Below are 57671 nucleotides of genomic sequence, written 5' to 3'. Positions count from 1 at the left end.
TCAGCTTAACAGCGTTATGCCGGAGCTTGTGCAAGCGGGGCCTTACTTACTGCAGAAAAATAAAGAACGATATCCTTGCGGTCTACCGGCTATGTATTTCCGGACCTAAGCCGTGACCATCCGGAACAAAAGTAAAATGCACCGTATAAATCCGGCAAAGCAGCACACAGTTAGAAAATAAACACAACATGACAACACGTATTAAAATTGACGAGGTAGAACCAGCCGGATACAAAGCGATCCTGGGTCTTGAAAGATTTATCGAAAGCACCCCGCTTGCGAAAGTACATAAGGATCTGATCAAAATCAGAGCATCGCAGGTCAATGGCTGCGCATTCTGTATCGATATGCACACGAGGGAGGCCCGTAAGAACGGAGAAACGGAACAACGGATTTATGCTCTTAGCGCATGGCGTGATACATCGTTTTTCACCAATGAGGAACGTACCATACTCGCTTTAACGGAAGAGGTAACCCTGATCGGAAATCAGGTGAATGATCAGACCTATGCAGCAGCGCTGGCGGCTTTGGGAGAGAGCTACCTCGCTCAGGTGATCCTCGCCATCATAACGATCAATGCCTGGAACAGGATCGGCATTGCAATCCGTTTAGCACCGGAGCCTGCCTGAGCACGGTAATCCAATGGCGTCTGCAAGAATATGGCTGCTCCTTTTACCTGATTGGAGCAGTTTTTATTTTACATTTGATTGTAAATATACAGCCACCTTTCCCCAACCCTATCCAGACCGTAAGCCTGTATGCTCAAAATACCCTCCTGAGATGTTGCCATACAAAACCCTTATACGGCTTAATAGAGCGTCGAATGTCTCAATATACGTGCAGGTATGCAACGGTTTTATAAGCCTGATTACCCGCGGCACTCTTCAGCCGGCAGATGCCTTACCCAGCAGCCGGGTATTATCGGGGCTTATAGGGGTCAACCGCAATACCGTGAAGCTGGCTTATGAGGAACTTATCAGCCAGGGCTGGGCAGAGTCGGTCGAACGCAAGGGGATCTTCGTGCTGTCAAAACTTCCCACCGTATCCAGGTATAAAACGGAAGATCTGGTCAACGATCCCGGCAAGCAAACAACCTCTTTTACCTGGAGCAATCCCTTTGAGAGCAGTCCAGGGAGCGACAATTTCCAAAGATCGATCTTAACCATCGACGACGGCTTTCCTGATGTGCGCCTGACCCCGGTTGATCTGTTAATGCGTGAGTACCGGAGCCTGTCCAGGAAATTCTATGGGAAAAATTTCCTCAAATATGGCTATCCCAAGGGTGCGAAAAGTCTTCGCGAGGCGCTATGCAGCCATCTGGCTGATACCCGGGGGCTAACCATCAGCCCGGAAGATATTTTAATTACGAAGGGAAGCCAGATGGGCATTTATCTGGCGACACAATTGCTGCTCAGTTCACAGGACAAAATTGCCGTAGGATGGTCCAATTACCGTTCTGCCGATGAGATATTCCGGTACGCCGGTGCGCAGTTGGTAAGAATTCCCGTGGATGAATCCGGAATGAATGTCGATGTGCTTGAGGATATTTTAAAACGGGAAACGATCAGGGCAGTCTATATCATCCCGCACCACCATTTCCCTACTACGGTGACCATGAGCATTGATAGAAGGATGAAACTGCTAAAGCTTGCGAGAGCGTACCATTTTGCTATCATCGAGGACGACTACGATTTCGATTTCCATTACAACAATAAACCCTATATTCCGCTAGCGAGCATAGATCATAACCACAATGTGATCTATATCGGTTCTGTTACCAAAACTTTTGCGCCCGCCCTCCGCATCGGGTTTTTAATTGCCGAACAGAAATTTGTTGATGCCTGCTCCTCTCTCCGCCAGCTTATCGACAAACAAGGCGACTCACTTCTGGAGGAAGCGTTTTCGTGCCTCTATGATAACGGGGAAATGGAAAGGCATTTCCGTAAGACGATCAAGGTCTATCAGCAGCGCCGGGATCTGTTCTGCGAGATACTCAATACCAGCTTTAGGAACATTCTATCGTTTGACATACCGGAAGGGGGCCTTGCTGTATGGTCATTATTTAATCGGGACATCGATCTGAAAGTGCTGTCGCAAAATGCTTTAAAAAAAGGGCTGCAGCTTGGGGACGGTTCTTTTTACGATAACGAGGTATGCAAACCCAATGGATTAAGGCTGGGATTCGCTTCGCTTAATGAGCGGGAAATTACCAGGTCGCTCGAACTGCTGCGGAAGATCATTTGAACGGCTATAACGATTTCGCAGACTATAGTTACATACTCAGGCTCCATCCGACCATGCACCGGGCCACCTTTTGCTCATGATCGTATGCAGGCATTACCCAAAGAGTGGATGCTATTCCGGCGATAGTATACCGGAAATTGGGGCCAAGGCCGTGATAACGCCAATCCATGATCCCCAAACTAAGTTTATCTGAAAACCGGTGAAACACGTTAACCTTGTAAAGATAATTTTGATAACCCTTGCCCAGCTCTCCCAGCAGCAGCAAGGTATTCTCTCCCCGCTTGAGCCATAGGCTTGCAGAATACCGCAGACGGGTTTGTCCCGTTTCTATTCCAGCCGATACCGATAAATTTATATTGGGCGACGGTATGTAAGTTGCTCCGATCAAAGCCTGGCCCCATTTCTGGCGTACCAGCCCGAAAAAAGTGACTGCAAATTGTTTATTTATCTTCCTGCTCCCATAATAATTGATAACCGGCTCGATCGATCGATCCGTATTACATTTACTATAGAGCTCCAGCTGTGCACATGCCGCTGCAGGAAATACCAGAATCAGTATACCTATAAGGCTCCTACGCCAATGAGCCAATCGTCGTTTTGCCTTTGAATCCCTATGCCGGCTAGTTCTTTTGATGTACATCCCCTGCTATGCTTGTCTTATTGTACCGGATATGCTGTCTGTAAATAATGGTAAAATCTCATAAACCAAAAATAGCTGTATGGAAGGAGCCGCAGCCCCTCCAGCTTTGAGAAAACAGCTCCCCCAGGCCAGCCCCGACAACGGGAAGGAAAGGTATAGTTTCTGATGGGCACTCGCTGTGCTTTATATACCTGTGATGCATCTTAAATCGTATGCCAAGGTAACAGCTACCGTGTATAACCATGACCAGCAAAGAGAGGACACAGCCTGTGGCTATATTTCTACAGAACGGCGGCGGTTGCTTGGCTAATTTTGTGCCGATTTTTACCGACCAACATACCATTTATGAAAAAACTTCCACCATTTACTTCCCACGTAGTTGCAGGTTTGAAGCAGATGCAGCAGATCACTACCGGCAAACAAGGCAAAGCATCGGCTTCAACCTCGTCCACCGGCTATGTTCTGGCAAACGTTTTGGGTTAAAAAACCTCGCTTACTGTTCCGAAACCAAAACCTGATTGCCAATAATAGCGCCATACCCTCATTCCTTACAACGAAATACTTCATCTATTTATGAAGCATAAACTACCCTTTTTGCTTTGCCTCCTGCTTTGCTTATCTGTACGGTACAGCCAGGCACAATGCGGCCTGGATATTATGATACTCAATGATCAGAGCGGTTCCGTAGATGCCTCTGAAAATATGCAGGCACGCGATTTTATCCTTAAGCTGGCACAGGCACATTCCTTAGGCAATGCCAATACGGAGAACCGTATAGTGCTTTCAGAATTTACCGAAGCCTATTATCAATACAGCTTTCCTGCAGCCGGTTTGAATTATACGACAAGTCTCGCTGATATTATTGCCTACAAAAATGCGCCGCGTAGCTTCACAGGAGGAACAAATGTGAACTATGCCCTGCTTAGAGGCTTCCAGGACATTAACGAAACCCTTGTACCCACCCGGCAGACACGCAAATTGTTGCTGGTGCTTACAGATGCTTCGCCAGGCCAGGCCTCGGCCAGCATCATAGATTACGCCGGTTATGTAAAGGCAGCAGGCGGTATCGTAGCAGTATTGGCCATCGCAGATGCTGTCAACATTCCCGAGCTGCAAACCAGCGCCAGCAGCGGCTTATACTTCGCGGCTACGGATTACGTCACGCTCAATACCAATGCTACGGCAGTTATCAGTAGTATATTGTCCCAAGCCTGCTCTGCAGCATTACCGGATCCCAAATGGGACCTTACCGTGACGGCCAATACTTTTGATTGCAATACCGGCACTATTTCCTATACGGTAAGCAATCCCAGCAGTGTCGCTTTTTCCGGCATGCTGCAAACGGCTTTTTATAACAGCAATCCTAATACCGGCGCAGACTTGCTGGCAGTCGATGCTCATCCTGCCGAAAATATCGCGGCCGGAGGCAGCCAGGCCTACACCTTCAGCCATACATCATTGCGCTACCAGAAAAGGGCTGTGGCCGTAGTGAACCTGGATACTACGGGCGGCAAAGGGGCTACGCCTTTGCCTTATGACCTGCATCCCCGGATGATGGATACCCTGGAAGGCAACCCCTTCAACAATATCAGCGCCGTATTGCAGGGTGCCGGCTGTCCTTCAGGCGCAACGCTGAATGTATCGAATACGGCCGTTTCCGTAGGCTGCGATAAGAAGGTGACCTACCAGGTGCAGGTATGTAATACAGGAAGTGTCGCCGCGAATAATGTCGTACCAAAGATGATCCCCGGAAGCCATCATCTCGTGCTGGTCAGCAGCGCCAACGATGCGACCGGTACAACGGTCCAGACCGCCGATATGGCCAACCCGGGGGCGGATATTGCAACCCAGGGTTATGATGGTTATTCAAATGTTGTCCCTCTTCCTAACCCTCCCAATGGGTACACTTCCGCTGTGGGCGCCAATTTTAAGTTTGGGCCAACGCTCACGCCGGCGTACTATGCGAATGGCGTATTTACTTTTCCACCGGTAAGCGCAGGCTCCGGCGTACCTTTCGGCGCTACGATCCTTTCGGCGCAGCTTACTGCCAAGATAGCGGCCAGCGGCGACTCCACCATTATCGGCGGGATCAAAGTAAGCGATGCCGGTATGTGGGACAACAGCACCAACCATCCCGGCAATGCCTGGGAAGCCCATCCGACCAGCAACACCGCGCCGGTAACCGGCTCTGCTACACCCGCCGTACAAACAGTGGAAGTAACGGCCGTAGCCCAGGAGTTGGTTAACCAGCCGGACTGGACCAACAATTCTGCTATGGCCTTTTTCTGGCATGGTAACAGACATATATTCAACGGAGCAGTGCCGGTATCCACACTACAGCTTACCTATAAGCCCGCGCCCAATATCGCGCCCGGTCAGTGCGTGACCTATACCTATGTGTTCCAGGATACGGCTACAACAGGTGTAGCAGATACTTTCAACGCCAGCGTAGCCATAACGACGAGTACGCCAGGCACGCTTATCTTCCCTGACACAGCATTTGCGGCAGATACCCTTACGGGCCTCAATGGTTATAACGGCGCGCTGGCCAACCATACCAGCGATGATGTGATCGTGCCGGCTGCGACAGGTTGCACACAATTGCCACAAGCCATCACTACCACTGTAGGCATTATTCCTTCGCATATTTGCGCCGGGCCAGGCACTTATGTTACCGCTACCGTAACCATCAATAACCCCAATACCGAGCCCCTGCCCTCCGGCATCATCCTGCACAATTTGATACAGAACCTGGACCTGGCCGGCGCCGGTGCTACCTTTGCCAGCGAGCCTTATGGCCTGACCAACGGCCTGCAGCTGGCCCGGCCCGATGTTTTGTCACCGGCTTATCCCAATGTCGCTTATGCGCTTTCGGGAAAAAGCGGTGCGCAGCAATTGCCGCTACAACAGCTACCTCCCGGCACCAGCACCTTTAAGATCGATCTTGCGGCCGGTGCTACCGACTTTAACCTGTCTTCCTTCATCAGCAGCATTCCTTCAGTATACAATGCCACCGGCAACAGCGATACAACGCAGGATGCCACCGGCGTTACGATCAATCCCGCACCGGCTATTACCTGGACCTGTCCGGCCCCGGTTACTACTGGTAGCACGATCGTCCTTAGCGCCGGCGCTGCCAATGCCGCTTCCGTAACGCTGACCAGTGCTACCGTAGGTGTGCTGACCAATACGGGTTCGGTTACGACACCGGCAGCCACCTATACTCCTACGCCAGGCGATATAGCCAATGGCTATGCTGCGCTTTCAGTTACAGCTTTGTCCGATAGCGGCTGCGAGGCATCTTATAGCTGCCAGGTTATTATTAATGGCGTAAGCTACGACTATGGCGATGCGCCATCCAGCTATGACCTTAACGACAGCACGGTGAACATCGCCGCAGGCTGCACCGTATTGCCCGGTCTGTACCTGGGTCTTATTGCCCCAGGCACCGAACCGGCAGCCAAGGCTATAGGTACCAATGCAGACGGGGACGGTATTGAGGAAGATGGTCTGCTCAGCACCGTACCGGTGATTAACGGGGATACGGCAACCTACCAGGTGCGGGTAACGAACAATACCAACTTCCCTGCCTATGTAAATGGCTTTCTCGATTATGATGGCAACGGCAACTTCAGCGCTCCCAATAAACGTTCCTCGCAGATCCTGGTTCCGGCCAACAGCGGCAGCGTAGTCTACAATATGGTCTTTGTGGATACTAACCTGAGCAATGCGGCGCCAGACGCCTATATGCGTTTACGCCTTTCTACCGATGCCGTTGCTGTCGCATTTCCTTTCGGTGCTGCGCCGCAAGGCGAGGTAGAGGATTATCGTGTATCTACGCATACACCGCTACCGGTTGCGCTTTCTGCTTTTAGCGCCAGGGCTGCCGGCTGCGACGTTGCTTTAAGCTGGATAGTGGCCGCCCCAAATGATTTTGCTTTCTTTACCGCAGAACGCAGCGGCACAGACAACCAATTTCATCCGGTAGCTACATTGAAGTACCTCGATACAAAACAAGCCTACGCGATTGCTGACCAAGCGCCCGGCGCCGCCCAGTGGTATTACCGGCTAAGACTGGCAAGCAAGGACGGCCAGTATCGCTACAGCGCGATAGCGCCGGTAAATCTTAGCCGTTGCACAACAGAGGAAGCGGTTACCTTGTATCCCAATCCTACCGCGGATAATGTTACCATTACCTGCGCTGCTGCAATAACGCAGGTGGCCTTGGTATCGCTTACCGGTAACCTATTGTACAGCTATAATGCCAGCCATCCGGAGACTGTCGCGGTTATTGACCTCAGCAACTTATCCCCGGGCATATACCTCATCAGAACAACCAATAGCAAAGGCGCTGTTGTTACCCAAAAGCTGATCAGGGATTGATCCTTCTTATGAATATTATGGCTAACAGGTATATTGTACAAGGTCAAATCCATTCTTTTGGCCGGAAGCAGAAATAGCAGAAGCTTGAATAGGTGAAGAGCGATAAGTTAAGGAGGGATGCGCCGTCTCTGGTGCATCCCTCCTCGCTGCTACCGTGGCTTGATTTCTACAAGAACGCATTAATGGGTTGGTTAGGTTTGCGTTATTATTTCTGGCAAAAAATCACCAATTTTCAAGAAGATAATACAATAAACGAAGGTTCATATGGGTTCTGATAGCCGTTGGTTCCGGCTTATTGGTTTGTAGCCACACTTTAAACAGTGTGGCTTTTTTTATATCGAAGCTACCTCATGTACAGGCTATATTTTCGATATCTTTTGGTATATCGCTTTCTTCGTAAAATCTTATCCGGGAGGTTATGATTGATAGTATAAGCCGTCTACAAAATCCATTCCAAAGTGCATCTACCGGAAAGGTAGCGGGAAATGCTTGTCGAAAGGAATCTGCTAATGGAAATATTTATACCGGTACATGATGGAGAAAAGGAAGTAGCGCCCCAGCCTGTTATAGGTCCGGTCTTCGATATAATTGTCGCCGATGGTGCGCTGGATATTGGGCTCACTGTTGAGCAGGTCGGCAACCTGCGCCTTCAGAAACAGGCCGGGTATCTTTTTAAATTCTTTATTCACACCCGCTCCTATCAGTACAAAGTTCCGGTCAAGGCCATCCGAATAGCCCTGGTTGGCCGAATAGGCTACACTACCGCTCAGAGTAATATAAGCCGGGAGATGTAGCTTGAAATCTGTGGACAGCAAATGGGTGTTAATATTGTTGTTGCCATACATCAGCTGGCTTTCGGTCCTGCTCATACCATAGGTATAGGCAACCTGTCCTTCGAGCAATGTAGTCGTCAGGTTGGCACGCAACGTCGGCCGCAGGTTGTATACCCGTACTGTTTGCTGCACATCATTGGTGATATTCGCATTATCGGTCATGCCTGCCTGTAATGCCAACATGATCCGTAAGGGCTTAGTGATGTTGCGTGAAAAGCTGATTGAGGTCGCCAGGCTACTACCGTCCACGTTGACCGGCTGCGTGTATTGCTTGTTACCGATCAGGGTTATTTTATTGACAATACGATTGGCCGTTTGGTTATAGGTGACGGTGGCCCATATAGAGGCGCCCGTCTTGGGGTTGAGCCGGTTATAGCTGAGCGCAAAATTGTTCTGCACTTCCGGCTTCAGATCGGGGTTACCGATAAATATGTTCAGGCTATCCTGGTAATTGGGAGCAGTCCGCAGCATGCTGATATCCGGAGGTTGCATGTTGCCCGAGTAGCTGAAATCGAGCTCGTCCTTATTGCTCAGCCTGTAGCGCGCATTCACCACCGGCATATAGCTCGTCTTATTGTTCCGGATTGTGCTGGCCTCGTATATATTCCGGTTGCTACCCGAGAAGAACTGACTTCTGAAGCCGATGCCTGCGGTAAGGTTTTTAAGAGACAGCTGATACTTGATGCCTGCGGTATGCTGCTGGTAATTGTACTCGGTAATATAGCTCTGCAGGCTATCGAAAAGGCTTTGGTCGCCTGTTTGCGGCGTGAAAACATCTTTATGATCCTTGCTGCTGAACAGTTGCATGGAATAGTCGAAAGCCAGGCGGTGCTTATCGCCCAGCGGCTCGGTATATTGAAGGGAAAACGTGGTATTTCTCTCCCGGGTATGCTGGTCGGTGGTATTATTGTTCGGATCGCCGCTCTGTACCCCATTGCTGAAGCTGGTATTGTTGCTATAGCCGTCTATATTGCTGCTCTGGAAGCGATTGTCCAGGCTGACAAATAAAGTACGGCCGGGCGTGGCAAACCGTTTCATATAGGAAAGCAGTAGCGATGCTCCTGGTGTATTCCGTATGGTACGGGCATCACCCAGGCGGGAAAACCGGCCGCCTGCGCCGCTGCCGTAGTAATTGGAATCCACGCTGTTCTGTGATCCTTCGGTGCGGGTGTAATTAGCATTAAGCGCCATTACCAATGTGGTGGAAGGGTCAGCCTGGTATTCCAGTCTTGTATTCAGTTTATAAAGATCGTTGGTATTGCGTTGACTGCCGTTGCGATGCTGAAAGTAAGTATCTCCCGGTAGGAACGTCCTGCGTTCGGCCACTTCATCAAGGGTCTTCTGCTTGCTCAGCACCTCGATAGCACCCGACACTTTCAGCTTTGACCCTGGATTATTGTACACGTAATTGGTATTGATATCCTTCTGGACCACGAGGCCCTGGTTGGGCGGGTTTTGTCCACCGGCGTCATTGTCATCGTTGAGACCTGTATTATTTGTATTGGTGATATAGCCGGTCGATGTGATCCGGAGGCGGCTGTTCATGTAATTCAGGAAATTGTTCCCGGCATACCGGCTATGGGTACCGGCACCACCCGACACGCGTCCGTAGACGCCCCCGTCGATGTCTTCCTTCATACGCACATTGATGATCTTCTCGCCAGGGCCCTCCCTTATGCCCGACAGGCGCGATTGTTCCGGGTACAGGTCGGTAACTTCTATTTTATCGATGATCTCGGCGGGTAAGTTCTGTGTGATGGAACGGATATCATTGACCTCCATTTCCGTACCATTGACAAAGATGCGCGTCACATCCTTGCCCTGTACCGATATTTTACCGGAAGAGCTGACATCTATCCCCGGCATTTTTTTGAGAATATCTTCTGTTACGGCAGACGCATCATTATAGAAAGAGTCGGCCACGTAGATGGTTGTATCGCCTTTACGGCTTATCGCCTTCCGGCTCACGATCACGAATTCTTCCAGTTGAACGGTATCTGTCAATAAATGCGGTGTTTGTGCCGATACATCCAAAGATAGCAGCAGGAAAATAAAGCCGGATAGTAAGCGCTGAAGCATGTGTGTCCGTTAAGATAACAAAACTTTTGAAAAGGTAGGCGAAGCGGCTGTAGCCGCTTCGCCAGATAGGAAACTATTCTCAAGGCCGTCATTTTGTTCTGTTGAACGGTTCGAAATACAACAAAAACAACAGCGCAAGCCTGTTTACATTTCCACTTTGCTCAATGTGACAGGCTCGAAACCTTTCAAAATAGTCTCATCAGTTCTCTTTAGTTAAAATCGATAAAAGTATTACTACCTACAGTTGTCCAGGTACCGGTTACGGTTGCACCGCCACAGGCGCTGGGGAAAGTAACTGAAGTAGGAGAGCTGCAGCCGGAACCCAGGCCACCGCCGAAAACACCACCGGATACCGCAAAGTACTTGATGGCATCCCAACCCCATACAGTAGGGCCTCCGGTGGTTACGGCCATAAGACCGCCCTGCCAACCGGGAGAAGTATTGAGGGATGCCACGTTGTTGTAGGCCAGGGAACCGCCGGCGCCTACCGTTACTTGAACACTTTGCAGTGTGCATTGACCGGTGTGGTTGGCATCATGTCCGCGGATGCTCATACTGATCGGGCAGGCAGTATTGTTGGTAATAAACAAAGCCGCTTTTGAAGAAACGGCGGCCATGCACAGCAGGGCCATTGTAACAACCTTTTTCATAGGTTTTTTCGTTTTTAAAATGGGTGAAAAATGAATAAAAAATAAAAATCGGTACCGGACATGCAATCGCCCGAAAGGAAAATCAGTTAATATCAACAACTACATTCGAAGCAAGGGGTCCCCACGAAACCGTAACCGTACCGGAGCCCAGGCATACATTGGGAACAGTTATGGTATTGGTGGTGGTGCAGGTAAGATCACCCACATGGCCGCCGACCATGCTGCCCTGGAAATTGAACAGGAACGAACGCCAGCCCCAGGCGCCGCCTGTAGTTGTGGCCGTATAGCCGCCACCCCAGCCGGGAACCACATTCATCGAGCTGACATTGTTATAAGCGTAAGAGGTACCTGGTGCTATGGTCATCGGGTTGGTATGCATAATACAACCCGGCGTATTGATGTCGTAGGCTACCACAAAGCCCTGGAAGGTGCAGGTGGTATTGTTATTGATGAATAAGGCCGCCTGCGCGCCGTAAGACAGCAAGGCCAGTAAGGCCACAATAAGGAAACGTTTCATGATCATGTGCTTTAAGATTGATTAAAATAACGTAAGGCTACTGCTTAGTTGATATCGATAACCGTATTGCTGCCAAAGGGGCCCCAGGTAACGGTTACACTGGATCCGCATGTGTTGGGTATCACTGTAGACGCGTTAGGAATGCAGCTTCCCGCAGCACCTACTACACCGCTGCCGCCTGCCAAGCCGAAGTAGAACTTGGTGGCGTCCCAGCCCCATACGGTAGTACCACCGGTAAGCACGGCAGGACCATTGAGCCAGGAAGGAGTACCAGAGTTCAGCGTGGTCACATTGTTATAGGCTACAGAATTGTACGCCGGTACCACAAACCAGCCGGAATGCAGCACACAGGTACCGTGATTGAAATCATGCGCATAGAGCTCCATGGTGATATCGCAACCGGTGTTGTTGTTGATGAACAACGCAGCTTTGGCCTGGGGCGCAGCGGCCATCAGCAGGAACGCGGTGAAGAGCTTTGGGAATAGTTTTTTCATAAATGTTTGGTTTTATTGAAGGTTAAGAAAAAATGTTTAATTAAACTCTACCAGGGAATTCGCGCCTATAACAACCCAGTTAACTGTTACCGGATTGCCGGAACAGGCATTAGCAGCAGTAAAGGAATAGCTGGATGCACAACCCGTAGGCGGTCCCACCTGGCTACTCAACATGGTAAACGTAAAAGCGACTGCATCCCAGCCCCATGCTGCGGTGCCGCCGGATGTCGATGCAAGGGCACTACCCATCCAGCCGGGGCTGGTGTTCAGGCTGGTTACATCCTGTAAAGTAATCACTGCACCAGGAGGTAACAGTATCGTGTTGGATTGCAGGCCGCAGATCGTATGCGCAATGTCATGCGCTTTGACAACAACAGGGATCGTACAGGGCGTGTTGTTTATAAGAAACAGGGCAGCTTTTGCACTCATGGTACCCAACGAGAACAGCAGCAGGATCAGGATCTTTTTCATGTTGTTACTTTTTTTAGGATCAAGAGAGTGTCGCTAAAGCGAGCATCAATAGAAAAAGTCGGCAACGGTATTGGTGCCAACCACATAAAAATGGCCACCCACATCGGCGCCGCAGGGATCCTCGGCTGCGCCGCTGATACCAATAGCACAAGTACCCGGATGCCCAATGATCAGGTTGGTGACGCCATTGTATTCCACGGCATCCCAGCCCCATGCGGTAGTGCCGCCTGCCGTAGTAGCCATAGTGCCACCTTGCCAACCCGGAACGGTGTTCAAGCTGCTGACGTTCGCAAACATCTCAAAATCGCCTGGCGCTATCGTAATCAGGTTGGACCGCAGCGCACAAGCACCGGTATTATTGATATCATGCGCGCGTACCCTGACCTGGATCGTACAATTGCTGTTATTGGTAATGATAAGCGCAGCATTGGCCTGGATGCCCAGCAACGCCATCACAACAAGGAAGAATAGTTTTTTTAACATTCGTTCTTTTTTTTATAAGGTGAAGTATATGGGTTAGCGATCAATAGCAATCCCCAAAAGGCAATTGGGATACACTACCCTGCCTGTTAATTATATAGCTCGATCAGGATATTATGTCCTGCGACAGACCATTTTACATTCAGATCGGCGCCGCATGCATCCTTGATCATACCATTGGTGACTGTGGCGCAGCCCCCTGAAACACCTACTTTCAGTGTCTTGCTGCCATTGTGAAAGCTCAGTGCGTCCCATACGGCAGCCTTGGGGTCTCCTGAAATCTTCATCTCTTTTTCCCAGCCGGGTTTGGTATCTACCAGCCCTGCATTGTTAAGCGCTATCGTGCCCATAGGTGGAATGGTCATTATCTTAGATTCCAGCTCGCAGGCTTTGCCATTTTCGTTATGAGCGTAAACACGCACCTGCACCGTACACTTGCTGGTATTGTTGATGAAGAGGGCCGCCTTTGCAGCAGGCGCCAGAAGGGAAAGTAATGCTGCAGCAAGTAATTTTTTTTTCATAGATGCTATCTTTATTTTTCAGAAAATGACTTCATATAGTGTATCGGGGGGAAGCTTTGCGGCCGTGACCGGCAAGGATTTCCTCTCTTCAGCAAATGCCCCATATAGGGAGCGATATACCGGCAACTGTATACCGCCCCCATGGTTGCTCTTGTACGACAAAAAATACTAGTTGGCTTCTATGATAATGTTGTTGCCAAGGGGCTGCCAGGTGACAACCGAACTGCTGCCGCATACATTGGGTACCGTAACAGATTGGGTAAGTCCGCAGCTGGTAAGCCCTACGCTGGCGCCACCGCCGCTGGTAAAGAAGAATTTTCCGGCATTCCAGCCCCAGGTGCCCGCTCCGCCGGCAGTGGAAGCCGTAGCACCACCAAACCAGAAAGGCGAGGTCGTATTCAGGGTGGCTACCGAATTGTAAGAAACGGATGAATTAGGTCCCAGAACAATCAGGTTGCTTTGCAGTCCCCAGCATCCGGTATGGGTCGGGTCGAAGGCAAAGATGGTCATGTTCAAAGTGCAATTGGTGTTGTTGTTGATGAACAACGCGGCCTTGGCCTGAGCGCCGAGTACCAGAAGCGATGCAGCAAGAAGTAGTTTTTTCATAGGGGTGCTTTTAAAAATTTAGCGTTGGGGGTAAAAAAATAATTGGTGTTCCGCTTAGTTAATATCGATAAAGGTATTGCCGCCGAGAACCGACCAGGCTGCCGTTACACTGTTACCGTTACAGGCATTGGGCGTAATAACCGATGCCGTAGGGGAGCAACTGCCGGTGTTACCGATCTGCGCCCACATGATACCGCCGTTGGTCACAATGGCCGCGTCCCAACCCCATACCGTAGTACCACCGGCCGTGGTAGCCGTCTGGCTGTTCTGCCAGCCCGGAGCCGTGGTATTGAGGGTAGCCACATTATTAAAGGCGGCAGATGAGCCCGGAGCCAGCTGGAGACGGCCCGATGCCAGGCCGCAGATACCATGGTTCGCATCGTGGGCATTGATGATCACGACCATGATGCAGCTGGTATTGTTCGTGATGAACAAGGCCGCTTTGGCGCCCGCGGCCGACAGCAGCAAGGCTAAGGCAATAAATAGCTTTTTCATAAGAGGCATTTGATGTGTGTGAAAAATTTTCAGGCAGGTACCTTACCAGGCTGAAGATTAATTAAAGTCCACTACCGCAGTACTACTGCTGACCGCAGTCCAGGTAGCCGTCACATTCGCTACCGGTATGCAGCCATTGGGTACCGTCAGGTTATCGGTCGTAAAGCAGGCGGTCGTATTACCGATAGGGCCGCCGCCGGAGCCGTTGAATGTAATGCCATCCCAGCCCCAAACTGTCGTACCACCGGTGGTTACGGCAGTTTGCCCCAGCCAGCCCGGCGTCGTATTGAGGTTGGTTACATTATTGAATGAAACGGCCGACATGGGTGCTACAACAATACGGCCGGAGAGCAAGCCGCAGGTGCCGTGGTTCAGATCATGTGCATAGACCTGGACAATTACGGAGCAATTGGTATTGTTGTTGAGGAACAGGGCGGCCTTAGCCTGGGCGCCGAGCGCCAGGAGCGAAGCGGCAAGAATCAGTTTTTTCATAAAGATGATTTTGAAAGGAATAAATGATTTGAATGAATAGCCGGTTTCCGATTAATTAATATCGATGAAGGTATTACCACCCATGACCATCCAGTCTGCTGTTACGGTGTTGGTTCCACAGGCATTCAGCGTAGCGACCGAGGCCGTTGGGAAACAGCTGCCCGGATTGCCTATTTGCGCCCACATCGGACCGCCATTGTTGACGATAGCCGCGTCCCAGCCCCATACCGTAGTGCCACCGGCTGTCGTAGCCGTCTGGCCGTTCTGCCAGAAAGGGTTTGTGGTATTGATAGTAGCCACGTTATTGAACGCTGCAGATCCGCCGGGATTGATCTGTAGCCGGCCCGATTCCAAGCCGCAGGTACCGTGGTTCTGGTCGTGGGCGTATATCATTACGATCATAATACAGCTCGTATTGTTGGTGATGAACAGGGCGGCTTTGGCACCGATGGCCGACAGCGACAACAATAAGGCGATGAGCAAAGTCTTCATAGAATTGGCTTTAATTTGATTAAGGATTGAATTCGAGTATGGTATTACTACCCAGAGGACCCCAGGTAGCGGTTACATTGGCTACCGGCAGGCAGGTATTGGGTACGGTAAGCGTAGTGGTAGTAAAGCAGGTGCCGGGATAGCCCACACCCCCGCCACCGCTTCCGTTGAAAAAGGCGCCATCCCAGCCCCATACCGAAGTACCACCGGTTGTCGCGGCAGTCTGTCCGTTCAGCCAGCCCAGGTCGGTATTAATACTGGCAACGTTGTTATAGGAGGCACTTTCCCAGGCTTCCAGCACAAGACGCCAGGACTGTAACACACAGGTGCCATGGGTGATATCGTGGGCATAGATCTGGACAACCACACGGCAGTCGGTATTGTTGCTGATGAAGAGCGCCGCATTTCCTTTAGGTACAGCGGCCATTGCCAGGAAGGCAAAGAGGATTAGTTTTTTCATTGCTATTGGTTTTTGGTTAAAACAGAATTAATAACCGGGAACGACCTTTCGGGGGCAGTTAGTTAGCTTCGACAAGAATGTTGTTGCTACCGGGCAATGTGGTCCAGGTTAACGTTACGCTGCTGCCACAGGCTACGCTTGTAACGGAACCAGGGATCCCGCAGCTGGCGAGGCCTACACTACCGCCTCCGCCACCTGTAAAGAAGGTCTTAGCGGTAGTCCAGCCCCAGGTGGTCGGTCCGCCGGCGGTGGAAGCCATGGTGCCGCCAAGCCAAAATGGCGGTGTCGTATTCAGGGTAGCCACCGTAGCATAAGAAACGGAAGAAAAAGGCCCCAGTGTAATCAAACTGCTCTGTAAGCCGCCACATCCGGCATGGGCCGGATCAAAAGCGAACATAGTGACATTTAATGTGCAGTTAGTGTTGTTATTGATAAACAGGGCAGCCTTCGCCTGGGCGCCAAACGCAAGCAGCGAGGCAGCAAGGATCAGTTTTTTCATAAGTATTGGTTTTGGTTTAAAATGGAATCAATGACCTGAAACGATGTTACCGGAACGGCTTAGTTGGCTTCTATAAGAATGTTGTTGCTGCCGGACAAAGGCGTCCAGGTTACCGTTACCGTACCGCCGCAAGGATTGGGTATCGTAGCGGTTTGCGGCAGGCCGCAGCTGGTAAGCCCTACGGTAGCACCGCCACCGCCGCCACCGGAGAAGAAGAACTTACCGGCATTCCAGCCCCAGGTAGTCGGACCGCCGGCGGTAGAGGCTATAGCCCCGCCAAACCAGAGCGGCGACATCGTATTGAGGCTCGCTACCGAATTGTAGGAAGTCGAATTGTTAGACGTTACGGAAATGACATTACTCTGCAATGCCCAGCATCCGGCATGGGTTGGATCGAAGGCGAACATGGTGATGTTGAAGGTGCAGCTGCTGTTATTATTGATGAACAAAGCAGCCTTAGCCTGTGCGCCAAGTACCAGGAGAGAAGCGGCAAGGATCAGTTTTTTCATAAGTTTTGATTTGGTGGTTGAATGAAAAATGATTTGGGCTTAGTTGAAATCGATGAGCGTATTTGCGCCAATGGCAGTCCAGTCGGCCTGTACCGTAGAAGTACCGCAACCGTTAACAATGGTTATAGATGTCGTGCCGCCGCAGTTGGGTCCCAGGTTGCCGCCCAGGCTGGCGCCTCCGAAAAGTGCCGAATCCCAGCCACTACCGGCAACTACTGCGGGTCCGTTCTGCCAGCCCGGGCTTGTATTCAGCGAAGTCACATTGTTGTAGGCCTGCGAGGTGCCGGCAGCTACAAGAAAGCGATTGGATTGCATGAGGCAGGTACCATGATTTGCATCGTGGGCCTGGATAAGCACATACACATCGCAACCGGTGTTGTTGGTAATGAATAATGCGGCCCTGGAACTAAGCGCCAGTAAGGAGCAGCAGGCGACCATTACTAGTTTTTTCATGTTGTCAATAAAATTTTAAAGGTTAAAGAACAGGTTTAAAAATGAATTAAGCTGAAATAAGAATCGCGTAAACGGATACACTTGCGACAATGGATATTGCCCCCGGATACATTGTCCAAACGACATCTCCGCGAAGTGTTGGCATAGGAAGGCTGCTCGTCGCAAAACAAGACCACCGGCCATGAGCCGTACTTTGTCAGCAGTGGCGATAAGCTTTCCAAACCGGAAATGCTGCGTCGTGATGAGCTGCATGCAGTATCGCAATCGAAATACTACAACAACCGTCAGGCGCTATAAACCGGGTAGGAACAAGCCGCCAGCAATACTGGATAGGTATAGTTGCTATTAGCGCTTACCATACAAGGCTTCTCCGGAATAGTGCGTGTGATATTCAGTAGAAGAAACTGCTTACCGTGAATACGCGGAGAGAAGCACATGAGGTTTCGCAGGTGCATGCGAAAGCGCTGGGGTAACCGGGTTACCCTGGTAGAAATTTGTATGTTATGGGTAAACTGTACGGGTCGTACCGGTGTACAGGGCATGTGCCGGTCTGTACTACCGTGGTGAAGGTGCGGGGCAGCACCCTTAAGGATAATGATTGTTTCATAGATTCTATTTTGGTGTTTGGTTGCCTGGATATATGCCATATATCCATTAATGAAGTAACGTAGAAAGGCGTAAAGCATCATAGATTTCTTTACGAACGGTATCATTTTCCTTACGAACGGTACAATATACTAAAATCGACAAATCGGCTAATGGAAACGATTAAATCAATATACATAAAAAAAACAGACCAATAGCCTGTGTACAAAAAGAGGCTGTTCACGCAGCTTATATGCGGAACAGCCTCACATGCAGGCGGGCAAGCGCTCAGTGTACCTAACGGATCAGGGTGATCTTCTTAAACACCTGATCGTTTGTTTCAGATCTAATGACGACAGCATAAGTACCTTGCGGCAGCTCGTCCGGCAGCTTGAATTTCGTGCTGCTGAACCCATCTATAGTGCTTGTCAGGACGATACTGCCTACCGTGTTGTATACAGCCATGCTGTACTGCCCCTTACCCTTAACCAGGATAGTGAATTCACCATTGGTAGGATTGGGATAAAGCTGGACTTGTCCGGCAGCGATCGAAGGCGTATTGCTACCCGGATTGGCCGGCCTTTCGCCGTAATCCGACTCCGAATTCGCGAGGAAATGCTCCACATATTCGATCAGATCAGGATCGCCCGAGGCATTGACAGAATCTCTCAGGGAATTGAACCAGTTTTGCTCATCCTCCTCGGTAATCTGGATACTGTCATCTACCGGCGCATTACCGTAATACTGCTCTGAGTCAACGGCGATGGTCAACGGCACGCCATCCGGCGGAAAATCAAGCGGGGTATAGCCATCTTCGTCCGTACCGGTTCCTTCCGCCGGAGTCGCTTCTCCGCCAAAACTATCTCCGGTTCCCTTATTGCCTACCGTATGATCTACCGGTACATCTTTTGCCAGGGCATACACATATCCTTCTTCCTGGCACCGGTAGTCCTTGACCTTGGCCTCAAAGGTGGCTCCTTTGTGTGCCTGGAAGCCGGGCTTCAGATCGATTACCTTTGCGCAGCGCACTCTCAGATCGCCATGAATGTAGATGCTGTTCTTCATGCTTAAATATTCCAGGAAATTCAGCTTCAGCGGTGTGCGGTGTGATCCATAACCTGTGGTATAAGCGCCATAATTGGTAAAGTAGTCTTCCCTGTAATAAGGATTCATCATCGCGGGCGTCAACTTTGCCCCTTGTATGATGGTAAACAGGTTCCAGACCACCATATAATCCAGGTTATTAAAATCACTGTTCTGGCCGCCATCGCCACGCTTGCCAAAATCCTGCAGCCGGTTTGCATTGGACCATTGCCAGGCATTCTGACCCGAAAAGTCTTCATCTTTGCCGTAATCCGGGCCGGTGGTGGTGTTATTGCGATAGAACTGATGACCTTTATCGTAGGAATGGCAACCACAGAAAGGAGCATCGCTCAGCAAGCGTTCATAGCTTTCATTGTGACCATACTCCTTCTCCTCCGCATTGAACCAGACCGTACTGCCGGGACCCTGGCCATTAATGATCTGCCACTCCAGCGGCAAATGGGGCCAGGCCCATTGCTGCGACGACCCGTGCTTGGCGATCTTCTGCTTGGTGGTGTTCTTCAGCGTTATTGTCGGACCAAAGATCCCAAACAACTTAAACCCGATCTTCCAGTTGTTCGCAAAGGTGCTGTAGGTATTGGCGTAGAACAATTCATTGGAACCTCCCTGGGCAAACTGGGCAGCATTGGGCACCTGTAGCAGCTGGTAAGCCGCTTCCCACGCCGGATTTCCCGTTGTGTTCACCATTTGTCCATAGGAATGCGGATAGCTGTAGGCGCGATTGACCAGGCCTATATGCGACAAACCCGCGACAGCACCTACCGACTGAAGGAATATCTGTCCACCGCCGGCATTGCAGGCATTGTTGGACGAAGGGTCGCCCACACAGCGATTGGTTACCGGGTTACACACCGTAAACTCGGGATGTGTATGACAGCCGTTAAAAGCAGGCCATTCAAATATCCGGTACAATTGCTCACGGGCGTTCTCCCTCAGATTGGTACCATTATAGGTGACATTGCTTCCGAGCAGCCAACCCGTCATGCCCATCCCATTGTACAGCATGCCGATCTGGTCCTGCGACTCTTCGGCCGGACCACGCGCCCAGGGCCAGTTGGCGGCCGTATAGCCATTGGGCATTTGGGCTGTATGCCCGGGAACAGTAGCTTGGGAGCCAAAGCCCTCCTCTATATCCACCTGCGGCGTATTGTAGTAAAAGCCCGGCCGGTGAAAGTGGTTCCAATTGTATTCCACAAAGGTGCTTAAAGTGACCATAGAGCCCTGGCTGGTATGAAGGCTGGGCACATCGTCACGGATAAAAAAGCCATTGAGATCGTCATCCTTTTCGATCCCGGGAAGGTCGGGTGTGCCGCAATAGGGATAAACCCTGTCGTAATCGCGCCAGGCGGGTTCAGCTTTCTTGTCCAGCCGGTCAAAGGCGACCTGCGCATAATACAATTCTTCTTCGGTACGGCGGGTGCTTAAGCCGCAATCGTGGAGGATACGCCATTCGCCGGCCAGTGCATTCATATAATTACCCAAGTGCTGCGTAGCGTCTCCCCAGTAAGCTTTGTCATTTTTACCGTTATCGCGGAATTTCCAATGTTCCATAGGGATGCTTTCGCCGCAGGCGGTCCCTATTTTCATAAAATCATTTACGAGCCGGTAGCGATACCACCAGTACTTTTCGAGGTTCCGGTATTGGGTCTGGGTATAAGATGTGACCCGCTGCGCCGACAAATTTTGCGCAGTCAGTATACCCAATAAAAGGATTATATATTTTTTCATAGCGTTTACATTATGTGTGCTGATAAAAGTAATCATGCGTGCATTTGACCGGCGAAAACACATCGGCGGCGTAAGGATAAGCGTAGTGGCTTCCTTCCATAGTACCGGGCGCTGTCGCAGCAGGCGTACCTTCTCAGAATAGCGCCGGTAACATTTCTTAGCCATAAGGAACAGCACCTCGCCCTATACCGGATGAGGCTAACCTGCTTCTTTACCCGGAGGCCAGGCCAAAGCATCAAACGAATAACAAAGCCGGCAAGGGTACGATCAGCGTCCCTGTTATTGTCTGCGAGCGTCCATACGCCGTTGCCGGCGCCAGCTTGTCTGCGGGCTATGCTGCTCCGGTCTATCCCAACTTATCATCCTGCCATCCATAGATAGCTATGTCAGGCCTTACCTTATTTGTGCCGTGTATCTATACGCCGGGGCAAATGCTATTCATTAACGATTCTGTGCCGCCTGCACTTTCAGGGCATCGATTTCCTTTTGTTGCTGCAATATGTAAAGCGTCAGCTCTTCGACTTTCTGGAGCAGCCGGGCATCCATTTTCTGCAGGTCAATTCCTTGCGCTACCGCTTCTGCTGCAGAGGGGACATCCGGCAAATGTTTGTTCTGCTGAATGAATTGTTCCAGTTGGGGAAGCGTGCGCATTTTGTAATCCTTGCCAAATACATAGTCTGCCCAGTCGGCTGTATTCATTACCGCTACCCGTACCCTTTCGGTAAGGATACCCGATTCAACATACAACTTATAGTCGCCCGGTGTAGGTATATTCTGAGTAATGAAAGAAGAGCCGATAGTTACTTTTCCGTCGCCGCCGATCCGCATCCTGGTAAGGCTGCGTATGTCGTCATTGGACAGGTTGCCGGGCGTGCCGCCTGTTTTATACCTTGTAGCAAAGGACAGGTTACCGCCTATATCGCCATAAATAACCTGGCCGCCATTGCTTTCCCCGCCGTCGCCCAGATAGGTCCAGGGCTTCTGGAGGTTCCCGTCATGAGCGATATTGAAGCCTATGTATCCGGTACCATACAAGGTATTGTCCCCACCCCAGCTGGCGCCGATGGCTGTCCGGGCCGCCCAGGATTTCAGTGTGATCAATCCGTTGTCTGTATAATAATTCCCCAGCTGGTCGGGGCCGCCTAGCTGCTGCGCATAAGTATGGCCAGCCGAAACGATAGTCAGAATAGAAATAGTGAATTTGAAAAAGTTCTTCATTTTGAATGATGTTAGTTGATGTGAAAATAAATGGCGTGTCACTGCAGGCAATGCCTGTGTCGGGCGCGGCCCGAAGCCTTTCAAGGCTCATCGCTGTCTGTCCAAGGAATATACTACGCCGGCCGTACTAAGGCCAGCCAGGTCTATGGGCATTACCGGAGATGAGATATGGCCGGGCCAACGCAAGGATGCTTAAGCGGGCTTTTTCATCATAGGCGATATGTTTTGGTATTTATGATCGGGTGATGGCCGGCCCCGGATGACCTGGCCCCGGGACCATAGCAAACCTATTACTACCGCTCTGATAGCGATAGTCCCGATCGTTTTCCGGTGGCTGCCAATCGTTTTCTGCTGGTTTTTCCGGGGAAATCGCGAGGCTGTTTACCCGGGAGTATAGGCATGAGCGTTGCTGGTAATGCTTTACCCTGGGTATAGCGATCCGCCGTAGCCTGGCCTGTTATTTTGTGATAGCCCTGTGAAGCTGAAAAGGCGGGTTTACCCTTGCAATGCCTTTTGAGCCATATGGTATACAAGGGATCAACGGGATAAAGCACTCAAAATCCCTTAGGCAAGCTGCAACCCGGGTAACAATGTGAACTGTAGAAATGAGGTAAGGCCTTACTGTAGACACCACATTGCCATACGGAGATCTGCGGGCGTCACAGTAGTATTTCCTTAATGAACCAAATCAAGACACCAGGACGCCAGGCACGATTAAAAGAAGCCGTAGTGCCGTTGTGAGCGAAGAAGAAGATGCGGAATACTTTTGTTTACGGCATTCATAAACCTGGAGGCGGCAATAAGAAAGGTCGTTGTAAAGGAAAATGTGCTAAGAAACGCATTTTTTCAATGGTGCGTGAGCACTTTAATCACCTCTTCCCGCTTTCGCGTGGATACGGGTACTTCGATGCCACCTTTTAAAACGAGGTAGCCCTCACGGTGATACAATTCCACGTGTTCGAGATTGACGATATAGGAATTGTGGACGCGGATGAAAGAAAAGGACGGTAGCAATTTTTCATATTCCTTTACCGACCTCGAAACGGTGATCTTCCTACCGTCAGTAAGAAAGAACAAGGTATAGCCGTTGTTGCTCTGGCAGTATAAGACTTCTTTGCGTGGTACGACCCGTATGATATTGTGTTCTTTTAAGACAATGCGGTCGCAGCCATCAGCGCTCATCATATGCTGGTGGGCGACCGATATCTGGTCGCCCGATTGCCGGGGAGCGCCGCCCGCTTTTTCCAGGGCGGCCATCAGCTCCGCCTCATCTATTGGCTTCAGCAGGTAGTCCAGCGCGCCGAGCTTCACTGCTTTGATCGCATGCTCATTGTAGGCAGTGATGAAAATGATCTTAAAGCTGATCTCCGGTAAGCCCGAGAGCAGGTCGAAGGCAGTACCATCCTCCAGCTCAATATCAAGCAGAACCAGATCGGGAGCGGTAGTCGTCAACAATACCCGGGCAGCAGCGACAGTGCTGCAAGTGCCCGCGACGAAAACCCCGGGCGGCTTCCCCATCATCGACAAAAGCGCATTCCTGATCGGGAGATTATCCTCAATAATCAAAACGCGGAGCATCGGATGAGTATAATAGTAAACAATCCGCACTGTAACAAACAGTGCGGCTATGGTGTTGACGGAAAACGGGCATCTTTTACTGTATTATCTACTCATTATGAGACAATATGCAAATTAAGTATTCTTTCCAATTGTGCATATTTAATTTTGATGCCATTGCCCCGCGCACATGCCACGCATGCGCCTGTTCATGCGGTTATTTTGCTCACAGAGGCACAATGGTACAAAGAGGGACGCTTTAAACATAGTATGTGCGTTTGCGCGCTATAAATACCCGGGATCCTTCTCTGCACATGCTGCGCAAGCTTCGATCAGGATGCAGTGTGCGTGCTATAGGATGCGCCTGTTCATGCGGTTATTTTGCTCACAGAGGCACAATGGTACAAAGAGGGACGCTTTAAACATAGTATGTGCGTTTGCGCGCTATAAATACCCGGGATCCTTCTCTGCACATGCTGCGCAAGCTTCGATCAGGATGACAGTGTGCGTGCTATAGGATGTGCCTGTTCATGCGGTTATTTTGCTCATGGAGACACAACGGCACAAAAGGATCATAAACAGATCATCGTCCATAGTTACGCCGCGCCGCCGTGGGCAATACAATCTAGTGCCTTTGCGCCTCGAGCGCGCTAACAAAGCATTCGGGGTTATTCACCTGGGCCGGCCCTTTTTGGGGAAAATGCCCGACGCTGATCCCGGGGCGTTCGGGCCAGGCTACGGTCAAAAGTAATAGGAAAGACCAAGCCTAAGGCCCAGCCGGCTTAAGGGTATCTCAAACGGCTGTTGGACATTCCTGCGTCCCTGAGTGAAGCCAAGATTATACTGTACATCGTTTTCATAATACGTCGTACGCTGCTCCTCAGGGATCTTATTCAACAGGTCTTGTCCGTCCTCCGAATAAGACACGATCGTTTTTTGCTTTGCATCCAGATTGAGAGCCGTAACATTGATCTCAGCCAAGGCCCACAGGTGCTTGACAATCCGGTACTCGCCTCCGATCCCGGAGGTGAATCCCAAAGAAAATCTCGTTTTTACTTCAGCATTGGTCAGCCTGTTAGGGTATGCCAGGTCCTCGATATAAAATTTTGCCCCGAGGGGTAAAGCCAGGCCTGCTTTTGCATGAATAAAAAAGTTTGTTCCCAGGGGGTATCGGTATTTGATCGCCGGCGACAAAAGCAGCAGATTACCAACATGGGTTGTGCTGGTAAACAGGTCTCCGAATTCCTCGAGCGTTTCCCTGTAGGTCTTTTTACTTTTCGACAGGCCGATTTGTATGCCCAGGTCAAAAGCCAGGTTGGGGCTGATACAATAGCCGATGCTGCCGTTGATCCAGTAGCCCGCTGCAAAAGAGGTCTTTTTGGTTGTGCTGCTCAATGAGACCGGGTTGCCGCCCGCCGATGGCGCCAGATAAGTTTGGATATATTGATCTTCAAAACCCCTGTTGCCCAAAACCGGGATAGCATATTCACCGCTCAAATTGACGTAAAAGCGGCTATTATCCTTTGCATAAGATAAATTGGTCGCAGCAGCTAAAAGTAAAAGTGTGTAAAGCCTTTTCAAGTTCATCGTATTTCAGGTTTGTTTTAGAGATGAGTATTAATTGTCGTTTTAAACATTATTGGGTGATATGTCCCCGGGAGCATGGATTTATTTATGTTACCATCCCGTCGAAAAGACGGCTACAAATGGTGCTTCGACGGGCTCAGCACCGTTATCAAAACGAATTTGACTAATGTTTCCAATATCGGGATAGTCAGCTTTATTTATTTCGAGAACAGGTAAATAGGCTTGCCATTGTCCGTATGGATGTCGGTGGTTTCGGGAGCATCTTTTCCGTTGAAACGAACTATGGTAAAGGGATTATCACAATAGCAACGGTCTCTTGCGCCAGCTTCGCTGCCGATATCTGCGACTTCTACGTATAACGTGTCGATATCGGCGTTGGGATATTCCAAATACATGGTGTTGACACCCTCGCCGCGAATAATGTATCTGGCGATGTATCCACTGCACAATACGCCTTTTCCATCCAAGCCACCCGAGCTCCTTGAAGCTGGAAAGAGAAACGTTCTATCATCATAATTCCAGGGCAGGCTATCAATCCGATTGCCATTTTTATCATAATAAAAGAGTTTAACCTTAGCTAGTATCGAGTCATCTAAAATCTGTCCATCCAGTTTAATTTGAAAAAACAAGACATTAGGTGGAAGAGCAGGAACACGTTTCGCCTTACATGCGACAAAAACAAGGCATAAAGAAATAACTACTCCCGAGATTGATTTTCTCATTGTTATGGAATTATGGATGGACATTATGGAGAATGCTTCTTGAATATTGATAAGCAGCATCGGTAGCCCAATTGCCCGTCTGGAAATAGAACCCGTTTTCATTGCCGTCCCATCCCCAATTCATATGCAAGTGAAAGCTCGTACTACGGCAGGGATTAGCAGACACTCTGTAGCCGTCACAAAGCCAGGTGTGGCATTTGCCATGCTTAAAATGAAGCTGTAACCAATTGACCTGTTGTGTACAGCCATCCAATATTACAGGCCTGCCGGCGTCTATATCGGCTTTTATTGTCCAGCGGCCTGCGTTGTTGTCATAATCATCATACTCACCGAATGCTCCGTAATAAAGATAATTTCCAAAGAAGTTCCTCAGGTCTTTGGTCTTCGCATCGGATCCACCGCAAGCCCAATTCATATTCACCGTCTGACCAACATTAAGCATGAGGCGCTGTACACCCGTATCTCCAGCATTGCGATTCATAGCGGCATAATTATAGTTATATACCGTACTGGGAGCAGCCCAAAAATGGGCAAGAATGGCTCCAGCTGTGGCTACACAACCGGTGGGCGCTCTGCCACAATCTTCTGTGCACCCCCCAACAGGAATAAGGTTGTTATAAGTGCATTGCTGCCCCCAATTATTATTGAGCCATGGACCTTTAAAGCCTATAACGTCGGGTGCGCATATAGACAGGCGTTCTATCGTTCTGAGCAGATTAAGAACCCTGTTGTCGTAAACAGCCGGTGCCCGCAGGCCTATTTGCAGCCATGACGAACGGTTGCCATCAATGTCATCCGTAATTTCCTCTTTTCGTATGGCATCGATCACGGCACTTGTCGTGGTGAACCATATTGAACAGGTACATCGTCGGAATACCGTCTTCATTGTTGAACGTTATGGTTGAGGCGATCTGCCGTTTGGTTATTTTATTCTCGCCACCCATAAATAGATCGTGTGTGATCCATTGTGCTATGTCAGCTGCATCGTCCACTGTCACGAAGTTAGGATCTGTCACGCTGAATAGCATTGCGTGAGCGGGCTGTGATGCTTTTGTTTGTGTCTCGCTCAAAGGTGATTTTTGGCAGGATTGGCTAATAATAGTAATTGCCAATAATCCTATCGCCGTTAAGGACTTTAATATACTCAGGTTTTTCATGGGGTTTGTTTAGCGTTAGGAATAGCTTTCCATTCAACAAGGTGATTAAAGTGTATCTTCCATTTCTGAGTTTAGGGCAACACCACGAGCGTATCTAGATTGCTTTTCCCAAGAAAGGACAGATCATTTGCAAAGACAAATTGAATTGTAAATACACCTGGATGTTGTAATTGATATAAATTGGTCGCATCAACATGGGTATGCTTTTGTGAAGGCCTAATATTTAAAAACGGACCAGGGTTAAGGCCTTCAACATACGACACTCGTTCAAATGGCTCTGGCGATCTAGAAGTACCATCTATCTTTTGGATGACGAAATAGTAATCATTTAGTAAATCATTCTCATAACCTGTTGCCAAGTATTTGGGAAACCGGATAGCCTTTTTGACTTTATTAATAAAAGAAACTTGATATTCGAGCACGGTTCTCCCACTTTTTAAATTTAGGGTGTCATTTTTTAATTTGAATGAAACAGCGGACAAGCTTTCTCTTCCTCTAAACGATAAAAAGAAAGCCAAGGCTAAAATAAGAATGCCGGTGATTCGCATATTTCTTGCCATTTCTTAAATAGTTTTGGGGTTCAATCTGTTAACCAATTGCCGCGGTATCGCTTCCAGGCGATCTGATAATCGTTGATCGACAGCATTACGAAAATCGATACACATACATGAGGGCGCTTGCCGGGGCACTTACCGTACAATAACTGTGGTAAATCGACGTCAACGAAAAACAGCTTTGTTGTGGAATCCACTTCATAGTTATATAGAAGCAGCAATTGCTAATCCTATATAGCAATAGACTGACTCCATCGAAAAACTAACTCTGGTAGTTATGGCAAAACAACAAGGGTATCCAAATTACTTTTCCCAAGAAAGGAAAGATCATTTGCGAAAACAAACTGGACGATATAGATTCCCGGAACTTCTATTGGATAAAAGTTGGTAGCAAATTCCTTGGTGTGTCTCTGAGAAGGCTTAATATTTAAAAACGGGCCAGGGTTAAAAGCTTCAAAATATGACATTCGCTCGAAAGGCTCCTGAGAGCGGGTAGTATCGCCTATCTTGTGGATAATGAGATAATAATCGTTTGTCAAATTGTCCTCATAAGCAGCCCTCAAGTGGTTAGGGAACTCGATATTTTTTTTCGTATTATTTGTAAAAGAGATTTGATATTGAAGTGAGGTGCTTCCATTCTTTAATGAAAGCGTGTCATTCTTTATTTTGAACGAAACAGTACTTAAGTGTCCTTTTCCTTTAAAAGAAATTAGAATTAGACCGGCCAAAAGTAGGCAAACAGTGGATAGTCGCATAGTTTGAGTTATTTTTTTAGGTAGTTGGTAGTGAGATTGATTAGCCATTTATCTGCTTCTTTGTTCGCCTTATCTAATAAGGGTTTAAATGTAGCTTGATCTTCCTTGTTTAAGTTACGGTAGTATTCATTAAATTTTGTTCTCCATGATCCAATGCTTCTTATAGAAGAATTTTCTGGTAATTTTATTGTTTTAGGCAGTCGGTCGCCAAATAAGTATTTTGAACTGACGCTACGATCATTAGGCAATATGTTGAAATAATTTGCAAAAAACTCTCTTTTATTGTGACCCGTTACAACGTCGTTTAAATGATCTCGTTGATTGGTGTGCCCAAACTCATGCGCTAATGATAATATCGCGGGTGCCATGTTTTCAGGTCCGCCCTTTACTGAACCAGAGTAAAAATAATCTTCTGTGGAAATTATATACCTATGACCTACATTTGTGCTTCCTGCAATAGTCTCATGTTTGCCATTAATAAATCCAGTGGTGGAACCTAGGTCTTTAAGCTGGTAATTATTTATAATCGTATTAATCACAGACGCCTCTCCCTTATCGTTTATTTCAACTTTTTTTAGCATATTGTAGGTAGCTTCTGCTAAAGAGGTAGTCTTCCCATCTGTTCCAGTTGTTACTGACCGATCCCATGGACCATACAGCGTATTTCCATCGCTCAATTTTACCGCTTCCAAACCTTCAAGCTCGATTGCATTCACTACTTTGTTTTCAGAGAAGGCATAAGTGCTGTTGAACTCATATTTATCAGCTAAAGGGTCAATCTGCCAAAACCTTCCTATTTGTGGATCATGTTCTCTATATTTAAAGCTATACATATTTAGTCCAAAGTCATCTTCGTGGCGCTGGCTCTGAAATTTAATATCATTTTTCTTCGCATTGATGGCCTGGCTGGTTTGTATGGTCAGACCAAAGGGGTAATAGTGGTCTTCTTCTAACACTTTACCTGTATAATTTTCGATCATGATGTTGTCGAACCATACATCTTTACCGATACTCTGGTTGTCGACATAGACCAGCACATAACCATCGCCGGGGCTTACCACGCCGATTTCCGGGGGACCGTTGAATTCAGGTATCGGTCCAAAGGTATTCCAGCCGCTGATGCCATCGAAGGGTACCTGGGTCACGCTGCTGCTTTTATCGACCAGTTGCAGTTTATTATCAAAGAACAATACGTTCAGGTGCGCCCTGGGACGATCCGGATCGTCGTTGGCTGACAGGTTATTGAGCTGGCCGATCAGGGAAGGATTCGATAAGGCATTTTTTACGATCCGCACATTCTCCGGCAACTCATCGATGGGTATGCCTGCGTAGGTATTGCCCTTCAGCAAGGCGCTCATCAGCGATTCCACCACGGCCTCCGGCCCGCTGTCCCCGTTTGACTTGAATTCACCTTCATAAAAGGCATCTGATTTAACAATAAAGCGGTCACCGGGCATGGTCTTCAACATGATAGCTGTACCGACACGCTTGTCGCTGCCGTTGAGCCTTGCTGCCATACGGTCCTCGGGATCATTGCTGCCGGGCTTGCTGTCCCGTACCGTTGGTATATTGTCAAAGATCAATTGCTCTATATTGGCCAGCGAGATCTCGTGCCGGGCTAAGTATATTTCGTCAATAGGTGCCGCATTAATGGTGCTGCGTACATTGCCCAGGTGATCTTTTACAAAATAGTCGTACACAAATTTCGTTTCACCTGTACTGTTAACCACCGGACGACTTTTCCCTTCAGTATTTCTAAAATATTGAAGCGTATCGTTCTTATAGACAAAGTTACCGATATAATCATATCTATCCTTCGTCCCTACACTATATGTTTTGACACGCTTTTGCAATAGGCTTCCGGAAATGTCGTATACATAGCCGATCTCACCTGCAGGCAGTTGGATAAAAGCAGGTTTGTTGAGATAGTTATAGAGGATCGGACTGGTGATCTGTTTGTTAGCATCGGTGAGCATATTGCCATTGGGATCATAGCTGTACTCCTGGGAAGCGTTGGCATTGTCTTTGAAATCGGGCAACGACACCGTCGCGGAAGGCACTACTAGATCCTGCACCTTAACCAGCTGGTTGCTTGCCGGTGCATAAGTATAGCTGAGCTGGTCCATGTCTATTGGGGCATTGATACCAGGCGGGTTGATGCCCCGCTGGTTCATGTGCTGGAGGTTGCCGTTCAGATCATAATCCATACCGGAAGCGGTATAATCATATGCTGCATTGGACCACTGGTTCGCCGCATTCTGCCGCCTGTATTCTGCATGGCTCAGCCGGTTCAGCATATCGTAGCTATAGCCATAAGCTTCTACAGGCGCATTATTGCCTGCCTTACGCCAGGTAATGCCGGCGATATTTCCGTTAAACAACCTGCTGCCAAACCCCTGATCATAGTATAAGTTCTCTTCGAATAAATGGGTGCTGTCTGGTACATTATTGGTATTGGCTACGTCTATGTGGTTCAGCAAGCCCCGCATATTGTATTCCTGCAGAGTGTTCCCGGCCGGGGTCTGTTTCGTTACCATGCGGCCCATGTGGTCATAATAATAATTTGCAACTGCGTATTCAATGCCGTTATCGGTTTGTTGGGTGATCTTCGTCAGTTGGTCATCCCCTCCGGCTCGCTCCAAACCACGCTCAAAAACGGTAACCAATTTACGCTGTGTGTGTGGTCCATCAGTACTGTTAGCGATGGGTTTCGCTTGAGGGTTTTCATGACGCAGAATGTTTTTCCATATCGACCCCTGGAAATAATATATGTTTGAGCTGATGTCTAGACCACCATTTAGATTCTCTGATTGGGCCTGGATGTTTCGCCCATCATCATCATAGTAGTTTACGGTTGTGAGGTAGTCGCCAAGGCCATCGGGGAGTAAAACTCTTTGTTTGGTTGCGGTTACCATCCCGCGTAACACTGTAGCATTCTTCGGGAACACATACATGGGACTGCCCACCGGAATTTGTCCGTTATATTGTGCTGGATCGAAATTGAATGCGGGAGTCTGGTCATAGCCATCGTAGTAAGTGTAACTCAGGATGTCACAGTAATTTAAGCTCGAAGGATAATCATGGTAAAGGTTGTAGTTCTTGGCATAATAGAGCCAGTGATTAGACGGGTAGGTCGAATTATCCTCCATTACGGCGGCAAAATCCTGGCGGGTAGTGCCTGTAGCCTGCCCTTTACCGGTAACGATGGGACGATCCAGGATATCGTAAAAGGTAAACGACCACCAGCCACCGGCCTGTCTCAGGTTGCCATCCTGGTGAAATACCGGCCGGTCCCGCTTGTCGTACACGTAATATTCTACTTCTTTTCCCGGGATCTTCTTCTCTACCATGCGGCCACGGCCATCATATACGTAACTGTAGCAAAGCCCGGTAGCAACGGCCGTTGTTATGCTCCAGGTATTGCCCGATTCGGTTCGTTGATCTATGGCCAAGGGCGGGATCACATAGCGTAGCCGCTGCATATCGTCGTACACATAATAGGTGCAGGCATAACCGTTATGCGCCGTAGGCGGCTGGTGGTTGTCGAAAGCGAAGGATTTCTTCAGCACGATCCGGCCTGCCTTGTCCTTGTATTCCATGCTGAATTTGCCGTCTTCATCGGTTGTCGTCAGCACACTGATCTCGCCGGCATTATAGTACCCGTTGGATACGGGCAGATCGGTTCCGGCATTGCCGATGCTCCATAGCCGTACTTCGCCGGCCTCATTGGAACGGTATTCATAACCGACGCCTCTGCCGGCGCCCACCCAGCTGGCTCCGGGCGGCAATTGCTTCGTCACGCGGTCCAGCGGGGAGTTGTCGTATTGGGTAAGGCTGAAGGGATGCTCCGTGGCGCTTACAAGGTGGTAAAAATCGACGAAGTGGGTAAACGCGGCTGCGTCGAACTTGCCATCGGAGGCCGTCGGTGATTTGGCATATTGCAGGTAGTGGTAACGTTCCCGGCCGGCCTCATCATAGACATAAGGCTGCACGATATCGGCGCCGCTGGCATGCGCCTTTTTCGAAACTGTCTGCAGCGGGCGGCCTATACCATCGACAAAGGCCGTAGTCTGCCGGTAGGCCTCGCCGGCGGGTGGCCAGGTGGGCGTAGGCACATCCGGCGCTTGGGTAGTCACAAAGTTATACAGCGTATTGGAGGGCTGATTGTACAAATAAGGATAGGAGATAGATACCGTGCCTGTGCTGGGTGGCTGCGGTATATTGGTGGTAGGATCGCTCAATTGCTGGGCCATCAAGGTCCCGGGGCCGATCATTACCGCCGGCAAAATAAGGCAGATGCACTTCAGTATTGTTTTCATGATGCTTATTGCGGGGTCTGATAATTATAAGTATGTTTTTTGACGATATTGCCGTCTTGGTCCTTTACCAGCAGTAGTCGGCCAAAGGAATCATAGTCGTAAAAGGTGATCTTGCCCCTGTCGTCGCCTACGGAGGTGACGTTTCCGGTAGCGGGATCATAGGTATAATTGGTCATACTGGCTTCGGCCGGGTACAGCCGCACATCGTCGAGGAAGATATTGAAGCCGCCCGCCGGGCCGGAAATAGTCACCGCATTAACACCGTCTCCCGGAATCAGGCATTCGTAATATTTCCAGGTATTGTTCAGGGTCCTCAAGGCCTGGCCCAGGGCTACGGTTGTCCCGCCGCGGCTTACTACTGGATTGGTGCCGGCCGACCAGAAGGACAGGATGTAATTGCTGCCGGCTTTGGGTATACTTCTTGAGCTGACAATATTGGTTGGGCCGCCGGAGGGCAGCATTTGGTAATAGGCTTTGCCGGTCGCTCCGCCGCCATCCCTCAAAATACTCGCCGGATTAAAGCGCCAGTTGCCTTTATTGTCGTTGGTATTGTAATCCTCGTAATGGCCTTCGAAACCGGTATAGGCGTAGGCGTCTTGTGTAACGACCGCACCCCGTGTCACGGAAGTAGCAAAGCCATTGTTATAATCCCAGGTATAGCTTTCGTTGGGGCCGGAGGGGCGCCATACCGAAGCCGCCCTTGTGGGCGCGCCGATCAGGTCCGGTGCATAGAGCATGCTGTCCTGTAGCTTGTAGTGGCTGTCAAAAGTGAACGTCCCTGCTCCGGTGACGGCGGCAGGTGTATAATTGGGCGCCAGCGCCGATAGTGGTTCGGAAAGTTCCATTGTCCGGAGGGAAGCCACATCGTACCGGTCCGGATGGTATTGGTACAGGCTGGCATCGATGATCCTTTTCTGGTCGGGCGGCGCATTAACGTCGGCGGGCATTCTGTAGGTTACTTTCTCGACGGGCAGGTTCTTGATGCGCAGGTTCGCAAATGTGATTCGGAGGGCAGCGGCGCTGGGGTCCGCGGCATTGTTGGACTGGTAGCCGGGGGCGCTGTTGTAGCTCACCGTTTGCTCAGTCTTTACACCATCGCTGCCTATACTCGTCGTGCTGGCAATATTGCCATAGGCGTCGTAGGTAAAGGATTGGGCTGTGCTTATGGGTGTCGTGCCCTGGTACAGGGTTTCGGTCACTTTCTTCAGCGGTACATTGTAGTAGTATTTCCTGTAGCTGTAAAGGCGGCAGGCATTATAGTCGGCGCAGGCTTCTGTGCGGCCATACAAGGTTTCCCTTTGATGCTCCTTGAACCGGTCGAAGCGTTGAATTCCCTTTCCGAATTTCTGCTTCCGGTCCGCCGCCAGGTCATACTCATAGACTTTGTCGCGGACTTTCTGGTTGGCACTGTTATAATTGATTTCGCTCAGCAATAGCCCACGTTCCAGGGAATTGGAGCTTAGCTTATACAGGTCGCTTTCGTACACATTGATAAAAAAGGCCCGATCGCCGATCTCATCCATGCAGCCCGGATCGTCATAATTGCTATAGCGGTAAACGGTCTTGCTGCCGTCGCTGCTTACTTCCGTAACTTCGCCATAGGTAACCGACTTTACATCTTCGCCAAAGGGGTTAAACTCATTGTCGGAGGCCAGGCTCAGGTAACTGCCGTTAGGCGCGCAAAAATTGACGAAGCGGCTTTGCTCAATATATTTGCTCCTGCCGGAGAGGATGCCGCTGGAAGTCGTCCCGCCACCGATAAAGTTCTTGGTGTAGTAATAAGACTTGGTAATGACGGGACTGCTGTAGCCGGGATTGACGGTTATCGTTTTGATCCTCAACCCGCCGGCATTGGTATTGCTCCCGGCATTTTCCAGCGAAACGGTTCCATATGTTGCTCCCGGCTGATTATTGACCGTTACTTTTTGAAATTGTGCATAGTTGTTGAGCTCATATTCGAAGGTGGCCTTGCCCCCAGTAGGATAGGTGATCGATTTCATGTTACCGATCATGGCCAGTGGCAATGAAGGCAAGCGCCATGCCGTATTGGAATATAAGGAGCCTGCCGTGAAATTAACACCGTTATAATAGCCCCATTGATCCTTCATCAGTGAGCGATATTTAGGTACCTGTTCTTTGCTATAATAGTCAAAGGCGTAGTTTTCCTCATTTTCGCCGTTGTTGCCGGCTATCGTTACCGTATTCAGGAACAGGCGCTCGGTAGCGATGTTGTTATAGCCAAAGCGGATCGTTTTTTGAACGGCCCCTTTTTTGTCGGCGACGATGATAGAATCCAGCTTGGGACTGAGATCGGCGATTCTGGACCTGGGCCAGGGCTGCCAGACATGCGCATGCCTGGGATAAGTAAAGTCCGGCCAGCCGGTGTATTGCGAGCTGATCTTGACGGCCCATATCGTTTTATCAAATTCATCGAGGTCAACGGGTTGTGGGGACCCGTTATCCCAGGTTACACTGTCAAATACCTGCTGCACCGATTGCGACCGGTTAAAGGTAATGTCCTGCAAGGGCGTTTCGATGCTTTTCAGATAGCAGGGGGTGATCACTGAAGCGGCCAGGGTAACCGGTGTAGTGGTCCCGCTCGAATACATAGTGGAGTACGTCGTGCTGGAAAGCGTACGGTAATACCTTACCAGGTTATATCCCCGCTCATAATTAAAGTTAATAACAACACCCTGGGGACTGATGATCCGGGTCAGGTACCAGGCCGTAGGGCTGATATTAAACACATCGCCGGGCTTATCATTGAAAAGGTTGAAATTGTCGTTTCCGCCTCTTGAATAGTCAATCGCATTCAGGTCCCCGCCGAAAATGTATTTCAGGCCATCCGGCGTCGTGATCGTAAACTGGGTGATCATCTTGTTGATCCTCATCCGGGTTACCGAACCCGAATCAAAGGTTACCGGCTCGTCATTAACTTCATGGCTCACTTCCAGGCCGAGGTTGCTTTGTGATCTGACGCGCCATATACCTTGCTCATCCATGAACAAGGTGCCGGAATAGCCTCCAAAAGAAAAATTGTAATCATCCGGCATGCCGTCGGCGAGGTACTCGGGATTCCAATGGCTGGGTGCGTCAAAATAAGGCGCAAAAGTCAGCAATCTTGCCTCCGTGTTCCAATCAGCCGTATTCAGCTTATTGCCACAAAAAAGGAAGCCTTTTTCCATATTGGCAAAATGCTGCCCGTTACGATCGGGGAAAACATAGTCATCGGGCATACCCTTAACGCTGCGGCTGATCACGCCTGCCTGCAAATTCCAGTTCAGACCTACCCAGGTCGGGTGCTGATCCACGCGAACACCGGATGCATCATAGTTGAGCCCGATGGGGATGTTGATCCCATAATAAGATACGGTATGCAGCGGGATGCTGATGTTCGGCTGCCCCGTAGAGAAGTTGACCGGCACGATGCCGCCCCTCGTTAGTGCAGCTGCATTTTCCGATGGCTGGTTGACGGCAATACCCAGACCCGCAGCAATAGAAGTCTGCCCGTGTACCGCAGTGCCGCCCGCAAAGGATAATACCAACCCGATTATCCTAATGAAACTTCGCTTCATAAAATTGTTATTTAGCGTTATATTTTAAAAATACTTGAACAAATCCTTATATTCCTACCCGGCCGTAACGAGTGAAATTGAATGTGTTTTGTTGCAAAAAGAGTAACAAATTAATTGCTTATAAAAAATAATGCAATTGTTAACCACATGCAAAGATTATTAAAATAAATTGTTTAAGCACCCGTGGAAACACCTGATGTATACCTTTCGACCTTTTAAGTGACAGTGCTATTTCACCTTCATTAGCAATTATAAAATAGTACTTCCCAATACATTGATGCTGTACCAAAAACCAGCGTCAATAATAAATAACCTGGAAAAATTACTGGCTAAAACCTGAGAAAATGATTCAAACAGGATTTACCTTAAAGTATTCTTTAAAAATTACCCGGCCAGGAATAGCCGGGTCTGTGCACTAACCAATTAACGAAGCACTATAAAAATGCTTCATGCAAAAAAGCCATGTCCGGTAAGGGTCTTAGGGACCTGTATACTTAAGCTGCCCTCGTTTTGAGGATAGGGCAAAATAACACGGTCTCTTTTTTTATGAAAAATTATTGCCCTCAACTGCGGGAACTTGAGCCAACTGACGGTTTAAGTGCTTTTACCAGCCGATTGCTGTCTCTATTGACAAAGAAAACGGACATCAAAAAACGACATCATTTCATTTACCGTTAATGTCAGGCATTATTATTTAAAGGCCCCCCTTGCGGCGAAACTACACTTCAGATGTTCTATGTCCAGGTAATGCATTAATATTACACCTGTTACCAGGCAAGCCTCAATGCCCAATACTCGATGTCATGCACAGAATAAAAATTATTTCCCTGCACTTAGTTGTGTGGGCTGTTTATACTCTATTTGCCATTGTAGCTTTCAGATTCACTTACAACAACCGGTCGGTAGCCGGTGAGACGACACTGTCATTCGTTATATCGGCTATAATATTCTACTTAAATGGCACCTATTTTCTTCCTAATTTTTACGCTCGTGGAAAGTATTTGTCATATTTCTTACTCGCAACGCTGCTGCTGATCCTGAATTCACTTCTAAAATATGTAATAGGCGAATATGCCCTCTCTTATATCACGGGCATGCCTTCTTCTGTTGCCGGAACATCCTTTTTACATCTTGCTGTTGTGTATTCCTGGCAGTATTTTACGTTTATGCTTTATTCAACGGGCTATTGGTTTGCGCGGATGCAACTACGGCAGCAAAAAGAAAAAGCCGATTCGGAGCATGAAAAATTATTATTAGAGAATATTGCGCTTCGCGCTCAGATCAATCCTCATTTCTTTATCAATACCATGGAGTATTTCAGGGTTGAGATTGAAGACAGCCATCCGGAAGTTTCGGAAGGTATTACCGCGATGACGACCTTTGTAAACAGCAGCATTGTGGCTACCGACGACAATGGCAAAATACCGCTGTTCGATGAGCTCCGGGCTATGGACAGTCTCATTACCATCTTCAGAAAACGCTTTCCCGGCGCCAATATTGACTACACCAATGAGGTATATGAGGATATACCGATTGTACCCCATGTACTGGTAGCGCCAGTCGAAAATGCATTCAAGCACGGTATCTATACCGATGCCGGCAGCAAGCTGATGATACATATAGAACAGACTGAAGAGGACCTGGTGTTTAAGGTATCCAACAGGAAGGGACACCGTTTAAAAGACAAATCGAGAGGTATTGGCATGAGGTATATCAAAAGTCAGCTGGACAAAGCGTATCCCGGACAATACTCCCTGGAAATCGAAGATAAAGAAGAGCAATATAGTCTGTCGCTGACCATCCAAAATATAATGAAAAATGCCGATCACCTGCTTCATCATTGATGACGAGCCTATGGCAATAAGGAGCCTGACCAGGCTTCTCGAAAAAGCGCCCGGCCTGCAATTATTAGGGACCTCCTGCGATCCGGCATCGGGGCTTGCCTTTTTACGATCTCATAAGGTGGACCTGCTCTTTTTGGACATCAGTATGGAAAGGATTACGGGTCTTGAACTCGTTAGTATGATTAATAATCGTGTAGTATTTACCACCGCTCATGCCGATCTGACTAATGACGCCCTGGCATTTGCCAATACCATTGATTATTTGGTTAAACCGTTTACATGGGAACGATTCGCTATTGCCCTGAAAAAAATTGAGGCCAACTTTCCTGATGTTTCCACGCTAAATCCGGCTAAAGCGGAGGCATCTTATCCAATGAAAACCCCATCAGGCGTACAAAATATTGCGTTCAGCCAGGTAAACTATATAAAGGCCTCCGGCTATTATTCAACGGTCTATTATGACCAAGGTACGGCAGTAGTTAATATCCCTTTGGCCTCACTGGAGGCAATCTTCCCTTCTGCCATCTTCGTGAGAATCCATAAATCCTGCATCGTGAATAAGATGAAGATTGTGAAAACGACCTATGATGAGTTGGAACTGATTGGCGGAACATGCCTGAAATTAAGCCGTGTGTATAAAGACAAACTCACTTTGTAACAAAATCGTCGATATTAGCCCGAATGGCAATTTACTTGCAAAGCCGGGCCTTATACAGCCCGGCTTTTTTATATAGCTTATCCCCGATGCAACGATCGGTATATGCCTGCGCGAAGCCTCCTTAAAGATAAAAAGGTTCTCCGGTTTAGCAGCGAATACATTGGAAACGGCATCCTCGTACCCTTCTTAACGATACGTACATCCCTTTTTCCGGAACCAGGGCGCATTAATAATCACCACGGGGCATACCTGTTGAGAAATTAAATAACTTCGGCCATCATACGCGGGCGATCCCTGTTGAAACCTATAGGTGACCGGTGTCTGCTGCCATGGCTGATAACCAAAATTCAATACTCTATTTTCTTAACGGACATTTTTAACCGCTACTCATGGATGCTAACCCTAAAATACAGCTGCCCTTTTATGTAAGGCTTTCCTGTACCTTAATCTCCGTTACACTCATCATATTGTTAATGCACCTGGGAAGCAGCATATTCATTCCCTTATTCTTCGCAGTACTGATAAGCTTCATGCTGCTGCCGGTTACACAGTGGCTGGAGCGCAGAAGATTGCCACGCGGCCTTGCTGCATTGATTGCCATTCTCCTGTTCGTGCTGGTAATAGCGGGCCTGATATTCTTTATCGGTCAGCAGGTAAGTGATTTTTCCAAAGATATACAGAACCTGAGCGTTCGTTTGCAAACCTGGATACAGGAATTGCAACAATGGATCAGCATGGAGTTTCGTGTAAATTACAGCACCCAGATCTCTTATCTCAGCAAAGCAGGTACGGGTTTTATAAGCTTTGCCAGTGCATTGGCCCAAACCTTCTTTGTTACCCTCGGCGGCTTCCTGATCTGGACAATCTTTGTTTTCATTTTTACTTTTTTTATTCTCGTCGGCAGGGGCTTGATCCGGGAATTCATCATTGCGCTTTTCCGGGAGCAACAGCACGACAGGGTCAACGATGTGCTGCTGCAAACCAAGCTGCTTGCCAGGAATTATGTTTCGGGACTGCTATTGGAAATGCTGCTTGTTGCGATCATCAACTGCACCGCCTTAATGATTTTCGGTATTAAATATGCCCTTCTCCTGGGTGTACTGGCCGCTGTATTGAATATCGTTCCTTATATAGGCATATATACGGGAGCCGTTATTGCCGCCGTTATTACATTGAGCAACAGCACGCCCGGACAGGCATTGCAGGTGATCATCATATTGATCATCGTTCATTTCATTGACGCCAATATGCTGATGCCCAGGATAGTGGGTCGCAGCGTAAAAATGAACCCATTGATTACCATTGTTGCCGTTTTAATAGGATCCATCCTTTGGGGCATTTCCGGCACCTTCTTATTTATTCCTCTTGCGGCCATACTCAAGATAATCTTTGAAAGGGTTGATGGACTGAAGCCCTGGGCCATATTGATGGGGACTGAAAAAGGAAGAGTCAGCCCAAAGCCAAAGGCGCCCTTAAGGGATAAGCATAAAGCCGGAAAATGACGTTTGAAAATAAACAATGGAAAGTGCTGTCGCAAAACTTGTTGTACCTTTAATCGCTATTATTTATAGTTCGTAGACGAATAGGCCGCGGGTTAGGGCACATTGATTATCATTGTAAAAAGAATAGTAAAAATATTGTCTCTTTGGTGTGTATTCCTAAACCTCGATAAATGACAAATTTACCCCTTGAATTACAGGCGGATCTGTTGGCAATAGGTGAGATTGATGCGATTCCGTCTATTTTAAAAGTGTTGTGTCATACGACTGGAATGGGATTTGCTGCAGTTGCCCGCGTCACCGAAAAAAAATGGATAGCTTGTGCGGTGGAGGATCGCATCAACTTTGGTCTTTCGCCAGGCGGGGAACTGGTTGTTGAGACAACAATTTGCCATGAAATAAGACAGACCGGACGAGCTGTGGTATTCAATCATGCTTCTCAGAACGAGATCTACCAAAAGCATCATACACCCCGGCTGTACGGGATCGAAAGCTATATTTCTGTCCCTATCGTTACAAAATCAGGAGCGTTCTTTGGTACCCTCTGTGCCATTGACCCAAGACCTGCCGAAGTCGAAAATGAGCAGGTCATTCAGATGTTTGAGCTATATGCCGATTTAATTGCGTTTCATCTGCATGCGCTTGAGCAAAAATCCTTTTCTGAAATGCAATTGCGGGAAGAACGGCTTAATTCTGAGCTAAGAGAACAATTCATTGCAGTTCTCGGGCATGATTTGCGCAACCCCGCCGGAGCAGTTGCCAATGTGGCGAGTCTGCTGCTAGGCCTCCCTTTAAATGAACAGGTAAAGCAATTAGCCGGTGTTCTTCAAAATTCCGCTTACCGCATGAAAGGGCTAATCGACAACATTATGGATTTCGCTCAGGGCAGACTGGGTAGCGGAATAATACTTGATATAAAGGAGGTCGACGCCGGCGCCGTGATCAAACAGGTAGTAGGAGAGCTTTTACTGATATGGCCGGAACAGCATATAGAAACGGATATTAAATTATCCACTTCTATCCATTGTGATGCCTTGCGGCTCGCCCAATTGCTTTCCAATATATTAAGCAATGCCATTTCGCATGGCAAACAGAACGAGCCTGTCCGGGTCGAAGCCAAAGTGAGCAATAACCGGTTTGTACTGTCCGTTTCGAATACCGGGACACCTATCCCGGATCATATTAAGGATCGGCTTTTTCAGCCATTCTTCAGAGGGAATGAAAAATCTAAAAACACGCAAGGTTTAGGCCTTGGGCTATACATTTCCTCCGAGATTGCGAAGGCGCATGGTGGCACGTTAATTGTCGATTCCAGTGCCGAAAAAACATGCTTTACGCTGGATATTCCGACTGTGGCATAGCCATGCGCAACCGGTAAGAATCGGGATCAAAGCCTGCAGGCGCCTGCTGCAAGTAAGTCACATCCCGTGGCACGCGCACTGTCATCCTGTTCGCAGCTTAAAATCTCTTCCATTGAAAAAGGATATTTGTATACATTAAAAGAGGGCTATTCCCTCAGTTTAGGCGATTGCCCTCGCGGGACGAAACTTTAAAATGCTATACCTACCTTGTTTCTTAAAAAACGACATTCAGATTGAATATGAATATTGTTCCAAAATATAAAATAGGGACTTCAATAGCAATCAATAAACAAAAGGTGTTGGACTACTTTTACAAGTATATTGATCACAAAAAAGAGAATGAAGACGTAGAAACTTATACTTGCAAGGATAACGCTATTCTTTCAACTTCGCTTAAGGTAACATATACAGAAGTCGTTTTGCTTTGCTGATGGATCTCGACAAAATTCCTTTTACTTTCGATGTATTGGATTCCTTGTAAGGTGATTTTCTCTACCTGACTCTTAACCCCCGTTTTGACATATACATAGTCCACTTCCGCTTCCTCTGATTTGTGACTTACTATTGTATCCCGTGCTTTTTGAACTGCACGAAGAAAGCGAGGTAGAGAAATGGGCTTAAGCAGGAAATCGACGACGTTAAGTTCATAACCTTGTACCGCATATTGTTCATAGGCAGTCGTAAAGATTACTTTAGACTTTCCATTGATTGCATTTATAACTTCTATGCCAGAAAGCTCCGGCATTTGCACATCCAGGAAAAGCAGATCGACATTGCAGTTGTTGATCGTATTGATCGCTTCCACTGCCTTAGTGGTCGCCAGTACCAGATTTAGATTGGGTACCTGCTCAACATAGTGCTTAAGAATCTCGATAGAATGTTGCTCATCGTCAACAATGATGCAATTGATCATAGCAATGTTTTTAGGTGAATATTGTCAGTGAGGCATGGAATACTTCATCTTTGGTCTCTACTGCAAAATGATAATTTTCTCCGTAGGCTCTATGAAGCCTCTTTATTACGTTCTTTAGCCCAATACCGGTGGACAGTTCTTTTGGTCCCTTTCGGATCTTGTTCCGGGTTTGGAAGATGATCCGGCCGTTTTGCTCTGCCTTCAATAGGATTTCTGCTGGATGACCAGGCTCGTTGAGCACGCCGTATTTAAAGACGTTTTCTGTAAGTGTCATTAGCACTATCGGTATTATCCTGGAAACATGTATGGGCCCTCCTTGTGTGAAATTCAGATAAAAGTCGCCATTGAAGCGAAGTCGATTTATCTCAATGAGGTTAGACAGATGCGTTGCTTCATCTCCAAGGTTAACAAATCCCCGCTCATTTTGCGGTCTGATTGTGTAGCGCATAATATCGGCAAGAAGCATAATACAGTTAGAAAGCTCCTTATCTTTTGGCAAAGCCTTCGCGTAAAGAAGGTCTAAGGTATTGTACAGGAAATGTGGATTGATTTGTGCTCGTAAGGCAAGGGTTTCCTCCTGAAATTTCTCTTCTTGGCTTTTCAATACTTCCTTTTGCTTGCTAATGGATTTCACCAGAAAGTAGTATGCCATTGCATAAAAGAAAGCGTTTATGATCCAAGTAAAGCATGTAGGAAACCAAATTCTTACAGGGAGCATTCCATACTGTGGCTCAAAAAAGGTTGCGAAAAAATAGTACCGGATATAATAACGCATTACAATCCAAAGGGCGATTATTATCGCGAATCTAAAAACACCAATGATAATAAGCCCAATGGTCTTTTTTGAAAACTTCGTTATAGCATAATAAAGCGTGTAGAACAAAAAGATGTTCTGAGTTAGAAAGAAGATCAATTCCTTTGGCAGGGTCATCAAAGGATCTTGAATTGAATCGATCACATACGCTGCGAAGAATAAAGGCACCCAAAAAAGGATATGCCATTTAATGTTTTTCATAGTATCGCTTTACAAAATCTACCCAGTCAGTTTCTGAATCACTTATTTGGACATCCGGCTCAATGCCCTTTCCGTCCAACCTGGATTCACCTGGAGGAATATTTCTGCGAGTAGTAGCTATGTAGAGTTTGTATTTTCCCGATGGAGTATTTTGTGGGTAGAAATTTAGATAATCTATAGCGCCCATGGTATGCTCGCCAAATAGCCTAACGCGGCTACTATGTTTTGCATCCAACAAAAATATTTCACATGCACTTTGACAACCAAAATTTACTATAATGCTTATTTTCTTGGGATATTCATAAACATAATCTTGTTTAAATGTATCGGTAGGAAATTGAATAAACTTTCCTGTGCTATCATTGTTTAAAGCGATTAGCTTTTTCATCCAATTGATGTGAGCGGTATCCTTCCCTCCATCCTCAACATATTTTTCAAGGGACTGCTGTTTGTTATATCCTTCGTCCTTCGTAGCATAAAGAGATCCAGCCACCGAAGCAAACGGTTTAGTATAGAACAATGGATAAAGCGGATCATAAACGCGAGCAGATCCGCCAGTATTATTTCGAACGTCTATGATTAAATGACTGCATTTGGTTATCAATTCCTGATTACTGCGCAATATTTTTGTTACAATATTTTCATTCATCGGGATACTGGTGGGAATTGAAAGCAGAAATGTTGTGTCATTCAGCCATTTACCCTTGGCAGAGTCTGACAGTGGTGTCAACGTGGGCAGGACTTGAGCAGATGTTGCCCTTAGCTTTCGCCATTTATAATATGGCCCCATAGTCATTATCGAGTCACTCCTGAACTTTGATGTCACATAGTAGCTCAATCCTGATCGTACCCCCATAGCCCGCGTAAAATACTGATCGGTTGACCTCTGTTCAAGTTCGCATAACAATGTGCCTGGTAAAACAGAGCTATTAGCAGCACATTTTATTACGTAACCTCTGTAACAATCCTTTGAACCCTGAATTCTTTGCAACCCAATTATGCAGTTGTTTGTTTCTGTAATCCAAAAACCTTCGTAAACTTCTTTGTCCTTTCGAGTCCCAAAATATCCTCTGATCATATTCAGATTGCTATAGCATTCAGCTGAGTCTTGGAATTCCTTGTTCCGAAATAAATCAAGATGGCGGTCTTTAAAGAAGTCAATTATTATCGCCATAGCTTTAAAGCTATCAGTCTTGTAAGTTTTCGCCGTCTTGGTTACAAAACTATCGAATTCGAAGCCATGTGTTTTCTCAATGAAGCCGGGATAGTCCAGTTTGATCTTTTCAACGACAAAGTCGAAATCTGATTGTTGCGCATGAGCTATTGTAGAAAACGCAGCGATTGATACAATGAGTAAAATGATCCTCATAAGTCAGTTATCTGTTATTGCTGCTAAGCTTAGGATTGATTAAAGGCTTAGCAGCTAATGATTGTTTTAATTGCCTAAAACCGTACAGACATTATCTCCCGGAGTTCTCGATTGGCATCCCCCTCCTTTTGATTCGCATGCACTGCTCGGCTTAGGATCGGTTAAGGGAGGCCCCGGCTTATTAATTGGCACTGAGGGCGGGTTTCCCCCTAAAAACAATTGTTGTTCATCCAAAGTTAAGCCATGCACCCAGATTTTTTTTAACAGCAGCCTTTGTTTCTGTGCATTTATGCCCTTTTTCATAGGAATTATGTTTTAAGATTAAAAATTATTAGCAAATATAGATTAACAAGCTTTAAACCTATTCAAGGCCAGACATAAAGCTTAATTGTAAGGACGAACGCAAGGATTGCCGATATATCAGCTGGTGTTATGCAGCCATTTTACCTAACGAATTATTATATATTTAGAAAGGAAATGTAATGCTTATTCTATATTGGTGTCCTTGCAAAACGATTATTCGTCAGATTTGCTTTTTTTGCCCTGGCCTGTCTATTATATTTGCTCATACATTGCGTTAAAAGGATTGTTAGGGTGGATATTCCGGAGGCCTTGACCATGTCATTCCGGCATTCTATAACCAGGAAAAGTATTAATTATCAATAGCCTTTATGGTCAACTGGCTACGGAATCTACTCGTCAGGCCTGTCGGAATTTCCAGTCTTAGCTGGGTACTACTTAATAGCAAGTTGTAGACCCGAAGGGTAAGACTTTATCGGAAATACTGCTAAATATTTTTGGGGAGAATATGAAATAGTTTTTACGTTTGTCCCGTTTCATGCTGATAGTAGCGCAGATCCACCAACCAAACCAAGACATGGCATTTCTATCCGCTGCTTCGGCAACCACTGTTGCTGCAACTATTGTTGATAGGGAGCATCTGAAGGCGGGGGTTAACCAATAGGAATATAGAGCGTTGCTACATAGTCTGTAGCTAAAATATTTTTGCGCAAAGATTGCGGGATTATACCCAGTTGACCCAAAGAAAAAATAATGGGTAGACGCTGAACAACTGCTCCAGGGCGTTACATCATCATGTAAAAGACAGGAGCGGATATCTCAAATTCTAAATTAAAACTATGGAATTCGAAACAATGGGCTGCAAGAAATTCAGCCAGCTTTCTCACGATGAGATGATTTTGGTAAAAGGCGGCGGTGACACCGGCGGTGGTTCGTCCGTGATAGGCGTTTGGACGGTTCAAGTCCCCTGTGCTTCGCAAAATGGGGGGGTAGAATACAGGACCGAACAGCGAACTAAAATACGGACATGGACATCTGATGCTATCGCTGCAGATGGTGGCGCCTGCTATTGGGGTGAAGGGTTCGGCTGGATATAAAGTGCAACAGGCATGCATCTTAAGCCTGCATTAATTGGTGCACGCTGAATATTCTCTACGGCGATAAGACAAGAGATTTCCTAAATTCCCATCTTATGAAGTTTGAAAAAATAGGAAGCACGAAGTTTAATCCGCTACCTGAAGCACAAATGCCTCTTGTGAAAGGTGGCTACGCAACAGGAGGTGGTTCTGAACAGTGCGGTATACCTACAAGGGATGATGCCAACGATTGCTGGACTGTCCCAATGAGATTCTGGAGTTCTGACAGTTTTGAAAATGGTGTTTGGTGTTATAATAATCAATCTTTGGGTGGCATATCAACTCATACGTTGAATCCCAGAAGTTAAAGCAAGTAAAGATTTACCCGATCAAATGATCGGGTAAATCTATTTTTATATAGCTCGTAAAAACTGGTCACGAATGTGTCGAAAGGAATTGGTTGCAATAATATTGTCGTGGTTAATGGTGATATGTATCACCCCGAAAATAATGGCGGAGAAAATCTATAATGAGAAAATCTGCGCAGCCGAACTGGCCGTTATCGATCACAGCTATGATCAAGCGGGCACGTTATATGAAGAAGCTTTTAAGCTCAACCCAAAGCCGTTAGTAAATGATTTATACAATGCTCTTATGGTAGCTATTGCCCAACAAAATGCCAAAGAGGCATTTGCCTATGCATCAAACCTGGCGTCTTTGGGTGTAGGAGCATCTTTTTTTGAACGGAAGGCTGCATTTTTTTGGCTAAAAAAGATGTCTGCGTGGCCTAAGCTTGTTAAGCAGGCAAAGGCTGGTAAAAAGTATGTCAATTTACAATCGGAGCTTAATGCTTTAGCACAAGAACACCAAAGGATCATCGACAAGAGTTATCAAAATGTTTCCAGTGATACTTTAAATGTCTTGTCAACAAAGAAAAAAGAAATCGAGCAAAAACTACAAGTGCTGTTCGACAAAAACGGCGGTTATCTATCCGAATATGAAATAGGCGTTAACATCAAAGATGATACTGTGATTGTCCCGCCAATATTCACCGACATTCTTAAAATGAGGTATGTCGATTTATCCAGTCATCAAGTATACTACATGAGTCAGGATTCTATTGCACAAATGCTTATGCAGGCGGAAAGGGAGGGTAAGGTAAGCTTTGAATTTATGGCGGGTAATTTGACAAATGCATCGATCGACAGCGCAGCGGTTAAATCGGTTTTATTATCGGGCTGTAATTTTTACCTGTGCCTTTTACCGGGTCAGACAGAAAGTGCGATAAACGACCGTAGAAAGGCATTAGGTCTATGCAGCGTTGGCGAATATTTAAAGAAGATTCATTTTAATGTTTCTAACCCACATAGCCCCTTTAAAATTGGGCCGGATTTAGCCTCTTATTTCAGTTCTGATTACCAGGATGTCAATTCTCAGCTGGTCAGGAACTGCATCTTTATCGAGAAGCGTCCGGACTGTAAATAAGCTTTATAAATGGTTCTTATACATAGCAGGCAGCAAGACGACACGACAATAGAGATCATTCAATGGATAAGGTCAATTGGCAAAAAGACTTTCAGGGTGAATAAAGTTTCTGATCTTGAAGACATCTCCTTAGAGGTTTCTCGCGGAAATATTGAGGCAGTATATTTGAATGGCTCTGGAATGTTATATCCAAGAATTGAGACGACCGATCCATTGTTGCAATATCATCTTAGGGAATACTTGAAAAATGACGCAATAGCTGTGTGGCAATACCTTTTTGCAACCTATCTGAAGAACCTGAACGCTTTTGGTAACCTGCCATTTCCTGGCAATATGCTTAATAAGCTCAATGTTCTGGAGGCTGCAAAAAACCTTGGCCTTGCCATACCGGGATATGAAATTGTTTACAAGAGAGACAGGATGAACGAGCTAAAAGAGACATGGGAGCGGATTATCTGCAAGCCCCTTGCTGATGGCGTAAGTATAGTGACCGACGAAGTAATCATCACCGGGCAATACACTGAAGAAATCTCTTCAAAAGATATTGCCGGTTTCGAAGATATTTTTTCCCCCACTTTGATACAGCAATTGGTAGCCAAGATTTTTGAAATCAGGGTTTTCTTTTTTAGAGAAAAGCTCTATTCATTGGCCTTGTTTTCTCAATCTGATAGAACATCTCAAATTGATAGCCGATTGAACAATCTGAAGTCACCCCAACGCCAGGTGCCTTTTATCTTGCCCGATGAACTACAAGATAAAATAAAGCTGTTGATGTCGGAACTGACGCTGGATTATGGTTCGCTTGATTTCATCGTTACACCGGAGAATAACTTTGTGTTTTTAGAAGTAAACCCCTACGGCCAATATGGCTTTTTATCGAAGTCCGGCAATTTTTACATTGAAAAAGAAATAGCAGAATATTTATGCACATCCAGCAAGTTATAAAGCAGGGAGATTGGAAGCTCGTACCGGCAACCTTTTTCTACCTTAAACCGCTAAAACAATCGGAGATATTGATTGCAAACAGGTTCGCCTCGGTTGCCAAATACGAGTGTCTATACTGCAATGTTTATCCTTTTCATAAGCCCATTACAAAAATGCTGTAAGCTACATGAGACAGGATACACCTTTTAAAATTTTTGCCAATTGCATCCCTGTAAAGGGAGCCACCAGAAGCGTTTTTTGCGACCTTCAACGCAACAAGGTGCATTTAATCCCACATGCGCTTTATACCATTGTTACCGAACATCAGGGGTGTACAATCAAACAAATTAAGGCGGCTTTCGAAAATAAATACGATGAATACATTGACGAGTACTTCCAGTTTCTAGAAGGGGAGGAGCTTATCTTCTACACTGAAATGCCTCAACTTTTCCCCGACCTGGATTTGAAGTGGGACTATCCATTTGAAATTAGCAATTGTATTCTGGATTTAGACGGTCAGTCTAATTTCGACTTTACTTCTATCCTACTAGGTTTAAACCAGCTTGATTGTAAATATCTTGAAGTGCGTGGCTACACAGCATTGCCGATGTCTGTATACGAATCGCTGTTGAATGCGGCACAAAATACTACCGTCACTTCCATTACCTTAATCTTAGCGGATAATGATGATTGCGATTTGGAAGATTGGGAGAATTTATGTGACACCTACAGCCGGGTGTGTGGCGTAACGATTCACGGGCATGCCGAGCAGCTATCAAGACATTCAGCCAAGTTTTCGATTCCCATCAAGACAGTCACACGGATTTTGAATGATGAAACATGCTGCGGAAACATAAAAGAGCACTACTTCACCAGCAATACAGAAACCTTTGCTGAAGCTCAAAAATATAATACATGTCTCAACAGGAAAATAAGCATCGACAGAGGTGGCAACATTAAAAATTGCCCTTCCCTGCCCGAGAGGTTTGGCAATATTCACTCGATATCACTGCCGGAAGCAACAAAACAACCAGGGTTTAAAAAATATTGGGGTATCGGCAAAGACCAGATTGCAGTTTGCAAGGACTGTGAATTTCGATACGTCTGCACCGATTGCAGGGCATACGTTGAAGAACCAGGCAACATTTATAGCAAACCGCTAAAATGCGGTTATGATCCCTATACGTGCGAATGGGTAGAATGGAGTACACACCCCATGAAACAGGCGGCGATTGAACATTATAATTTAAAAACACTATGCTGATATGACTAAAACATTTTTGCTTGCGGCCATTATTTATCTGTTACAAAGCCTTAGCAACACAGGCCACGCCGCAGGATATGACTACAAAGGGTATGGCAAGATGGTAAACCTAGCCGAACTTGAGTTAATAGAAGGGCGATACATCGACGCGCTCCAATACTACGATTCTGCCTTTGCATTAAAAAAGGGAAGTCCCTTTCTGATCGACCTGTATAACGCCAGCGTTTGCGCTGTAAAAGCTGGCAAAAACGATCTTGCCATGAAATTGTGTAAAGAAATGGCAGATTTAGGGGTAGGCGGTGCGGCTTTTACGGCAACTAACGTGTATTATAATTTATTTAGCCATGTAGATTGGAAAGAGAACGTTAAGCACGCGGATGTCATAAGGGCAGCACTGTTGAAAAAAAATAGCCGGGTTTTAGCATTTGTTGACACCTTGGTTGTAAAAGATCAGGAGTACAACCATGCCTGGCGCAATTCAGGGATGGCAGAAAAGCAGCGGGACATCATGTATCTGAAAAACGATACAATTTCTCGTCAATTAAACGAAATATTGCGGACAAATAACTTTCTTGATGACCGGACTGTCGGTCCAAGCCTCGATGAAAATAAGACATTTAGCTACAATAAGCCTTTTGATGTCATTATTGTCCATAACTACCAAAACAGGTCGGGGGATACGGTGTTTAATGCGGTACTGAAAGATGCATTGGAAAGCGGCAAAATAACCCCTGATCGCTATGCAGCGTTGTTGGATATGGGTATTAATAATGGTGACAGGCCGTATTATGGCGAGTTACGTTTTTACATGCAATATAAATGCAAACTCTATGTTGATAATTTCAATAAAGAACGCCAGCAAAAGATCGATAGCAATCGTGCATCGATTGGTCTTTGTTCAACCAGCGACCTATTGAAAAAGGTTATCTTTCGAACAAAATACCCCGCAAATGATTTCAAGATTTCAGCACAACTTTCTATGCTGGGAAGCTTTGCAGACAAGCAATCTGAAGACATGATGCTGAAGGAAAGCTCGGTGGTTTTTGACCAGATACCCAATTGCAGGGAAATGTAGATATCGTGGAAACTAACATGATTTTTAGTTGACGCAAATTTACTACGTGTTCTGTCTTGTTAAAAACACTGGGCTTATTCATGCACTACTGTAACTCACCTGCATCCTCATAAGCTTTCTCCATCGATGCCTTTACCTTATCACTACTCCGGTCATATTGCAGGTGCCAGGCACGGTTGATACGATCATTTTTCAACTGTTGAAGCTGTATATCCTTACGGTTGTTGCTCTGGTGCACGCCGAATTTATACAAGTTATTAAGCAGTAGCATGGCCACGAGTAAGATCAGCCATCTTCCAAAAACGATCTTATAAAACAGCTTTCTGTCCTGTTCAGGGAACAATAAAATCTGAAACCTGCTGCGTTTTTGTTCAGATAACCGGTCTAATTTCGATTGGATTTTCAGCAGATCAATGTCAATATTCCGGGTGCTTTGCGCCGAAGGTTGTATAATACTATTCGGTTTAGTTTCCTTTTTAATCAGTTCAGACAACTGTTCCTGCATCAGATTTACGCCAGCTGCTAGGTTGTTGACGGCCTGGTTGATCGCCCTCAGGTCCTCTTCTTTTGCCTCCTCCCGCAGCAGGTAAAATGCTTTGCTGAGCGGTTGTTCTTCTTCGTTCTCTTCCATTTTTTATTAGATTTATTACCTTTTTATTCTCCGTTTTTTCTTTTTTCTTGCTTCTATTTCAATGGGATCAGCTGGGGCATATACAGCCGTATGGCCCATTAATGTTTCCAGCATAGAACCCACCCGGCTATTACTATTTTGCTGCTGCCCGCTATGACCGGCATATGGCCCAGGCTGTACATTGTCCTTTTGAAAAGCTTCTTTCTGACCATAGGCCGGACGGTCAACCGGCAGCCTTCGGCTGTTTTGTTGCAGTATTTTTTCGATGGTAGCCAGTGAATACCCGACCTCGCTTCCTTTGATTTTTACTTTCTTATCGTCAATAAACGAGATGCCCCGCGCCTTGATCACACCGTAGCCCAAGGCCTTTACCCGCCCTTCGAAATCCGTATAGCTAATCGCTTTACTGAGGATATTTTTAAGGTCATTTCTCAACCGTTCCTTACGGATATCCTGCCGTGGCAGCTGCCGTTCGCTGGCAGAAAGGAATGCCCTCGGGCTTAAAACTTCTTTCAGCTGATACTTTTTTTCCATCCTCCGGCAGAAGCCGGCCATGCGCGCATAGCTGTTGCTGTCGCTGGCCGCTTTGCCGTCAAAACCCACCCGGTTCGCTACGATATGGACGTGGGGCTCGTTGGCATCCTTATGCAGGATGGTCAGGAACTGGCGGTCTTCAAAGCCAAATTCCTTTGCGCATTCCCGCCCGATATCGATCCATTGCTGTTTGTTCAGCTTGTCGGAACCTGCAACCCGGAGCGAGATATGGAACACTGGCTTTTCAACCCTTTTGCTTAGCTTTTCCACCTCCCGGAAGGCAACGCTAAGTTCCCGGCTATTGCCGCCGCAAAGGTTATAATCCAGTACTTCAGCGCGATCCTTATGTTGCAAGCCATCCTGTTCAAAAAGCCTCAGCTTGTCCTTTTCCGAAAGTTCTTTTTTGTCTTCCAGGCAATACCGCAACAAATGCGAAGACGATTTGCCGATACTGATCTTACCGATCATAAAGCCATTTATTTAACTGGTTTTTGATTGATTGAATATCGTTTCGCGACTCCGTAAGCATAGCCCTTTCCAGGCCTGTAAGGTCATCTATGCCGTTCCTTTTGCGCGCGATCTGGTTGAGGTTCGATGCCATATTGCTGAGCAGGTTCATCCTCAAAATATCTCCCGGTAACATTTTCTGACGGACGTCGATCTTGCCTTTCAGTCCCATTTCCCGCAGGTATTCCGATACGGTAAGCGACGCGCTCCTGGCTTTGCGTTCAATGCTTTGCTGTTCTTCCCGGCTGCATTTCAAAGAAAGCACAATGCTCCGCTTCGATGCCTTTGGCGGCCTGCCGCCCTTGTTTTTTTGATGTAATTCCAACTGTTCCATGATCTTTCTGCACTTACATTTTTTATAAAGAACCGAATATTTATATGAGCAGGGCCAATCCCCATGAATACCGCCACAAAGCGGTATGAATGGGGCCAGTGGTTTTGGTATTACCAAAACATAGCTGGCTACTGAAGAAGCTAAATATGATGCCTGTAACCCCTGTTGATCCTGACCGGAGGCTTTTGATTTTGGAGCCATTCGTTTAAGTCTTTTTGCCCCCTGTAGAATTGACTGCTGTCCCTGAACTTTTCTGAGTCCCAGGAAAGGGCGAGCTTCGTACACTGGATACCCATCTTGTCCTGGTCAAGGTAGAGGCTGACGCGGCTGTGCTGCTCCATCAGCGCCTGTGCCTTTTCAAAGAAGGCCGTAGAATTCAGGATCAGGAAATTGGACAACGGGTCTTGCCGATGCCCTGGCATCGAAAGGAAAGAAAGGTAATTAAAGAAACCTTCAAAGACAGAAACGTCGCCGGAGTTGTTATCGAAAAAGGTAATGGCTTTTGGCGCACTGCTTCCTTTAAAATCCCGGCTTCTTAATTCGTAGCCCCCAGTATCGTTTTGGAAGCCGATGGCGGTATAGCTTTTGTTGTACAAAAGAAAATCAACCTCCTTGCAAAATGAATGGGCGATAGCCAGCGGAATTCTTCTTTCATCCAGGTAATCGGTAAGCGCCTTTGCGATAAGCGGACGGGTATCCAGGATGAGGATTTTGCTGTCAGGCTGCTCTTTCTTTTCACCAGCAAAGCCGGGGCTTGAGGGAAGGCCTGTCGCTGGTTTTTGTGGCGGGTGAAAAGAAAGGGCTTTCGATCTTTGGTAAGTTAACAAGCGGTAGAGCAGTTCACTCGTATTGCATTTGAAATAAAGCATGCCGAACGATAGCAAGTCGCCGCCTTTACCGCTGCCGTGATCAAACCAGATATTCTTTACGCGGTTGACCTTAAAGGAAGGTGTTTTTTCCTCCCGGAGAGGGGACAGGTACCAGTAGTCCTGGTTCCTGGTTTTTTGAGGATGATGGCCTAAGAAGGCCAGGTAGTCTACCAGGTCAATTTGTTTGGCCTGGGCGCAATTTATTTTTTCCATACTTCACATTTTCGTTTTCACATCAATTGCATTCACATGCCCACCGGCATTTCTTCATCTGATCTTTTTTTCCTGTTACTTTACCTCCTTGTTTTAATGAGCAGCCGTATAGGCTGCAGCAAGTTGTATTTTATTTCCGTTGTATAATTTGTCCCAACGGTCTTATGGAAAAATCTTTGTCTTTTCCCTTTCTGCTCTTAAATGTTCCCATATCCAATCACAAGCCAGCGTCTTCCAGTTTTTAATGGGGTTTCCTGTCTCGTTTTTCCATGACGTATTCTCACATTTCTGATAGAAGAAATCAGCATGTTCCTTGGCCATTCCTTGCTGTGAAAAATAAATCCTGACGTATGCTTTAGGCGGTGGGATATCGCGGCCGCAGCCGGCCTTAAAATCGCTTTTAGGGTTCTTCATCGTGATGAGTTAATGCTGCTGAAATTTCCTGCTGTCGAACATTTGCTCAATGTCCTGCCTGTCGTAATAGATCACCCCGCCGATCCGGGTATACGGCAGCGTGCCGTTAGTCCGCAGGGTGAGAAGCTTTCCAGCTGAGATACCTAGCAGCTTCCGTACTTCATGGGATTTGAGCCATTGTTTACTTGTCGCGGGTTTGCTACCCGATAAAAGGGTTTTAAATGATTCGAGCAGTTCGGTCTTGAACTGCGCCAAATCTTCTACGGTAATCAGTTGATCCCTGTAGAGCGTAGGTTTTTTTTCGTTGTACATTTTGCCTGTTTTCTCGTTCACAATTTCACTTTCACAATCCTTCGGTTAGGATCAGGTCATGTCAAAAATATTGAAACCAACATTGAATATGTTTAGTTAGACAAATTCTGACTAACTCAAAATTATTAAAACCAACATTAAAAGGGGGAGTTAGGTAAATTCTACTTAACAGAAAATCGATAATAATACCGTTTTTTCACTGTTATGCCTATTCAGTGCTACTGATCAATGTCGATCTGATCACTGCCATACCGCAACACATTCATATTAGAAACCGTTCTTTACCTAAAATGTGTATAACACCACAATGAGGCAATGGATTTGGAAAAGCATAATTCCCAGGATCTAAAATTGGGAAGAATATTGTACGTAGAATTGATATTGAAGGATTGGTTGAGAAGGGTTTGAGCAGATAAATAGTTAAATTTGCTAAAGCCTATGAATATCACAAATTCGTAGAATTGAATTTTGGATATCTCTTTAGCAAAAATTAGAATTCATACCAATGAAAAAAAAATTGGCATCAATATCAGAGAATCATCCTCTTGAATATTTCACTGATGAAATCAATATTCCTAATCAAAAGCTTATCAACGAAATAATAAAATATTTCGAAATAGGAGAGGGCTCTAGAGTTTTCGGACCTTTGGAAATATTAAATCTTCTTGAGCTGCAAATTAGTTTTATCAAATTAAATATACAGGATGGACCAAAGGTTATTTCCTCTTTACTGAACTTGCCTTTGAATAAACTTGAAAATCATGTGTTTTTGGGACTTATACTAAAATGGTTCGGTGGCTATCCAGTGTCCAATATGAATGACGATTTCGACACAACTCTTAAGCTTATTCAAAAGGAGTTTCTAAACTTTGATGTCGACACACCTGAAAAGAAATTTTGTAGGGCTGACGAAGAAGAAAGGAAGAAATTCTTGCGACTCGAAATAGCATTAAATGCTTCTTTAAAACACGGGATTAATGCAACAGAAATTTTGGAAAAATTGGAGAAGGATGAAAATGTGAAATTGTACGGACAATTTGATGAAATGTTTTATGATTTTGTAAAGAATGAAAAAATCTTGCAGTTTGCAAATAATCAAGACTACTTATTTGCGCAAAGCATTTATCATTACGAATTTAAAACATGGTTGTTTGACAAAAAGGAATTAGAGTATGGTAATGAACAACAGTTTAGAAATCTTCTTAGCATAAAATTATTCGGTGAGTTTTTAGACTCTAAAAACAAGATGAATAAAGAGCTTGAAAGGGAATCTATTTTGGGTTCCTCATTCAGGAAAAAACAATATTACGAGGCATATCCTGACTTGACAAGCCAAATAAACCTATTTCAGCGAGAATTTGAAAAATATAAATTTCCTTTTAAAAATATTTTTGAAAGCAATGACTCATTAAAAAACAAACTGTTTGATGAATTTAGCATTGCGCCACTGAAGCCTTCTTTTATCACTTTTCTTAGACAATTTTATTCTGTAGATGAGTACGATAGTGCAATAGCAGAGTATCATAAAAGAGTTGGAACTACAAAATCTAATCAATTAGTAGCTGCAAATTTTTATGCAGTGAGTGACTTTGAAAAAGATGTTTTTCGAATACAGGATGAATTCAATGATTTGTGCAAAACTGATGATCTTCATGGGAAATTTTATTGCCCGGATTTATCACTTACTGAGCTAGTCAAAAATTGTAGTTATTTGGATCAAAGGCTGGAGGTTCTAAAGAAGTCCATTTTTGATCCTGCAACAGATAAGTATAAGGAGGTTGAAATTGAAGCAAATAATATGAAAATATTACTGGATAAATTTAGTCCCGATATTAGAGGATATATCAAGAGTGCTATTATATCTGACAATGAAAATATTTTCATATACATAAGGTCCATTGGAAAAGGGTCGACAGATAAGAATCTAGTTGATAAATGGACTGATATAAAAGGCAAACTCAATGGAGTGCTTGAACACCGCGTTAAGTTACTAAATAACGATGAAAAAGTAAAATCTGGTTACAGAAAGACAGTTAAGGATAGCCTTCCTCAAATATTGGAAGATATTTTTATCGATACCTCCAATTCAGAAAAGTGCCTAGCTATTTTAAGAAATTTGGAAAGTCCTGTTATCAATGAATCGAATATTTACATTGGAAAGTTGAAAGGCATTTTCCCATTGTGGATTAAATTATTAAAAAGTAATAAACCGTCCCCTTTAATTGATCATTTTCCCGATATAGTTTACAAAGATTTACTAAATGCAAAAATCAAAAATCTGTACTTATCAAAAGATGCAAGTGAATTTCGAAAAAACTATAAGCGGCTTGAAAATTCTGGTGTAGAATCGGAAATTAAATTTCATCTTTCCCAACTTTCCCAAAATGGAAATTTGGGAAAGTAAGCAAATGGTCTTTGCCTTTTTTTGCTGAAAAATTAGAGTTTGATATGAAAAAAGCAAAAAAGGGTAAAACACAAAGACATTTGAACAATAGAACCGCTCACATAGGCAAAACTCGTAATGTAGAAAAAAACAAGAAAATGTTAATGATGTGGTCAATTTACATAGTTTCCTTTTGGTTATTAGCTATATTCTTGTTGGCAGCATGTAATAGAATTGTTAACTTAAATCTATCGGAAAAAACAATATCAATTTTACTTTATTTAGCAACTATTAAAGCTACTGGGATAGTCTCAATAATTATAAAAAGCTATTTTCAAACTAAATAGAAGATGTTTGTAAGAAAACATCATGCAATAACTTCAAATGGTTCTGAAAGCTTCCCTCAGTTAGTAACGTTTAAAACTAAGTCATTCCACTCAAATCTATGATCCTTGAGGAATGTCGGAAGGGCGTAGCCCTGAAGACGTTCCTCAAGGAATGCAACAGGCGGT

51 protein-coding genes (1 of these 51 running past the window's edge) are annotated in these 57671 nt (G+C 46.4%); 17 read left to right on the top strand and 34 right to left on the bottom strand.

Features of this window, described 5'->3' with window-relative positions; translation table 11 throughout:
- The 3 genes from DZK30_RS23315 to pdxR all read left to right on the top strand — a co-directional run.
- Nucleotides 1-109 carry the 3' portion of a hypothetical protein gene (locus tag DZK30_RS23315; protein ID WP_162903384.1) on the top strand. It extends 101 nt beyond the left edge of the window, so only the last 109 of its 210 coding nucleotides appear in the window; its start codon lies off the left edge, out of view; its stop codon occupies nt 107-109.
- A 79-nt stretch (nt 110-188) separates the two neighbouring features.
- Entirely contained in the window at nt 189-629 is a 441-nt protein-coding gene (locus tag DZK30_RS23310) for a carboxymuconolactone decarboxylase family protein (RefSeq protein WP_118976611.1), read from the top strand.
- Nucleotides 630-780: 151 nt separating this feature from the next.
- On the top strand, nt 781-2244 hold the full coding sequence (gene pdxR, locus DZK30_RS23305) for a MocR-like pyridoxine biosynthesis transcription factor PdxR (RefSeq protein WP_162903383.1): 1464 nt from the start codon (nt 781-783) through the stop codon (nt 2242-2244).
- 28 nt (nt 2245-2272) lie between these two features.
- Here the strand turns inward: pdxR and DZK30_RS23300 are convergent, their stop codons facing one another.
- Nucleotides 2273-2833, bottom strand: a complete 561-nt coding sequence (locus DZK30_RS23300) for a hypothetical protein (protein ID WP_118976609.1) — start codon at nt 2831-2833, stop codon at nt 2273-2275.
- Between the two features lie 396 nt (nt 2834-3229).
- Between DZK30_RS23300 and DZK30_RS26105 the strand changes: the two genes are divergently transcribed.
- Nucleotides 3230-3367 carry a hypothetical protein gene (locus DZK30_RS26105; protein ID WP_162903382.1) on the top strand — a complete coding sequence of 46 codons (138 nt, stop codon included), beginning with the start codon at nt 3230-3232 and terminating at the stop codon, nt 3365-3367.
- A 90-nt stretch (nt 3368-3457) separates the two neighbouring features.
- Nucleotides 3458-7267 (top strand): T9SS type A sorting domain-containing protein, encoded by a 3810-nt coding sequence (locus tag DZK30_RS23290; protein ID WP_118976607.1) that lies wholly within the window; start codon nt 3458-3460, stop codon nt 7265-7267.
- Nucleotides 7268-7773: 506 nt separating this feature from the next.
- On the opposite strand, the gene DZK30_RS23285 is transcribed toward DZK30_RS23290, so the two are convergent.
- The 25 genes from DZK30_RS23285 to DZK30_RS23150 form a co-directional block, all read right to left on the bottom strand.
- Nucleotides 7774-10179: an outer membrane beta-barrel protein gene (locus DZK30_RS23285; RefSeq protein ID WP_118976606.1), complete on the bottom strand. Its 2406-nt coding sequence runs from the start codon at nt 10177-10179 to the stop codon at nt 7774-7776.
- A gap of 209 nt (nt 10180-10388) precedes the next feature.
- Nucleotides 10389-10829, bottom strand: a complete 441-nt coding sequence (locus DZK30_RS23280) for a hypothetical protein (protein WP_118976605.1) — start codon at nt 10827-10829, stop codon at nt 10389-10391.
- A gap of 82 nt (nt 10830-10911) precedes the next feature.
- The gene (locus DZK30_RS23275; protein ID WP_162903381.1) at nt 10912-11346 is read right to left on the bottom strand and encodes a hypothetical protein; all 435 of its coding nucleotides are present in this window, start codon (nt 11344-11346) and stop codon (nt 10912-10914) included.
- A 44-nt stretch (nt 11347-11390) separates the two neighbouring features.
- Nucleotides 11391-11840: a hypothetical protein gene (locus tag DZK30_RS23270; protein ID WP_118976603.1), complete on the bottom strand. Its 450-nt coding sequence runs from the start codon at nt 11838-11840 to the stop codon at nt 11391-11393.
- A gap of 36 nt (nt 11841-11876) precedes the next feature.
- Nucleotides 11877-12311: a hypothetical protein gene (locus DZK30_RS23265; protein ID WP_118976602.1), complete on the bottom strand. Its 435-nt coding sequence runs from the start codon at nt 12309-12311 to the stop codon at nt 11877-11879.
- A gap of 45 nt (nt 12312-12356) precedes the next feature.
- Nucleotides 12357-12794: a hypothetical protein gene (locus DZK30_RS23260; protein ID WP_162903380.1), complete on the bottom strand. Its 438-nt coding sequence runs from the start codon at nt 12792-12794 to the stop codon at nt 12357-12359.
- Between the two features lie 86 nt (nt 12795-12880).
- On the bottom strand, nt 12881-13312 hold the full coding sequence (locus DZK30_RS23255) for a hypothetical protein (protein WP_118976600.1): 432 nt from the start codon (nt 13310-13312) through the stop codon (nt 12881-12883).
- Nucleotides 13313-13480: 168 nt separating this feature from the next.
- Nucleotides 13481-13918 (bottom strand): hypothetical protein, encoded by a 438-nt coding sequence (locus tag DZK30_RS23250; RefSeq protein ID WP_118976599.1) that lies wholly within the window; start codon nt 13916-13918, stop codon nt 13481-13483.
- A gap of 54 nt (nt 13919-13972) precedes the next feature.
- Nucleotides 13973-14413 (bottom strand): hypothetical protein, encoded by a 441-nt coding sequence (locus DZK30_RS23245; protein WP_118976598.1) that lies wholly within the window; start codon nt 14411-14413, stop codon nt 13973-13975.
- A gap of 57 nt (nt 14414-14470) precedes the next feature.
- Entirely contained in the window at nt 14471-14905 is a 435-nt protein-coding gene (locus DZK30_RS23240) for a hypothetical protein (RefSeq protein ID WP_118976597.1), read from the bottom strand.
- A gap of 51 nt (nt 14906-14956) precedes the next feature.
- Entirely contained in the window at nt 14957-15397 is a 441-nt protein-coding gene (locus tag DZK30_RS23235) for a hypothetical protein (RefSeq protein WP_162903379.1), read from the bottom strand.
- Nucleotides 15398-15416: 19 nt separating this feature from the next.
- Nucleotides 15417-15857 (bottom strand): hypothetical protein, encoded by a 441-nt coding sequence (locus DZK30_RS23230; RefSeq protein WP_162903378.1) that lies wholly within the window; start codon nt 15855-15857, stop codon nt 15417-15419.
- Nucleotides 15858-15915: 58 nt separating this feature from the next.
- On the bottom strand, nt 15916-16356 hold the full coding sequence (locus tag DZK30_RS23225) for a hypothetical protein (protein ID WP_118976594.1): 441 nt from the start codon (nt 16354-16356) through the stop codon (nt 15916-15918).
- Nucleotides 16357-16415: 59 nt separating this feature from the next.
- Nucleotides 16416-16865 carry a hypothetical protein gene (locus DZK30_RS23220; protein ID WP_118976593.1) on the bottom strand — a complete coding sequence of 150 codons (450 nt, stop codon included), beginning with the start codon at nt 16863-16865 and terminating at the stop codon, nt 16416-16418.
- Nucleotides 16866-16904: 39 nt separating this feature from the next.
- Nucleotides 16905-17318 (bottom strand): hypothetical protein, encoded by a 414-nt coding sequence (locus DZK30_RS23215; RefSeq protein WP_162903377.1) that lies wholly within the window; start codon nt 17316-17318, stop codon nt 16905-16907.
- 882 nt (nt 17319-18200) lie between these two features.
- A complete protein-coding gene (locus DZK30_RS23200; RefSeq protein ID WP_118976589.1) occupies nt 18201-20900 on the bottom strand; it encodes a T9SS type A sorting domain-containing protein in 2700 nt (899 codons plus the stop codon).
- A gap of 276 nt (nt 20901-21176) precedes the next feature.
- Nucleotides 21177-21953 (bottom strand): hypothetical protein, encoded by a 777-nt coding sequence (locus DZK30_RS23195; RefSeq protein ID WP_118976588.1) that lies wholly within the window; start codon nt 21951-21953, stop codon nt 21177-21179.
- A gap of 846 nt (nt 21954-22799) precedes the next feature.
- Nucleotides 22800-23531, bottom strand: coding sequence for a LytR/AlgR family response regulator transcription factor (locus DZK30_RS23190; RefSeq protein WP_118976587.1), 732 nt, complete (start codon nt 23529-23531; stop codon nt 22800-22802).
- A 720-nt stretch (nt 23532-24251) separates the two neighbouring features.
- A complete protein-coding gene (locus DZK30_RS23180; protein WP_118976585.1) occupies nt 24252-25097 on the bottom strand; it encodes an outer membrane beta-barrel protein in 846 nt (281 codons plus the stop codon).
- 197 nt (nt 25098-25294) lie between these two features.
- On the bottom strand, nt 25295-25819 hold the full coding sequence (locus DZK30_RS23175) for a hypothetical protein (RefSeq protein ID WP_162903375.1): 525 nt from the start codon (nt 25817-25819) through the stop codon (nt 25295-25297).
- Nucleotides 25820-25829: 10 nt separating this feature from the next.
- On the bottom strand, nt 25830-26705 hold the full coding sequence (locus DZK30_RS23170; RefSeq protein ID WP_118976583.1) for a C10 family peptidase: 876 nt from the start codon (nt 26703-26705) through the stop codon (nt 25830-25832).
- 342 nt (nt 26706-27047) lie between these two features.
- On the bottom strand, nt 27048-27536 hold the full coding sequence (locus tag DZK30_RS23165) for a hypothetical protein (RefSeq protein WP_118976582.1): 489 nt from the start codon (nt 27534-27536) through the stop codon (nt 27048-27050).
- Between the two features lie 269 nt (nt 27537-27805).
- Nucleotides 27806-28285, bottom strand: a complete 480-nt coding sequence (locus tag DZK30_RS23160; protein WP_162903374.1) for a hypothetical protein — start codon at nt 28283-28285, stop codon at nt 27806-27808.
- A gap of 8 nt (nt 28286-28293) precedes the next feature.
- Complete coding sequence (locus tag DZK30_RS23155; RefSeq protein WP_118976580.1) at nt 28294-32604, bottom strand: DUF6443 domain-containing protein; 4311 nt, start codon at nt 32602-32604, stop codon at nt 28294-28296.
- 5 nt (nt 32605-32609) lie between these two features.
- The gene (locus DZK30_RS23150; RefSeq protein ID WP_118976579.1) at nt 32610-36179 is read right to left on the bottom strand and encodes an RHS repeat domain-containing protein; all 3570 of its coding nucleotides are present in this window, start codon (nt 36177-36179) and stop codon (nt 32610-32612) included.
- Nucleotides 36180-37345: 1166 nt separating this feature from the next.
- On the opposite strand from DZK30_RS23150, the gene DZK30_RS23145 reads away from it, so the two are divergent.
- The 4 genes from DZK30_RS23145 (at nt 37346) to DZK30_RS23130 (ending at nt 41541) form a co-directional block, all read left to right on the top strand.
- A complete protein-coding gene (locus tag DZK30_RS23145) occupies nt 37346-38023 on the top strand; it encodes a histidine kinase (protein WP_162903373.1) in 678 nt (225 codons plus the stop codon).
- Complete coding sequence (locus tag DZK30_RS23140) at nt 37998-38681, top strand: LytR/AlgR family response regulator transcription factor (protein ID WP_118976577.1); 684 nt, start codon at nt 37998-38000, stop codon at nt 38679-38681. The genes DZK30_RS23145 and DZK30_RS23140 overlap by 26 nt, the downstream gene beginning before the upstream one ends.
- A gap of 389 nt (nt 38682-39070) precedes the next feature.
- A complete protein-coding gene (locus DZK30_RS23135) occupies nt 39071-40183 on the top strand; it encodes an AI-2E family transporter (RefSeq protein WP_118976576.1) in 1113 nt (370 codons plus the stop codon).
- Between the two features lie 170 nt (nt 40184-40353).
- Nucleotides 40354-41541 (top strand): GAF domain-containing sensor histidine kinase, encoded by a 1188-nt coding sequence (locus DZK30_RS23130; protein ID WP_118976575.1) that lies wholly within the window; start codon nt 40354-40356, stop codon nt 41539-41541.
- Between the two features lie 355 nt (nt 41542-41896).
- Here DZK30_RS23130 and DZK30_RS23125 read toward each other — a convergent pair whose 3' ends face one another.
- Genes DZK30_RS23125 through DZK30_RS23115 form a run of 3 tightly spaced genes read right to left on the bottom strand, consistent with a single transcriptional unit; the run spans nt 41897 to nt 44838 of the window.
- Entirely contained in the window at nt 41897-42454 is a 558-nt protein-coding gene (locus DZK30_RS23125; RefSeq protein WP_118976574.1) for a LytR/AlgR family response regulator transcription factor, read from the bottom strand.
- A 10-nt stretch (nt 42455-42464) separates the two neighbouring features.
- Nucleotides 42465-43469, bottom strand: a complete 1005-nt coding sequence (locus DZK30_RS23120; protein ID WP_118976573.1) for a sensor histidine kinase — start codon at nt 43467-43469, stop codon at nt 42465-42467.
- Nucleotides 43456-44838: a S41 family peptidase gene (locus tag DZK30_RS23115; protein WP_118976572.1), complete on the bottom strand. Its 1383-nt coding sequence runs from the start codon at nt 44836-44838 to the stop codon at nt 43456-43458. Before DZK30_RS23115 ends, DZK30_RS23120 begins: the two co-directional genes overlap by 14 nt.
- 1139 nt (nt 44839-45977) lie before the next feature.
- On the opposite strand from DZK30_RS23115, the gene DZK30_RS23110 reads away from it, so the two are divergent.
- The 6 genes from DZK30_RS23110 (at nt 45978) to DZK30_RS23085 (ending at nt 50962) form a co-directional block, all read left to right on the top strand.
- On the top strand, nt 45978-46235 hold the full coding sequence (locus DZK30_RS23110) for a hypothetical protein (RefSeq protein ID WP_118976571.1): 258 nt from the start codon (nt 45978-45980) through the stop codon (nt 46233-46235).
- A 95-nt stretch (nt 46236-46330) separates the two neighbouring features.
- Nucleotides 46331-46582 (top strand): hypothetical protein, encoded by a 252-nt coding sequence (locus DZK30_RS26100; protein WP_162903372.1) that lies wholly within the window; start codon nt 46331-46333, stop codon nt 46580-46582.
- 142 nt (nt 46583-46724) lie between these two features.
- Complete coding sequence (locus tag DZK30_RS23105; protein ID WP_162903371.1) at nt 46725-47699, top strand: hypothetical protein; 975 nt, start codon at nt 46725-46727, stop codon at nt 47697-47699.
- A gap of 96 nt (nt 47700-47795) precedes the next feature.
- The gene (locus tag DZK30_RS23100) at nt 47796-48644 is read left to right on the top strand and encodes an ATP-grasp domain-containing protein (protein ID WP_162903370.1); all 849 of its coding nucleotides are present in this window, start codon (nt 47796-47798) and stop codon (nt 48642-48644) included.
- 166 nt (nt 48645-48810) lie between these two features.
- Nucleotides 48811-49887: a grasp-with-spasm system SPASM domain peptide maturase gene (gwsS, locus tag DZK30_RS23090; protein ID WP_118976567.1), complete on the top strand. Its 1077-nt coding sequence runs from the start codon at nt 48811-48813 to the stop codon at nt 49885-49887.
- Nucleotide 49888: 1 nt separating this feature from the next.
- Complete coding sequence (locus DZK30_RS23085) at nt 49889-50962, top strand: hypothetical protein (RefSeq protein ID WP_118976566.1); 1074 nt, start codon at nt 49889-49891, stop codon at nt 50960-50962.
- Between the two features lie 85 nt (nt 50963-51047).
- On the opposite strand, the gene DZK30_RS23080 is transcribed toward DZK30_RS23085, so the two are convergent.
- From DZK30_RS23080 to DZK30_RS23055, 5 genes are all read right to left on the bottom strand, one after another.
- The gene (locus DZK30_RS23080; RefSeq protein ID WP_118976565.1) at nt 51048-51593 is read right to left on the bottom strand and encodes a hypothetical protein; all 546 of its coding nucleotides are present in this window, start codon (nt 51591-51593) and stop codon (nt 51048-51050) included.
- A 15-nt stretch (nt 51594-51608) separates the two neighbouring features.
- Complete coding sequence (locus DZK30_RS23075; protein WP_118976564.1) at nt 51609-52595, bottom strand: relaxase/mobilization nuclease domain-containing protein; 987 nt, start codon at nt 52593-52595, stop codon at nt 51609-51611.
- On the bottom strand, nt 52585-52968 hold the full coding sequence (locus DZK30_RS23070) for a plasmid mobilization protein (RefSeq protein ID WP_205529545.1): 384 nt from the start codon (nt 52966-52968) through the stop codon (nt 52585-52587). The genes DZK30_RS23075 and DZK30_RS23070 overlap by 11 nt, the downstream gene beginning before the upstream one ends.
- A gap of 140 nt (nt 52969-53108) precedes the next feature.
- Nucleotides 53109-54050, bottom strand: coding sequence for a toprim domain-containing protein (locus tag DZK30_RS23065; RefSeq protein ID WP_118976563.1), 942 nt, complete (start codon nt 54048-54050; stop codon nt 53109-53111).
- A 423-nt stretch (nt 54051-54473) separates the two neighbouring features.
- Entirely contained in the window at nt 54474-54776 is a 303-nt protein-coding gene (locus DZK30_RS23055) for a helix-turn-helix domain-containing protein (protein ID WP_118976561.1), read from the bottom strand.
- 505 nt (nt 54777-55281) lie between these two features.
- Here DZK30_RS23055 and DZK30_RS23050 point away from each other — a divergent pair.
- Together DZK30_RS23050 and DZK30_RS23045 are read left to right on the top strand one after the other, a co-directional pair.
- Nucleotides 55282-57180 (top strand): hypothetical protein, encoded by a 1899-nt coding sequence (locus DZK30_RS23050; RefSeq protein ID WP_118976560.1) that lies wholly within the window; start codon nt 55282-55284, stop codon nt 57178-57180.
- A 44-nt stretch (nt 57181-57224) separates the two neighbouring features.
- Nucleotides 57225-57506 carry a hypothetical protein gene (locus tag DZK30_RS23045; protein WP_118976559.1) on the top strand — a complete coding sequence of 94 codons (282 nt, stop codon included), beginning with the start codon at nt 57225-57227 and terminating at the stop codon, nt 57504-57506.
- The last annotated feature ends 165 nt before the right edge of the window (nt 57507-57671 follow it).

Source organism: Taibaiella koreensis, from assembly GCF_003545715.1.
GTDB classification, from domain to species: domain Bacteria; phylum Bacteroidota; class Bacteroidia; order Chitinophagales; family Chitinophagaceae; genus Taibaiella; species Taibaiella koreensis.
Note: the sequence above shows the minus strand (reverse complement) of the source record. Positions and strands in the feature narration are given on the sequence as shown.

Bases quoted from the DNA above. Each gene is read 5' to 3' on its own strand.
- DZK30_RS23310 (WP_118976611.1), top strand. From the start codon at position 189: ATGACAACACGTATTAAAATTGACGAGGTAGAACCAGCCGGATACAAA.
- pdxR (WP_162903383.1), top strand. From the start codon at position 781: ATGTTGCCATACAAAACCCTTATACGGCTTAATAGAGCGTCGAATGTC.
- DZK30_RS26105 (WP_162903382.1), top strand. From the start codon at position 3,230: ATGAAAAAACTTCCACCATTTACTTCCCACGTAGTTGCAGGTTTGAAG.
- DZK30_RS23290 (WP_118976607.1), top strand. From the start codon at position 3,458: ATGAAGCATAAACTACCCTTTTTGCTTTGCCTCCTGCTTTGCTTATCT.
- DZK30_RS23285 (WP_118976606.1), bottom strand. From the start codon at position 10,179: ATGCTTCAGCGCTTACTATCCGGCTTTATTTTCCTGCTGCTATCTTTG.
- DZK30_RS23280 (WP_118976605.1), bottom strand. From the start codon at position 10,829: ATGAAAAAGGTTGTTACAATGGCCCTGCTGTGCATGGCCGCCGTTTCT.
- DZK30_RS23275 (WP_162903381.1), bottom strand. From the start codon at position 11,346: ATGAAACGTTTCCTTATTGTGGCCTTACTGGCCTTGCTGTCTTACGGC.
- DZK30_RS23270 (WP_118976603.1), bottom strand. From the start codon at position 11,840: ATGAAAAAACTATTCCCAAAGCTCTTCACCGCGTTCCTGCTGATGGCC.
- DZK30_RS23265 (WP_118976602.1), bottom strand. From the start codon at position 12,311: ATGAAAAAGATCCTGATCCTGCTGCTGTTCTCGTTGGGTACCATGAGT.
- DZK30_RS23260 (WP_162903380.1), bottom strand. From the start codon at position 12,794: ATGTTAAAAAAACTATTCTTCCTTGTTGTGATGGCGTTGCTGGGCATC.
- DZK30_RS23255 (WP_118976600.1), bottom strand. From the start codon at position 13,312: ATGAAAAAAAAATTACTTGCTGCAGCATTACTTTCCCTTCTGGCGCCT.
- DZK30_RS23250 (WP_118976599.1), bottom strand. From the start codon at position 13,918: ATGAAAAAACTACTTCTTGCTGCATCGCTTCTGGTACTCGGCGCTCAG.
- DZK30_RS23245 (WP_118976598.1), bottom strand. From the start codon at position 14,413: ATGAAAAAGCTATTTATTGCCTTAGCCTTGCTGCTGTCGGCCGCGGGC.
- DZK30_RS23240 (WP_118976597.1), bottom strand. From the start codon at position 14,905: ATGAAAAAACTGATTCTTGCCGCTTCGCTCCTGGCGCTCGGCGCCCAG.
- DZK30_RS23235 (WP_162903379.1), bottom strand. From the start codon at position 15,397: ATGAAGACTTTGCTCATCGCCTTATTGTTGTCGCTGTCGGCCATCGGT.
- DZK30_RS23230 (WP_162903378.1), bottom strand. From the start codon at position 15,857: ATGAAAAAACTAATCCTCTTTGCCTTCCTGGCAATGGCCGCTGTACCT.
- DZK30_RS23225 (WP_118976594.1), bottom strand. From the start codon at position 16,356: ATGAAAAAACTGATCCTTGCTGCCTCGCTGCTTGCGTTTGGCGCCCAG.
- DZK30_RS23220 (WP_118976593.1), bottom strand. From the start codon at position 16,865: ATGAAAAAACTGATCCTTGCCGCTTCTCTCCTGGTACTTGGCGCACAG.
- DZK30_RS23215 (WP_162903377.1), bottom strand. From the start codon at position 17,318: ATGAAAAAACTAGTAATGGTCGCCTGCTGCTCCTTACTGGCGCTTAGT.
- DZK30_RS23200 (WP_118976589.1), bottom strand. From the start codon at position 20,900: ATGGCTAAGAAATGTTACCGGCGCTATTCTGAGAAGGTACGCCTGCTG.
- DZK30_RS23195 (WP_118976588.1), bottom strand. From the start codon at position 21,953: ATGAAGAACTTTTTCAAATTCACTATTTCTATTCTGACTATCGTTTCG.
- DZK30_RS23190 (WP_118976587.1), bottom strand. From the start codon at position 23,531: ATGCTCCGCGTTTTGATTATTGAGGATAATCTCCCGATCAGGAATGCG.
- DZK30_RS23180 (WP_118976585.1), bottom strand. From the start codon at position 25,097: ATGAACTTGAAAAGGCTTTACACACTTTTACTTTTAGCTGCTGCGACC.
- DZK30_RS23175 (WP_162903375.1), bottom strand. From the start codon at position 25,819: ATGAGAAAATCAATCTCGGGAGTAGTTATTTCTTTATGCCTTGTTTTT.
- DZK30_RS23170 (WP_118976583.1), bottom strand. From the start codon at position 26,705: ATGAAGACGGTATTCCGACGATGTACCTGTTCAATATGGTTCACCACG.
- DZK30_RS23165 (WP_118976582.1), bottom strand. From the start codon at position 27,536: ATGGCAAGAAATATGCGAATCACCGGCATTCTTATTTTAGCCTTGGCT.
- DZK30_RS23160 (WP_162903374.1), bottom strand. From the start codon at position 28,285: ATGCGACTATCCACTGTTTGCCTACTTTTGGCCGGTCTAATTCTAATT.
- DZK30_RS23155 (WP_118976580.1), bottom strand. From the start codon at position 32,604: ATGAAAACAATACTGAAGTGCATCTGCCTTATTTTGCCGGCGGTAATG.
- DZK30_RS23150 (WP_118976579.1), bottom strand. From the start codon at position 36,179: ATGAAGCGAAGTTTCATTAGGATAATCGGGTTGGTATTATCCTTTGCG.
- DZK30_RS23145 (WP_162903373.1), top strand. From the start codon at position 37,346: ATGCTTTATTCAACGGGCTATTGGTTTGCGCGGATGCAACTACGGCAG.
- DZK30_RS23140 (WP_118976577.1), top strand. From the start codon at position 37,998: ATGCCGATCACCTGCTTCATCATTGATGACGAGCCTATGGCAATAAGG.
- DZK30_RS23135 (WP_118976576.1), top strand. From the start codon at position 39,071: ATGGATGCTAACCCTAAAATACAGCTGCCCTTTTATGTAAGGCTTTCC.
- DZK30_RS23130 (WP_118976575.1), top strand. From the start codon at position 40,354: ATGACAAATTTACCCCTTGAATTACAGGCGGATCTGTTGGCAATAGGT.
- DZK30_RS23125 (WP_118976574.1), bottom strand. From the start codon at position 42,454: ATGATCAATTGCATCATTGTTGACGATGAGCAACATTCTATCGAGATT.
- DZK30_RS23120 (WP_118976573.1), bottom strand. From the start codon at position 43,469: ATGAAAAACATTAAATGGCATATCCTTTTTTGGGTGCCTTTATTCTTC.
- DZK30_RS23115 (WP_118976572.1), bottom strand. From the start codon at position 44,838: ATGAGGATCATTTTACTCATTGTATCAATCGCTGCGTTTTCTACAATA.
- DZK30_RS23110 (WP_118976571.1), top strand. From the start codon at position 45,978: ATGGAATTCGAAACAATGGGCTGCAAGAAATTCAGCCAGCTTTCTCAC.
- DZK30_RS26100 (WP_162903372.1), top strand. From the start codon at position 46,331: ATGAAGTTTGAAAAAATAGGAAGCACGAAGTTTAATCCGCTACCTGAA.
- DZK30_RS23105 (WP_162903371.1), top strand. From the start codon at position 46,725: ATGGCGGAGAAAATCTATAATGAGAAAATCTGCGCAGCCGAACTGGCC.
- gwsS (WP_118976567.1), top strand. From the start codon at position 48,811: ATGAGACAGGATACACCTTTTAAAATTTTTGCCAATTGCATCCCTGTA.
- DZK30_RS23085 (WP_118976566.1), top strand. From the start codon at position 49,889: ATGACTAAAACATTTTTGCTTGCGGCCATTATTTATCTGTTACAAAGC.
- DZK30_RS23080 (WP_118976565.1), bottom strand. From the start codon at position 51,593: ATGGAAGAGAACGAAGAAGAACAACCGCTCAGCAAAGCATTTTACCTG.
- DZK30_RS23075 (WP_118976564.1), bottom strand. From the start codon at position 52,595: ATGATCGGTAAGATCAGTATCGGCAAATCGTCTTCGCATTTGTTGCGG.
- DZK30_RS23070 (WP_205529545.1), bottom strand. From the start codon at position 52,968: ATGGAACAGTTGGAATTACATCAAAAAAACAAGGGCGGCAGGCCGCCA.
- DZK30_RS23065 (WP_118976563.1), bottom strand. From the start codon at position 54,050: ATGGAAAAAATAAATTGCGCCCAGGCCAAACAAATTGACCTGGTAGAC.
- DZK30_RS23055 (WP_118976561.1), bottom strand. From the start codon at position 54,776: ATGTACAACGAAAAAAAACCTACGCTCTACAGGGATCAACTGATTACC.
- DZK30_RS23050 (WP_118976560.1), top strand. From the start codon at position 55,282: ATGAAAAAAAAATTGGCATCAATATCAGAGAATCATCCTCTTGAATAT.
- DZK30_RS23045 (WP_118976559.1), top strand. From the start codon at position 57,225: ATGAAAAAAGCAAAAAAGGGTAAAACACAAAGACATTTGAACAATAGA.